At 45.7% G+C, this 57,671-nt stretch carries 48 protein-coding genes, 9 tRNA genes, 1 pseudogene and 1 riboswitch (1 of these 59 running past the window's edge); of the genes and pseudogenes, 46 read left to right on the forward strand and 12 right to left on the reverse strand.

From position 1 onward, the window contains the following. The 13 genes from ACHBID_RS02455 (at position 1) to ACHBID_RS02515 (ending at position 4,084) form a co-directional block, all read left to right on the forward strand. Positions 1 to 71 (forward strand) — tRNA-Glu (locus ACHBID_RS02455). Positions 72 to 79: 8 nt separating this feature from the next. Beyond that, a tRNA-Ser gene (locus tag ACHBID_RS02460) sits at positions 80 to 169 on the forward strand. 9 nt (positions 170 to 178) lie between these two features. Next, positions 179 to 252 (forward strand) — tRNA-Met (locus ACHBID_RS02465). A gap of 4 nt (positions 253 to 256) precedes the next feature. After that, positions 257 to 329 (forward strand) — tRNA-Phe (locus ACHBID_RS02470). A 15-nt stretch (positions 330 to 344) separates the two neighbouring features. Beyond that, a tRNA-Tyr gene (locus ACHBID_RS02475) sits at positions 345 to 425 on the forward strand. A gap of 7 nt (positions 426 to 432) precedes the next feature. Further along, positions 433 to 503: transfer RNA gene (locus ACHBID_RS02480), tRNA-Trp, on the forward strand. A gap of 7 nt (positions 504 to 510) precedes the next feature. Further along, positions 511 to 583: transfer RNA gene (locus tag ACHBID_RS02485), tRNA-His, on the forward strand. Between the two features lie 11 nt (positions 584 to 594). Next, positions 595 to 666, forward strand: a tRNA-Gln gene (locus tag ACHBID_RS02490). Between the two features lie 12 nt (positions 667 to 678). Further along, positions 679 to 762 (forward strand) — tRNA-Leu (locus ACHBID_RS02495). 240 nt (positions 763 to 1,002) lie between these two features. Further along, positions 1,003 to 1,701, forward strand: coding sequence for a 2,3,4,5-tetrahydropyridine-2,6-dicarboxylate N-acetyltransferase (dapD, locus tag ACHBID_RS02500; RefSeq protein ID WP_105111782.1), 699 nt, complete (start codon positions 1,003 to 1,005; stop codon positions 1,699 to 1,701). Positions 1,702 to 1,711: 10 nt separating this feature from the next. Next, positions 1,712 to 2,839 (forward strand): N-acetyldiaminopimelate deacetylase, encoded by a 1,128-nt coding sequence (locus tag ACHBID_RS02505; RefSeq protein ID WP_394731603.1) that lies wholly within the window; start codon positions 1,712 to 1,714, stop codon positions 2,837 to 2,839. Between the two features lie 41 nt (positions 2,840 to 2,880). Next, complete coding sequence (locus ACHBID_RS02510) at positions 2,881 to 3,423, forward strand: 5-formyltetrahydrofolate cyclo-ligase (RefSeq protein ID WP_105122342.1); 543 nt, start codon at positions 2,881 to 2,883, stop codon at positions 3,421 to 3,423. Then, entirely contained in the window at positions 3,416 to 4,084 is a 669-nt protein-coding gene (locus ACHBID_RS02515) for a rhomboid family intramembrane serine protease (protein WP_394720396.1), read from the forward strand. The genes ACHBID_RS02510 and ACHBID_RS02515 overlap by 8 nt, the downstream gene beginning before the upstream one ends. Positions 4,085 to 4,103: 19 nt before the next feature. On the opposite strand, the gene galU is transcribed toward ACHBID_RS02515, so the two are convergent. Continuing rightward, positions 4,104 to 5,006: a UTP--glucose-1-phosphate uridylyltransferase GalU gene (gene galU / locus ACHBID_RS02520; RefSeq protein ID WP_105122343.1), complete on the reverse strand. Its 903-nt coding sequence runs from the start codon at positions 5,004 to 5,006 to the stop codon at positions 4,104 to 4,106. Positions 5,007 to 5,045: 39 nt separating this feature from the next. Further along, on the reverse strand, positions 5,046 to 6,062 hold the full coding sequence (locus tag ACHBID_RS02525; RefSeq protein WP_105122344.1) for an NAD(P)H-dependent glycerol-3-phosphate dehydrogenase: 1,017 nt from the start codon (positions 6,060 to 6,062) through the stop codon (positions 5,046 to 5,048). 221 nt (positions 6,063 to 6,283) lie between these two features. Between ACHBID_RS02525 and ACHBID_RS02530 the strand changes: the two genes are divergently transcribed. From ACHBID_RS02530 to ACHBID_RS02565, 8 genes are all read left to right on the forward strand, one after another. Beyond that, positions 6,284 to 6,733, forward strand: a complete 450-nt coding sequence (locus ACHBID_RS02530; protein ID WP_394731605.1) for a MarR family winged helix-turn-helix transcriptional regulator — start codon at positions 6,284 to 6,286, stop codon at positions 6,731 to 6,733. Beyond that, complete coding sequence (locus ACHBID_RS02535; protein WP_394731606.1) at positions 6,726 to 8,432, forward strand: ABC transporter ATP-binding protein; 1,707 nt, start codon at positions 6,726 to 6,728, stop codon at positions 8,430 to 8,432. Before ACHBID_RS02530 ends, ACHBID_RS02535 begins: the two co-directional genes overlap by 8 nt. Beyond that, entirely contained in the window at positions 8,433 to 10,217 is a 1,785-nt protein-coding gene (locus tag ACHBID_RS02540) for an ABC transporter ATP-binding protein (protein WP_394731607.1), read from the forward strand. 64 nt (positions 10,218 to 10,281) lie between these two features. Further along, positions 10,282 to 10,806, forward strand: a complete 525-nt coding sequence (locus ACHBID_RS02545) for a hypothetical protein (protein WP_394731608.1) — start codon at positions 10,282 to 10,284, stop codon at positions 10,804 to 10,806. 28 nt (positions 10,807 to 10,834) lie between these two features. Continuing rightward, on the forward strand, positions 10,835 to 11,278 hold the full coding sequence (locus ACHBID_RS02550; protein ID WP_105160257.1) for a dUTP diphosphatase: 444 nt from the start codon (positions 10,835 to 10,837) through the stop codon (positions 11,276 to 11,278). A gap of 6 nt (positions 11,279 to 11,284) precedes the next feature. After that, the gene (gene radA, locus ACHBID_RS02555; protein ID WP_394731640.1) at positions 11,285 to 12,652 is read left to right on the forward strand and encodes a DNA repair protein RadA; all 1,368 of its coding nucleotides are present in this window, start codon (positions 11,285 to 11,287) and stop codon (positions 12,650 to 12,652) included. Between the two features lie 228 nt (positions 12,653 to 12,880). Then, positions 12,881 to 13,228, forward strand: a complete 348-nt coding sequence (locus ACHBID_RS02560; RefSeq protein ID WP_105110614.1) for a hypothetical protein — start codon at positions 12,881 to 12,883, stop codon at positions 13,226 to 13,228. A 41-nt stretch (positions 13,229 to 13,269) separates the two neighbouring features. Beyond that, positions 13,270 to 15,027 (forward strand): glycerophosphoryl diester phosphodiesterase membrane domain-containing protein, encoded by a 1,758-nt coding sequence (locus tag ACHBID_RS02565; protein WP_394731609.1) that lies wholly within the window; start codon positions 13,270 to 13,272, stop codon positions 15,025 to 15,027. Between the two features lie 89 nt (positions 15,028 to 15,116). On the opposite strand, the gene ACHBID_RS02570 is transcribed toward ACHBID_RS02565, so the two are convergent. Together ACHBID_RS02570 and ACHBID_RS02575 are read right to left on the reverse strand one after the other, a co-directional pair. After that, positions 15,117 to 15,653, reverse strand: a complete 537-nt coding sequence (locus ACHBID_RS02570; RefSeq protein WP_162840657.1) for a GNAT family N-acetyltransferase — start codon at positions 15,651 to 15,653, stop codon at positions 15,117 to 15,119. Positions 15,654 to 15,667: 14 nt separating this feature from the next. Next, positions 15,668 to 15,967: a YbaB/EbfC family nucleoid-associated protein gene (locus tag ACHBID_RS02575; RefSeq protein ID WP_105110617.1), complete on the reverse strand. Its 300-nt coding sequence runs from the start codon at positions 15,965 to 15,967 to the stop codon at positions 15,668 to 15,670. Positions 15,968 to 16,141: 174 nt separating this feature from the next. Between ACHBID_RS02575 and ACHBID_RS02580 the strand changes: the two genes are divergently transcribed. Both ACHBID_RS02580 and ACHBID_RS02585 read left to right on the forward strand, forming a co-directional pair. Further along, the gene (locus ACHBID_RS02580; protein ID WP_394731610.1) at positions 16,142 to 17,311 is read left to right on the forward strand and encodes an SIS domain-containing protein; all 1,170 of its coding nucleotides are present in this window, start codon (positions 16,142 to 16,144) and stop codon (positions 17,309 to 17,311) included. 114 nt (positions 17,312 to 17,425) lie between these two features. After that, positions 17,426 to 19,348 (forward strand): fructose-1,6-bisphosphatase, encoded by a 1,923-nt coding sequence (locus ACHBID_RS02585; RefSeq protein ID WP_394731611.1) that lies wholly within the window; start codon positions 17,426 to 17,428, stop codon positions 19,346 to 19,348. A 39-nt stretch (positions 19,349 to 19,387) separates the two neighbouring features. Here ACHBID_RS02585 and ACHBID_RS02590 read toward each other — a convergent pair whose 3' ends face one another. Continuing rightward, positions 19,388 to 21,658, reverse strand: a complete 2,271-nt coding sequence (locus ACHBID_RS02590; protein ID WP_394731612.1) for a Xaa-Pro dipeptidyl-peptidase — start codon at positions 21,656 to 21,658, stop codon at positions 19,388 to 19,390. Between the two features lie 171 nt (positions 21,659 to 21,829). On the opposite strand from ACHBID_RS02590, the gene ACHBID_RS02595 reads away from it, so the two are divergent. From ACHBID_RS02595 to ACHBID_RS02615, 5 genes and pseudogenes are all read left to right on the forward strand, one after another. Next, on the forward strand, positions 21,830 to 22,570 hold the full coding sequence (locus ACHBID_RS02595; RefSeq protein WP_238143437.1) for a CppA family protein: 741 nt from the start codon (positions 21,830 to 21,832) through the stop codon (positions 22,568 to 22,570). Next, the gene (locus ACHBID_RS02600; protein ID WP_394731613.1) at positions 22,567 to 23,508 is read left to right on the forward strand and encodes a serine hydrolase domain-containing protein; all 942 of its coding nucleotides are present in this window, start codon (positions 22,567 to 22,569) and stop codon (positions 23,506 to 23,508) included. The genes ACHBID_RS02595 and ACHBID_RS02600 overlap by 4 nt, the downstream gene beginning before the upstream one ends. After that, a complete protein-coding gene (locus ACHBID_RS02605; RefSeq protein ID WP_172095367.1) occupies positions 23,502 to 24,044 on the forward strand; it encodes a DUF1697 domain-containing protein in 543 nt (180 codons plus the stop codon). Before ACHBID_RS02600 ends, ACHBID_RS02605 begins: the two co-directional genes overlap by 7 nt. Before the next feature lie 236 nt (positions 24,045 to 24,280). Then, complete coding sequence (locus ACHBID_RS02610) at positions 24,281 to 25,501, forward strand: MFS transporter (RefSeq protein ID WP_394731614.1); 1,221 nt, start codon at positions 24,281 to 24,283, stop codon at positions 25,499 to 25,501. A 161-nt stretch (positions 25,502 to 25,662) separates the two neighbouring features. Then, positions 25,663 to 26,259: pseudogene (locus ACHBID_RS02615) on the forward strand (Fic family protein); the annotation flags it as partial. Between the two features lie 154 nt (positions 26,260 to 26,413). On the opposite strand, the gene pflB reads toward ACHBID_RS02615, so the two are convergent. Then, positions 26,414 to 28,762 carry a formate C-acetyltransferase gene (gene pflB / locus ACHBID_RS02620; protein ID WP_394731615.1) on the reverse strand — a complete coding sequence of 783 codons (2,349 nt, stop codon included), beginning with the start codon at positions 28,760 to 28,762 and terminating at the stop codon, positions 26,414 to 26,416. Positions 28,763 to 29,037: 275 nt separating this feature from the next. Here pflB and dinB point away from each other — a divergent pair, with 275 nt between their 5' ends. The 6 genes from dinB (at position 29,038) to ACHBID_RS02650 (ending at position 36,834) form a co-directional block, all read left to right on the forward strand. After that, positions 29,038 to 30,102 carry a DNA polymerase IV gene (dinB, locus tag ACHBID_RS02625; RefSeq protein WP_394731616.1) on the forward strand — a complete coding sequence of 355 codons (1,065 nt, stop codon included), beginning with the start codon at positions 29,038 to 29,040 and terminating at the stop codon, positions 30,100 to 30,102. Between the two features lie 103 nt (positions 30,103 to 30,205). Continuing rightward, complete coding sequence (locus tag ACHBID_RS02630) at positions 30,206 to 31,129, forward strand: 1-phosphofructokinase family hexose kinase (protein WP_394731617.1); 924 nt, start codon at positions 30,206 to 30,208, stop codon at positions 31,127 to 31,129. A 200-nt stretch (positions 31,130 to 31,329) separates the two neighbouring features. Next, positions 31,330 to 32,430, forward strand: coding sequence for a galactose ABC transporter substrate-binding protein (locus ACHBID_RS02635; protein WP_105110626.1), 1,101 nt, complete (start codon positions 31,330 to 31,332; stop codon positions 32,428 to 32,430). 287 nt (positions 32,431 to 32,717) lie between these two features. Further along, complete coding sequence (locus ACHBID_RS02640) at positions 32,718 to 34,250, forward strand: ATP-binding cassette domain-containing protein (RefSeq protein ID WP_172009082.1); 1,533 nt, start codon at positions 32,718 to 32,720, stop codon at positions 34,248 to 34,250. Next, the gene (locus tag ACHBID_RS02645) at positions 34,243 to 35,250 is read left to right on the forward strand and encodes a beta-methylgalactoside transporter (protein WP_105110628.1); all 1,008 of its coding nucleotides are present in this window, start codon (positions 34,243 to 34,245) and stop codon (positions 35,248 to 35,250) included. The genes ACHBID_RS02640 and ACHBID_RS02645 overlap by 8 nt, the downstream gene beginning before the upstream one ends. A 159-nt stretch (positions 35,251 to 35,409) precedes the next feature. After that, on the forward strand, positions 35,410 to 36,834 hold the full coding sequence (locus ACHBID_RS02650) for a serine hydrolase (protein WP_394731618.1): 1,425 nt from the start codon (positions 35,410 to 35,412) through the stop codon (positions 36,832 to 36,834). An 86-nt stretch (positions 36,835 to 36,920) separates the two neighbouring features. On the opposite strand, the gene ACHBID_RS02655 is transcribed toward ACHBID_RS02650, so the two are convergent. The 4 genes from ACHBID_RS02655 to rnhC form a co-directional block, all read right to left on the reverse strand. After that, positions 36,921 to 37,658: a hypothetical protein gene (locus ACHBID_RS02655; RefSeq protein ID WP_394731619.1), complete on the reverse strand. Its 738-nt coding sequence runs from the start codon at positions 37,656 to 37,658 to the stop codon at positions 36,921 to 36,923. A 97-nt stretch (positions 37,659 to 37,755) separates the two neighbouring features. Further along, the gene (locus ACHBID_RS02660) at positions 37,756 to 40,239 is read right to left on the reverse strand and encodes an ATP-dependent RecD-like DNA helicase (RefSeq protein WP_394731620.1); all 2,484 of its coding nucleotides are present in this window, start codon (positions 40,237 to 40,239) and stop codon (positions 37,756 to 37,758) included. Positions 40,240 to 40,290: 51 nt separating this feature from the next. Then, positions 40,291 to 40,911, reverse strand: coding sequence for a signal peptidase I (gene lepB, locus ACHBID_RS02665; RefSeq protein ID WP_105111737.1), 621 nt, complete (start codon positions 40,909 to 40,911; stop codon positions 40,291 to 40,293). A gap of 11 nt (positions 40,912 to 40,922) precedes the next feature. Beyond that, complete coding sequence (gene rnhC, locus ACHBID_RS02670) at positions 40,923 to 41,810, reverse strand: ribonuclease HIII (protein WP_105111738.1); 888 nt, start codon at positions 41,808 to 41,810, stop codon at positions 40,923 to 40,925. Between the two features lie 121 nt (positions 41,811 to 41,931). Here rnhC and ACHBID_RS02675 point away from each other — a divergent pair, with 121 nt between their 5' ends. From ACHBID_RS02675 to ACHBID_RS02685, 3 genes are all read left to right on the forward strand, one after another. Further along, positions 41,932 to 42,915 (forward strand): Gfo/Idh/MocA family protein, encoded by a 984-nt coding sequence (locus ACHBID_RS02675; protein WP_105161221.1) that lies wholly within the window; start codon positions 41,932 to 41,934, stop codon positions 42,913 to 42,915. A 232-nt stretch (positions 42,916 to 43,147) separates the two neighbouring features. Further along, the gene (locus tag ACHBID_RS02680) at positions 43,148 to 44,278 is read left to right on the forward strand and encodes a LysM domain-containing protein (RefSeq protein WP_105122371.1); all 1,131 of its coding nucleotides are present in this window, start codon (positions 43,148 to 43,150) and stop codon (positions 44,276 to 44,278) included. A 93-nt stretch (positions 44,279 to 44,371) separates the two neighbouring features. Further along, on the forward strand, positions 44,372 to 44,587 hold the full coding sequence (locus ACHBID_RS02685; RefSeq protein ID WP_238140694.1) for a hypothetical protein: 216 nt from the start codon (positions 44,372 to 44,374) through the stop codon (positions 44,585 to 44,587). 78 nt (positions 44,588 to 44,665) lie between these two features. On the opposite strand, the gene treC is transcribed toward ACHBID_RS02685, so the two are convergent. Both treC and treP read right to left on the reverse strand, forming a co-directional pair. After that, positions 44,666 to 46,291, reverse strand: coding sequence for an alpha,alpha-phosphotrehalase (gene treC, locus ACHBID_RS02690; protein ID WP_105161222.1), 1,626 nt, complete (start codon positions 46,289 to 46,291; stop codon positions 44,666 to 44,668). Positions 46,292 to 46,375: 84 nt separating this feature from the next. Then, positions 46,376 to 48,319, reverse strand: a complete 1,944-nt coding sequence (gene treP, locus ACHBID_RS02695) for a PTS system trehalose-specific EIIBC component (RefSeq protein WP_394731621.1) — start codon at positions 48,317 to 48,319, stop codon at positions 46,376 to 46,378. A gap of 241 nt (positions 48,320 to 48,560) precedes the next feature. Here treP and treR point away from each other — a divergent pair, with 241 nt between their 5' ends. From treR to ACHBID_RS02740, 9 genes are all read left to right on the forward strand, one after another. Continuing rightward, the gene (treR, locus tag ACHBID_RS02700) at positions 48,561 to 49,274 is read left to right on the forward strand and encodes a trehalose operon repressor (RefSeq protein ID WP_105111742.1); all 714 of its coding nucleotides are present in this window, start codon (positions 48,561 to 48,563) and stop codon (positions 49,272 to 49,274) included. Positions 49,275 to 49,327: 53 nt separating this feature from the next. Beyond that, the gene (gene zapA / locus ACHBID_RS02705; RefSeq protein ID WP_105111743.1) at positions 49,328 to 49,633 is read left to right on the forward strand and encodes a cell division protein ZapA; all 306 of its coding nucleotides are present in this window, start codon (positions 49,328 to 49,330) and stop codon (positions 49,631 to 49,633) included. Positions 49,634 to 49,635: 2 nt separating this feature from the next. Further along, on the forward strand, positions 49,636 to 50,181 hold the full coding sequence (locus tag ACHBID_RS02710; protein WP_105111744.1) for a CvpA family protein: 546 nt from the start codon (positions 49,636 to 49,638) through the stop codon (positions 50,179 to 50,181). A gap of 31 nt (positions 50,182 to 50,212) precedes the next feature. Further along, on the forward strand, positions 50,213 to 52,546 hold the full coding sequence (locus tag ACHBID_RS02715; protein ID WP_105161223.1) for an endonuclease MutS2: 2,334 nt from the start codon (positions 50,213 to 50,215) through the stop codon (positions 52,544 to 52,546). 18 nt (positions 52,547 to 52,564) lie between these two features. Continuing rightward, positions 52,565 to 53,218 (forward strand): GNAT family N-acetyltransferase, encoded by a 654-nt coding sequence (locus ACHBID_RS02720; protein WP_105111746.1) that lies wholly within the window; start codon positions 52,565 to 52,567, stop codon positions 53,216 to 53,218. 377 nt (positions 53,219 to 53,595) lie between these two features. Beyond that, positions 53,596 to 53,910 carry a thioredoxin gene (trxA, locus tag ACHBID_RS02725; protein ID WP_105108141.1) on the forward strand — a complete coding sequence of 105 codons (315 nt, stop codon included), beginning with the start codon at positions 53,596 to 53,598 and terminating at the stop codon, positions 53,908 to 53,910. Between the two features lie 86 nt (positions 53,911 to 53,996). Beyond that, on the forward strand, positions 53,997 to 55,031 hold the full coding sequence (locus tag ACHBID_RS02730; protein ID WP_105161224.1) for a DUF389 domain-containing protein: 1,035 nt from the start codon (positions 53,997 to 53,999) through the stop codon (positions 55,029 to 55,031). 60 nt (positions 55,032 to 55,091) lie between these two features. Beyond that, the gene (gene msrB / locus ACHBID_RS02735; protein WP_105161225.1) at positions 55,092 to 56,030 is read left to right on the forward strand and encodes a peptide-methionine (R)-S-oxide reductase MsrB; all 939 of its coding nucleotides are present in this window, start codon (positions 55,092 to 55,094) and stop codon (positions 56,028 to 56,030) included. A 106-nt stretch (positions 56,031 to 56,136) separates the two neighbouring features. Further along, positions 56,137 to 56,241, forward strand: a riboswitch (glycine riboswitch). Positions 56,242 to 56,352: 111 nt separating this feature from the next. Then, positions 56,353 to 57,671 carry the 5' portion of a sodium:alanine symporter family protein gene (locus tag ACHBID_RS02740; RefSeq protein WP_125266549.1) on the forward strand. Its footprint extends 16 nt past the window's final position, so 1,319 of the gene's 1,335 nt are visible here — the first part of the coding sequence; the start codon lies at positions 56,353 to 56,355; its stop codon lies beyond the right edge, outside the window.

A 57,671-nucleotide genomic window follows, 5' to 3' on the forward strand; every position in this document is an offset into this window, starting at 1 on the left:
GTCCGTTGGTCAAGGGGTTAAGACACCGCCTTTTCACGGCGGTAACACGGGTTCGAATCCCGTACGGACTATATTTTATGGAGGATTACCCAAGTCCGGCTGAAGGGAACGGTCTTGAAAACCGTCAGGCGTGTAAAAGCGTGCGTGGGTTCGAATCCCACATCCTCCTTTTTATTGTCGCGGGATGGAGCAGCTAGGTAGCTCGTCGGGCTCATAACCCGAAGGTCGTAGGTTCAAATCCTGCTCCCGCAATTTTGGCTCGGTAGCTCAGTTGGTAGAGCAATGGATTGAAGCTCCATGTGTCGGCGGTTCGATTCCGTCTCGCGCCATTAACTTAATATTTTGGAGAGATAGCGAAGAGGCTAAACGCGGCGGACTGTAAATCCGCTCCTTCGGGTTCGGGGGTTCGAATCCCTCTCTCTCCATACCTTTACGGGCATAGTTTAAAGGTAGAACTAAGGTCTCCAAAACCTTCAGTGTGGGTTCAATTCCTACTGCCCGTGTTCTATGGCGGGTGTGGTGAAGTGGTTAACACATCAGATTGTGGCTCTGACATTCGGGGGTTCGATTCCCCTCACTCGCCTATTTTAATATTGGGGTATCGCCAAGCGGTAAGGCAAGGGACTTTGACTCCCTCATGCGTTGGTTCGAATCCAGCTACCCCAGTTATAACTATATGCCGGCGTGGCGGAATTGGCAGACGCGCTGGACTCAAAATCCAGTGTCCGCAAGGACGTGCCGGTTCGACCCCGGCCGCCGGTATAGTTGTGAAAGGAACGTTGATTTGTCGACGTTCCTTTTTGTGATAGGATCGTTGTCAACTGTAGTGGGTAGACGAAAGCTATATTCTTGAGAGGACCAGCTTAATCTTCTCGTTTTTAATGTTTGCCGCTGTTGAAATTTCTTTTACAAAGTTTTGTTCTATATTACAAACCATATTCCCCGAATTTTCTGAAAATTTTTGGTATAATAGTAAAAAATAATCTTTAGATAGGAAATACTATGACTGCAACAAAAATGAACGCTCAAGAAATCATCCAATTTATCGCCAATGCTGAGAAGAAAACGGCTGTGAAAGTGACCTTTGAAGGTCAGTTGGTGGCAGAAGTTCCGGCAACTGTCATCAAGCTGGGCAATGTCCTCTTTGGTGACTGGAAGGATGTGGAGCCGCTTTTGGCTGGCTTGACGGAAAATGTGGATTATGTGGTGGAAAATGACGCTCGCAACTCAGCTGTACCATTGCTTGACAAGCGTGCTATCAACGCTCGTATCGAGCCGGGGGCTATTATCCGGGACCAAGTTGCTATCGGTGATAATGCGGTCATCATGATGGGTGCCGTTATCAACATCGGTGCGGAAATCGGTGCAGGGACTATGATTGACATGGGTGCCGTGCTTGGTGGTCGTGCGACGGTCGGTAAAAATAGCCATATCGGTGCAGGTGCAGTGCTTGCAGGCGTGATTGAGCCAGCGTCAGCAGACCCAGTTCGCGTCGGCGATAATGTCTTGGTCGGTGCTAATGCCGTTGTCATCGAAGGCGTGCAAATCGGTAGCGGTTCTGTCGTTGCGGCAGGTGCCATTGTGACTCAAGACGTGCCTGAAAATGTGGTAGTAGCAGGTGTTCCAGCCCGCATTATCAAAGAAATCGACGCTCAAACCCAACAAAAAACAGCCTTGGAAGAGGCTCTCCGTACACTCTAAGAGGTAGTTCATGCTCGATTTAATTGCGACTAGGCGTGCTCTCCACCAAATTCCTGAAATTGGGATGGAAGAGTTCAAGACCCATGCCTATTTGATGGACGTCATTGGTCAGCTACTGGAAAATTGTGCTTTTGCTCAAGTTCGGACCTGGAAAACGGGTATTTTGGTCCATCTGACAGGTTCTGCGCCGGAAAAAACCATCGGTTGGCGGACGGATATTGACGGCTTGCCTATCGTTGAGGAAACGGGGCTGGATTTCAAATCTCTCCATCCTGACCGTATGCATGCCTGTGGACATGATTTTCACATGACCATTGCCTTGGGGCTTTTGGAGAAAATGGCAGAGCAGCAACCCAAGCATAATCTGCTCTTCCTCTTTCAGCCTGCAGAGGAAAATCTGGCTGGCGGCATGCTCATGTATGAGGCAGGTGCCTTTGGTGAGTGGTTGCCAGATGAATTTTATGGGCTCCATGTCCGACCAGACCTCAAAGTTGGTCAAATGGCCACCAACCGTGCGACCCTTTTTGCGGGCACTTGTGAAGTCAAGATACGGTTTACTGGAAAAGGTGGCCACGCAGCATTTCCCCATACCGCAAATGACGCCCTTGTGGCGGCCAGCTACTTTGTGACCCAAGTCCAGTCGGTGGTTAGTCGCAATGTGGACCCGATAGAGGGGGCAGTGGTAACCTTTGGGCACATGCAGGCGGGCACGACCAATAACGTCATCGCCGAAACGGCCTTTTTGCACGGCACCATTCGGGCCTTAACGCAAGACATGAGCCTTTTAGTGCAAAAACGTGTCCGTGAGGTGGCTGAAGGCATTGCCAAATCTTTTGGTGTAGAGCTAGACATCGTGCTCAACCCAAGCGGCTATCTGCCTGTGGAAAACAATCCGAAACTAGCAGATGAATTCATGACTTACTTTGATGGTGTGGAGGGAGTTGAGATGATTGACTGCCCACCTGCCATGACGGGTGAGGACTTTGGTTATCTGCTCAACAAGGTACCGGGGGTCATGTTCTGGTTAGGAGTGGAGACGCCTTATCCCCTCCACAATCCCCGTCTCAATCCCAATGAGGCTGCTCTTCCCTTGGCTGTGGATAAGTTGAGTGGATTTTTGAAAATGAAAGTGAACTAAGGTTGGTTTTCCAGCCTTTTTTCTGAAAAGGAGAATATTCTTTGGATAAAAAAATCATTCGTAAGGAAATGTTGGCTCAATTGAAGTTTTTGTCCTCGAGTCAGCGGGAGAAGAGCAGTCAGACCATGACTGATTTGTTGGTAGAGACAGAGGCTTACAAGTCTGCAACCTCTCTTGCCACCTATCTTTCCATGCCACATGAGTGGAATACGCGTTATCTGATTGAGCAGGCACAGGCGGATGGTAAGCAGATTTTCATCCCTAAGACCTATTCACAAGGGCGGATGGATTTTGTAGAATATAATCCTAATGATTTGGTCAAGTCGGCTTTTGGTGTCTGGGAACCGGGAACTTATTCACAACCTGTGGATAAGTCTGTGATTAACTTAATTCATGTGCCCGGTTTGGCTTGGAATAAGGCCGGTTTTCGGATTGGATATGGTGGCGGATTTTATGATCGCTACCTAGCTGATTTTCACGGGCAGACGGTGTCGACTTTGGCAGATTTTCAGCTACTGGCTATTGAGCCGGAGATATTTGACCAAGCAGTAAAGGAGTTAGTGATTGTTGAGACAGATGTTTGATAGACGGTACCCTGTGACCAATGGCTTGTTGGCTGTGACGACGGCTGTATTCTTGCTCATCCAAATCTTGCGTTTTGGGCAGACGACCGCGGCCTATACGATTTTTGAATTTGGCGGTATGTATGGAGAGGCGGTACGCCAGGATCCTAGTCAGCTATGGCGCCTGATTTCGCCGATTTTTGTTCATATCGGCTGGGAACATTTTTTGTTTAACAGTATCACCTTGATTGGGCTGGGTTACCAGCTGGAAGGACTGTTTGGTCCACGCCGCTTCTTTTTGCTCTATATGCTGTCGGGAATGATGGGCAATCTTTTTGTTCTCTTTTTCACTCCGGGAGTGGTCGGAGCGGGAGCGTCGACCTCCTTGTTTGGCCTCTTTGCGGCTATGGCCCTCCTGAGAAAATTTAGTCGCAGTCGCTATTTACAGGTTCTTGGGCAACGCTACATGATGCTTTTGGGGATGAACTTAGTGCTTGGACTCTTCACACCTTCGATCTCTATGGCAGGTCATATCGGTGGCGCGGTCGGCGGTGCCCTAGTCGTCATTTTTCTTCCACCGCTTGTGGAAAAAAATCTGTTTTCTGGTAAGCAAATCTTTTACAGCTTTATTAGTTATTTAGCTATATTCATTCTCTTGTTGGGCATCTTTTATCTGGTATAAGAAAAAAACTAGCGATTTGCTAGTTTTTCTTTGTTTTTTCTAATGATTTACCAAGGTCAATCAAATATTGTTTCAAATCGTCTCTGACCTGTGGGTGTTGTAGGGCGTAGTCAATGGAAGTTTTCATGAAACCAAACTTATCACCGACATCGTAACGAGCGCCCTTGAATTCACGAGCGAATACGCGTTGGGTTTTGTTGAGGGTATCAATGGCATCGGTCAATTGGATTTCGTTGCCGGAACCTGGTTTTTGATTTTCAAGAATTTCAAAAATTTCCGGTGTGAGAAGATAGCGACCGATAATGGCCAAGTCAGATGGAGCATCTTCAGGTTTTGGTTTTTCCACAAATGTATCGACACTGTAAAGGCCATTGACACCTTCGCCATGAGGTGCAATGACACCGTAGGCTGACACCTCTTCGTGGGGAACCGGCATAACAGCAATGGTTGAAGCATGTGTTTTTTCAAAATCGTTCATCAATTGTTTGGTCAATGGGACAGCTTTTTTATTGGTAATATCCATGAGGTCGTCACCCAACATGACAACGAAAGGCTCATTGCCGACAAAGGCCTTGGCTTGCAAGACCGCATCGCCCAAGCCACGCGGATGACTCTGACGAATGAAATGCAGGCGGATACCAGTTGTTTCATCGACCAGTTTGAGCAATTCATTCTTACCTTTTTCTTTTAAGTTGTATTCCAATTCAAAGTTTGAATCGAAGTGGTCCTCAATAGAACGTTTTGATTTACCAGTAACCACCAAAATGTCTTCAATGCCAGATGCAAGGGCTTCTTCAACGATAAATTGGATAGTTGGTTTGTCAACGATCGGCAACATTTCTTTAGCGAGTGCCTTTGTTGCCGGCAAGAAACGTGTTCCCAAACCAGCAGCAGGGATGACGGCTTTTCTAACTTTCTTCATACATTTTTCCTTGTACTTTATTGATGATTAACAATTTTATTAGTGCCATTCATTTTCATGACGGAATTCGCCGGACATGATTTCTTGGATGGCATCTTTGATTTGGGCACCCTGGTAGATGACCTTGTAAATGGCTTGGGTAATTGGCATGTAGACCCCGAGTTCTTGGGCCAATTCGTAGGCAGCCTTGGTCGTGGAAATTCCTTCGATGACCATGCCCATATTGGCTTCAATGTCTTCCAGTTTCTCGCCCTTACCAAGCAGGTCTCCAGCCCGCCAGTTGCGGGAATGAACTGATGTACCGGTGACAATCAAATCACCGACGCCAGACAGTCCGCTGTATGTCAAAGGATTGGCACCCATGGCGACACCGAGGCGGGTAATTTCTGTCAAGCCACGAGCGATAATAGCAGCCTTGGCATTGTCACCATAGCCCAGCCCGTGCAAGGCCCCGGCTCCGACTGCGATAATATTTTTAAGAGCGCCAGCTGTTTCTACGCCGATTACGTCGTTGTTAGTATAGAGACGGAAGTAGCGATTGCTGAAGAGATTTTGGACATAGGTTGCTGCCTCTATGTCTTTGGATGCGGCAGAAATCAAGGTCAAGTCGCGGACGATGGTTTCCTCAGCGTGGCTAGGACCGGAGACAACAACGACTTCTGAGCGCAGGTCAGCAGGGATTTCCTCCTCAAGTACTTGAGACAGGCGTTTGTGGCTGTCTGGCTCCAAACCTTTTGAGGCATGCATGACTACAACCTTGTGCTTGAGGGTCTCGGCAACCTGCTTGGCTACCAGACGGGTAACTTTTGTCGGAACAACGAAGAGTACAGCGTCCACACCATCTAGCGTTTCAGCCAAATCCTTGTAGGCAACAATCTTCTCGTCTAGAACAATGTCCTTGAAATAGCGCGTATTAGTATGTTTTTCATTGATTTCATCAATCTGCTCCGGGATATTTCCCCAGATACGGACACTATGCCCGTTATCATTGAGCACCTGAGCTAGGGCTGTTCCCCATGAGCCAGGTCCCAAGATAGCAATGGTTTGCTTTTCCATAATGCTTCCTCTGAATTCATGTTTTTACCATTATATCATATATAAAATTTTTTTGAAAATAGCAGAGCGAAAAAGGCGGCTTGCAGGAAAAGGACAGGTCGGTTTTTACAAAATGAAAAAATCTATGAAAACAAAGAAAATGTTTCATTTTGCTTGACAATAGTTCTCTAGAAAACTATAATGATTCTCATGGTCATTAACTAACAATGAAAGGAGTTTCGATGGGAGATTTTTTAACAGAATTTCGTTCCCTGCTCAATCAGGTGGAACAGATTGGTGACAAGATTGCCAAGGAACATGGTGTAGAGCATCTCGCTGGTCCTCAGGGATGGGCCTTGCTTTATCTAGCTAAGTGTTCTGACAAGGAAGTCTTTGTTAAGGATATTGAAAAAGAAATGAAAATTTCTAAGTCAGTTGCTAGTAATCTGGTCAAACGAATGGAGAAAAATGATTTTATTCAAGTCATTCCATCCAAGCAGGATAAGCGCTACAAGCAGATTATCCTGACGGCGAATGGGCAGGAAAAAGTTAGTCGCCTAGATGACTTCCATCAGGAGCTGCACCAATCATTGTTTAATAAGATTACAAAAGAAGATTTTCAATTGGTGAAGCAGTGGGCCCATCAATTATCTGATAATATTAAGGAATATAAGGAGAAGAACAATGTTTAAAGAAGCGATACTGCGTTATAAGTGGTATGCCTTGGCCTCGGTTTTATTAACGGCAACGGTCGTGACAACTGCTCTGCTACAGCCGAGCTACTTGAAGGATGTCTTGACAGCTGTCTTGACCAACGACAAGACAGAGATTGTTGAAGTCGGTAAACTCTTGCTGGTTATTGCTGGGATTGGACTTTTGGCTGGTTTAGCCAATACTATCGTGGCAGCGAAGATTTCCCAGGGGGTTTCGGCGGATATCCGCGAAAAAACTTTTAGAAAAATCCAAAGTTTTTCTTATGCAAATGTGGAAGAGTTTAATGCGGGGAATTTGGTCGTTCGGATGACCAACGATGTCAGCCAGATTCAGAACTTGACCATGATGCTCTTTACCATCTTGTTACGGGTTCCCCTCCTCTTTGTCGGAGCCTTCATCATGGCGGTGCGGACCATGCCTGAATTGTGGTGGGTCATCGTTCTGATGGTTATTTTGATCATGGCGATTATGGCTGTGGTCATGGGGGTTATGGGTCCACGATTTGGGAAATTCCAGACTCTGATGGACCGCATGAACGGCATTGCCAAGGAAAATCTGCGCGGTATCCGTGTGGTCAAGTCCTTTGTACAGGAAAAAAATCAATACGATAAGTTCAAGTCTGTGTCTAATGAACTCTTGGACCTCAACCTCTTTATCGGTTATGGTTTTTCAATCCTGCAACCCTTGATGATGTTTATTTCTTTCATGGCTATTTTCTTGTCCCTCTACCTGGTATCTGGGATGGTGGATACGAATTTTGAGGCGATTGGTGGCTTTACTTCCTTCATGAGCTACCTTATGCAGATTATGTTTGCTATTATCATGGCCTCTTTCATGGGCATGCAGGCATCTCGCGCAGCTATTTCCATCAAACGGATCAGCGAGGTCTTGGATACCGAGCCTGCTATGACCTTTAAAGATGTGGCAGATGAAGAACTCGAAGGCCGGATTGTCTTTGATAATGTCAGCTTTACCTATCCGCATGACACGGAGCCGACTCTGAAAAATATTTCCTTTGAGATTGAGCCAGGCCAAATGGTCGGTGTGGTTGGAGCGACGGGCGCTGGTAAATCAACGCTTGCCCAACTCATTCCGCGTCTCTTTGACCCGCAGGAGGGGACGGTCTCTATCGGGGGTCGTGACTTGAAAGAAGTCAATCAAAATACTCTTCGTAACACGGTTTCTATCGTCTTGCAGAAGGCCATTCTCTTTTCGGGTACTATTGCAGACAACCTGCGTCAGGGCGCGCCTGGGGCGGACTTGACACGCTTGGAGCGGGCCGCAGGTATTGCCCAGGCCAAGGAATTTATCGACCGTTTGGATGATAACTATGAAAGCCAGGTCGAGGAGCGGGGAAATAACTTCTCCGGTGGTCAGAAGCAACGGATGTCTATTGCCCGTGGTGTGATTTCTGAGCCAAAAGTCTTGGTACTAGATGATTCGACCTCAGCCCTTGACGCCAAGTCTGAAAAATTGGTACAAGAGGCCCTCAATCATGATTTGAAGGGGACAACGACGGTTATCGTTGCCCAGAAGATTTCTTCTGTTGTCAAAGCTGATAAGATTTTGGTACTTGATGAAGGTCGTCTGATCGGCCAAGGTACCCACGCCGAGCTGGTAGCTACGAACGATGTCTACCGTGAAATCTACGAAACACAGAAAGGGAGAGAAGAATAAATGAAGACTTTACGTTTCTTTTGGTTTTATTTTAAACGTTATAAACTGTCCTTTGCTATGATTTTTGTGGCTATTGTTGCGGCGACTTATTTGCAGGTGAAGACACCGGTTTTACTGGGGAATGCCATTACAGAATTGGGAAAAATTGGTCAGGCTTATTTTGCGGCGAAGCAAATGGGACAGACTGGTTTTAAGCCGGACATAGCTGATTTTAACGGGGTTATGCTCAACATTCTCATGGCCTATGTGGCGACGGTTGTGGCTTCCTTGATTTATACTCTCCTCTTCACGCGTATCGTGGCTCATTCGACCAACCGTATGCGTAAGGGTTTGTTTGGCAAGCTGGAACGTTTGACAGTTGCCTTCTTTGATAGCCACAAGGACGGGGACATTCTTTCTCGCTTTACCAGTGATTTGGACAATATCCAAAACGCTTTTAACCAGTCCTTGACCCAAGTGGTGACCAACATTGCCCTTTATGTTGGTATGGTTATCATGATGTTCCGTCAGGATCCTCGCTTGGCCTGGGTCACCATTGCTTCTACGCCAGTTGCCTTGGTTGCTCTAGTGATTATCATTCGCTTATCACGCAAATACACGGACTTGCAGCAGGCTGCGGTGTCTAAGCTTAATGCCTACATGGACGAGAAAATTTCTGGACAAAAAGCGATTATTGTACAGGGTGTGCAGGAAGAGACGATTGATGGTTTCTTGGAACTCAATGAAGAAGTCCGTCGTACGACCTTCAAGGGGCGCTTGTTTGGTGGGATCCTCTTCCCATTTATGAATGGTATGAGCTTGGTCAATACGGCCGTCGTTATCTTTGCAGGCTCCAGCATTGTCCTTAATGATAGCTCACTGGAAACAGCTGCCGCACTTGGTTTGGTGGTGACCTTTGTTCAGTATTCGCAACAGTATTACCAGCCAATCATGCAGGTTGCTGCCAGCTGGGCAGAATTGCAGCTAGCTTTTACAGGAGCTCATCGTATTCAGGAAATGTTTGATGAGCCTGAGGAAGTTCGCCCTCAAAACGCTCCGCTATTTACCGAATTAAAAGAAGGTGTTGAAATCAAGGACATCGACTTTGGCTATCTGCCGGGTCAGAAGGTCTTGGACAAGGTGTCTATCTCTGCTCCTAAGGGCAAAATGGTGGCGGTCGTTGGTCCGACGGGGTCTGGTAAGACAACCATTATGAACTTAATCAACCGCTTCTATGATGTCAATAGTGGTAGCGTGGCCTTTGACGGCCGCGATATTCGGGAATATGACTTGGACAGCTTGCGGGATAAGGTCGGTATCGTTTTGCAGGAGTCGGTGCTATTCTCGGGTACTATTGCGGACAATATCCGCTTCGGTGATGAGAGCATTTCGCAGGAAATGGTGGAAACCGCAGCTCGTGCTACCCATATCCACGACTTCATCATGAGCTTGCCAGAGGGGTATGAAACCTTTGTGACCGATGATGAGAATGCCTTCTCAACAGGTCAGAAACAGTTGATTTCCATTGCCCGTACGCTTTTGACAGATCCACAAGTCTTGATTTTGGACGAAGCAACGTCAAACGTTGACACCGTAACAGAAGCCAAAATTCAAAAGGCCATGGAGGCCATTATCGCAGGACGGACCAGCTTCGTCATTGCCCACCGCCTCAAAACCATTCTCAATGCGGACGAAATCATCGTCCTCAAAGATGGAAAAGTGATTGAGCAAGGCAACCATAGCCAGCTCCTCAAGCTCAACGGCTTCTACGCCGAACTCTACCACAACCAGTTTGTGTTTGAATAAAATCAAGATTCCAGCCATTAGGTTGGAGTTTTGCTTTACCCTGTATTTCCTGTATAATAGACCTATGAAAAGACAGAGCATTTGGGTTGAATTGTTTCCCCTAGAAAAAGAAGAAATCCTTGCCTACTTAGATGATAAGAAAATTTTGATAAACGACTATTTCAAGACCTACCTAGTTCACCCTGCTTATCAAGAAGTGGTGGAGAAACAGAAGTGTTTAGTTGAGATTGTCAGCCTAGCCGACATGGGATTTGATAGGGAAGCGGCTGCTCCTCAGATAGAGGAGAGAGCCGTGGAAATGGGTTATCAATTACCACCAGCTCCTCTGGGAGTTTATCTTCGGTTGGCCTTGTTGGAACAGGAAGTCAGCCAGGATACTGTACTCTCCCAAGGAAAATCACCAGATGGAGCCATTTGTTTGCTGTCGCCTCAGTTGGAAGAAGAATTCACCTTCCCTCGTAGTGTCTATCTTCGCAAGGTTGACCAAGACTTGTGGCTACGTGCAGCCCACTTTGATGACGAGTATGCCTTTCCTTTAACAACCCTTTTTGCATTTGTGATGAAAAATGCGAATGAATACAATGAATAAAATGAAGAAAATGATATAAGGAGATTTTATGAAAATCCGTGGTTTTGAACTGGTCAGCCAGTTTACTGATGAAAATTTATTGCCAAAACGTGAGACAGCCCATGCAGCAGGTTACGACCTGAAGGCTGCAGAAACCGTCAGCTTGGAGCCAGGTGAGATTAAGCTGGTGCCAACGGGTGTCAAGGCCTATATGCAGGCCAATGAGGTCCTCTATCTCTACGACCGTTCGTCCAACCCTCGCAAGAAGGGGCTGGTTTTGATTAACTCGGTTGGGGTTATCGACGGCGACTACTATGGAAATCCAGCCAACGAAGGCCACATCTTTGCCCAGATGCGAAACATCACAGAAGAAACCGTGTTGGTGGAAGCTGGCGAGCGGATCGTACAGGCTGTTTTTGCACCCTTCCTCTTGGCTGACGGCGACCAGGCCGACGGCGTTCGGACGGGTGGATTTGGCTCGACAGGGAAATAGGAGGAAATCATCATCGCTAAGAAAAAAACAACCTTTGTCTGTCAATCCTGCGAGTACCACTCGCCCAAGTATCTAGGCCGTTGCCCCAACTGTGGCTCCTGGTCTAGCTTTGTCGAGGAAGTGGAAGTCGCCGAAGTCAAGAACGAGCGGGTCAGCCTGACAGGTGAGAAAACCCGTCCCATGAAGCTCAATGAAGTGTCGTCCATTCAAGTAGCCCGCACCAAGACCAACATGGAAGAGTTCAACCGTGTCCTCGGTGGCGGTGTGGTACCGGGAAGTTTGGTCCTGATCGGTGGCGATCCAGGGATTGGCAAGTCCACCCTGCTCCTGCAGGTATCGACCCAGCTGTCCACCATTGGCACCGTCCTCTACGTGTCGGGTGAAGAGTCTGCCCAGCAGATTAAGCTCCGTGCCGAGCGTTTGGGGGACATTGACAGTGAGTTCTATCTCTATGCGGAGACCAATATGCAGAGTATTCGGACCGAAATTGAGAAAATCAAGCCAGATTTCCTGATTATCGACTCTATCCAGACCATCATGAGTCCTGATATCTCCAGTGTGCAAGGATCTGTCAGTCAGGTCCGTGAAGTGACCAACGAGCTCATGCAGATTGCAAAGACCAACAACATCGCAACCTTTATCGTCGGCCACATGACCAAGGAAGGAACCCTGGCTGGACCGCGGACCTTGGAGCATATGGTGGATACTGTTCTCTATTTTGAGGGCGAGCGGCAACACACCTTTCGTATCTTGCGGGCGGTCAAAAACCGCTTTGGCTCCACCAACGAAATCGGCATTTTTGAAATGCAGTCGCAGGGCTTGGTCGAAGTTCTCAATCCCAGCGAGGTCTTTCTGGAAGAGCGTCTGGACGGAGCGACTGGCTCGGCTATTGTCGTGACCATGGAGGGCACCCGCCCTATCCTTGCCGAAGTGCAGGCTCTGGTGACCCCGACCATGTTTGGCAATGCCAAGCGGACTACGACAGGCTTGGATTTCAACCGTGCCAGCTTGATTATGGCGGTTTTGGAAAAACGGGCAGGTCTGCTCCTCCAAAACCAAGATGCCTACCTTAAGTCAGCTGGCGGTGTCAAACTGGATGAGCCAGCTATTGACCTGGCGGTCGCAGTTGCCCTTGCTTCCAGTTACAAGGACAAGCCAACCAACCCACAAGAGTGCTTTATAGGCGAAATCGGTCTAACAGGGGAAATCCGCCGCGTCAATCGGATTGAGCAACGGATTAACGAAGCCGCTAAATTGGGCTTTACCAAGGTCTATGCTCCTAAAAATTCCCTGACAGGTATCAAGGTGCCCAAGGAAATCAATGTTGTCGGCGTGACAACCATTGGCGAAGTCCTACAGAAGGTGTTTGGGTGATATAGGCGTATGACCTGTATCAATCAATATGATAAGAATTAGTATTATAGAAGAGTTTGGCGTTTTCCAAACTCTTTTAATCTTTACCATCTGCCAAATTTAGCTGGTATTATGTTTATTAGTCATTCTTGAGCCCAGTCGGAATTTGATTACAAGAGAAGTAAATTGGGCTCAAATTGGGTAGAAATTGTTTTTGAAAGGGTTTACAATGCTATTAAGGAGGAACTTATGATTGATAATCGTACACTTGCAATCCTCATGGAATTATTTGCTACTAGTCAAATGAACCTATATGAATTAAGTATTCAGACGGGAATCGACAAAGGCACACTTCAATCCAGTATCGAAATTGTCAATCAGTTATTAAAAGAGCAGTCATTAGACTCTATAGATTTTAATGAGGAATACTATAGTGTTCCAGACTCGTTATTAAAGAGTAAGGATCAAATATTTCAGTTGTTTAGCAATAGGCAAATCTATTTATCTCAGGAACAGCGCCAACTAGTTATTTATCTCTATACTTTTATTCGAAAAGATTTTGTATCCAGCTTTTTATCTTGTCGCCTTCTCACCTGACTTGGCTTGAAAAATTCCTTGAATTATGGGACACTAGGTCTATGGATAGAATACGTCGTGAATTTCAAAAGGTTTATTATAATCTGGATAAAATCCTGCTCTTGTTTTTTGTCTCCTTTACTGTTATGGAGTTTGTATGGATTCCGCTCAATTCCTGGTTGGCAGAATTTCTTCTGTCGCTGACAGGCCATGCCTACCTATCTCCAACAAATGTCCTCCAAGTCCTATCTAGCAATCTTTTTGTTACTGTTCTTTTTGCCCTGCTGGTCATTCTAAATATCTTGGTTGCCTATCTGGAAATTGCCCTCATCTTTACTGGGGTTAGGCAGTTGTTGGACAATCGGGTCAAGCATTTGAGAGATTATATTAAGGATGTTGGACGGGATATGGTGGGGATTATCAGCCATACCAGTCTCCCTAAAATTAGCTTTCTCCTATGCTATGCAACGGTGTTATTGCCCTTTTTGCGTAGGATTTTGAATATTTATTATTTTAATAAGCTAGTCATTCCTCAGTTTGTGTTGGATTATCTTGAAAAGAACAATCTTGTAGCCTTAGTGATTGCTCTAAGTTTGTTGGTCTTTTCTTGGTTATCTGCTAGGCTCATGTATGCTATACCTAAGATTTATTTTGAACACCGAGGGGTCAAGGAATCAGTAGCCCACTCCTGGAATCAAACCCGGGGGTGGCAGCAGTTGGTAGCCTACGCCCGCCTCTTGTGGACAATGACCTTGCCTGGTCTGGTTATACTTGGTGTTGGGCTCACCCTCTATCTGTTCCAGCTTTTGGTGGACAAGACTCTGCCTTCCCTGGCCTATCCCCTGGCCTTGCTGAGCTTCATCCTCTTCAGGCTGACCTACTATGGGGCTATTGCCATGTTTATGACCAAGTTTGTGACTCTCTTGACTGGTCAGCATTTACCAAGCTACCGACGAAAGCGCCTGCGTCACCGCCTCCGTTTGCTGATTGTGGTAAGCTCTGCCTTACTCTTTGGTTTGGACGGGGCTCTCAGCCTTTATTATCCCTTTGAAAGCCTGCCAGTGACCATTTCTCACCGAGGTGTGGATGATGAAAATGGTGTCCAAAATACCCTTGAATCTCTGGAGTTAACTGCCCAGCTCAGGCCGGATTTTGTGGAGATGGACATTCAGGAGACCAAGGACGGTCAGTTTGTCGTCATGCATGATACGAATTTGTTGGCCTTGACGGGAAATACCGGAGGTACGCACGATTATAGCTTGCAGGAGTTGACCTCCATGACCGCCTCGGAAAACGGTCAGTCTGCACCAGTTCCGTCCTTCGATGCCTATCTGGATAAGGCAGACCAATTGGGTCAGAAACTCCTGGTCGAAATCAAGGAGACCAAGCAAGATAGTCCTGATTTAGCTAAGAATTTTGTCAAAAAATATGGAAAACGCCTCTTGGCCAAGGGGCATCAGTTTCATTCGCTAGATTATCAGATCATTGTAGAAATCGAGAAGGTTCTGCCCCAGCTAAAAACCTATCTGATTTTGCCCTTTAACAGTATCTATCCTCAGACAGTAGCGGATGGCTACACCATGGAATATACTTCTCTGGACCAAAATTTCATGATGAAGTCTTGGTTACGCGGCAAGTCGGTCTATGTCTGGACGCCCAATGATGAGGACGAAATGACACGAATGGCTATGCTTCAGGTGGATGGGATTATCACCGACCAGCTTGAGAGCTTGCAGAGGGTTGAAGACAGTCTGCGGTCAACCACCCGCTATGCAGATTTGTTCCTCTTGCAGGTCGAGTCTTTGTTATATGGATTGTAAAAAACATGAGTTCGGATGGAACCCACGTTTTTAATGTGAAATGGGAAGGAATTCCCATCGAAAGTAAGTTTTGAGAGCTTCATACTAGCCTAGGAGTTGTGCCATTCTTCTCTGAGAATGCCGTATTTGACAGAGTCATAGCAGTATCCCTGCCAGTAGCGAACCTTGCGAATCTGTCCTTCTTTTCGCATGCCAATCTTTTCAGCTACCCGCATCATGCCAGGATTACCAGACCAGGTGGTCAGTCCGATGTGTTCCAGTTCTGGCATGCTTGTGAAAATCTGACGAATCCATTTCTGGAGGGCTAGGGTTGCGAATCCTTTTCCCCATTGGTTCTCATTATAGATTTCGATACCAACTTCTAGCCAGCGTGTAGCTTGATTTTCCCAATAATAACTAACCATTCCGATTGGCTCTCCATCTACCAAGATGCCTCGAACTTCTTCTGTTTGGAACCAAGGATAGCGCGGTGATTCTTGGAAATTGGTGAAGTCTTTATAAGCCTGATAGTCATCGAAATAGGGGGCTGCGAACTCTTTCCAGTAGGGTTTTTCGTCAGAGAATCCTATTTTCCAAATAGTTCGGAGTGCTTGCTCTGTAAGAGGGAGGAGTTCTAGGTTGGACACGGGAGTGCTCCTTTCTAAAATGGCAATTTCCCTGCGAAGGCACCGAGTTTCTTCTTGGTTGCCTCATCAATTTGTTCCAGCGCTGCATTAACCGCCTGAATGGTCATATCCTGCAAGGTTTCGATGTCGTCAGCGTCAACAACTTCAGGTTTGAAGTCGATGGCAACCAATTTCTTGTCGCCTGTCAAAGTTGCGGTGACCAAGTCTTGTGCAGAAGTGCCTGTAAACTGGGTTGCAGCCAGTTCAGCCTGGCTTTTCTCCATTTGCTTTTGCAATTTCTGGGCCTGTTTCATCATTTGTTGCATATTCATCATAGTGTCTTTCCTCCAAAAGTATTCTGGAAGTATTATAGCATGAAAAGCGCCGAATTGAGTAGGAAAAAAGTTAGAGAAAATTAAAATATTAACCTACTTTAAGTTGACTTTGTGGAAAAAATCGCTTATAATAAAAGAAAAACTGGTTATAACCAGATGAAACAAGGAGGACCTATGTTCCGTTTAGCAAAAGAAGAACTTGAAAAGTTGGGTGCCCATATTACAGCGGGTGAGATTTTCCAACAGCCTGGACTCTGGCGCGAGGCCTACCAGCTCTATCTCGATAAGCTTGAAGTCATAGAGCGCTTTGTGGCTAACATCAAGGAGAAACATGATTTTGTCCATGTCATTTTGACGGGGGCAGGGACATCTGACTTCGTTGGTCAGAGCATCGCCAACTACCTCAATAATGTCAATGACTTGAAACGCATTCGCTTCTCAGCCATTGGTACGGTAGAATTGGTTGGTCGTCCGCATGATTATCTTCAGGCTGATGTACCGACTATCCTGGTATCCTTTGCCCGTTCTGGAAATTCTCCAGAGAGTGTGGCAGCGGTGGAAATTGCCAAGACACTGGTTGACACCCTTTACCAAGTAACCATTACCTGTGCACCTGAAGGGAAATTGGCTCAAGCGGCAGAGGGAGATGCAGACAATCTCTTGCTCTTGCAACCAGCCGGCTCCAACGATAAGGGCTTTGCCATGACAGGTTCTTACAGCTGTATGTCCTTGACGGCCCTGCTTGTCTTCTCGCCAGCTAGCCAAGAAGAAAAAGCTGCATGGGTCGACACCATAGCTCGCCTTGGCCAGGATGTCTTGGACCGTGAGGACTTCATCCAAGGGATTATTGATCTGGATTTTGAGCGCGTGATTTACCTGGGAGCAGGCGGTTTCTACGGGGTTGCCCACGAGGCTCAGCTGAAGATTTTGGAATTGACCGCTGGTAAGATTGCGACCATGTACGAGTCTCCGCTCGGTTTCCGTCATGGACCAAAATCCTTTATCAACGACAAGACCTTGATTTTCCAATTTGTCTCAAATGATGCTTATACACGTCAGTACGATGTGGACCTCTTGAATGAGGTGCATGGGGACGCAATAGCAGAGCGAATTGTTGCCCTTTCTGCATCGAAATTGGAAGGCACTGAGGCACCAAATTTCGTCCTCGCAGAAGGCGGAGCAGACCTGCCAGATGTCTTCTTGACCTTCCCTTACATCATCTTTGCACAGACAGTGTCTATCATGGCAGCCATCAAGTGTAAGAACTTACCAGATACACCATCCCCAACAGGCACCGTAAACCGTGTAGTGCAAGGTGTGATTATTCATCCTTTAGAAAAATAGGCAGTAAAAAAAACGAGTTGCAGGTGCAGCTCGTTTTCTTTTCTTGCAATCGGAGGAAAATTTAGTTAGACTAAATTAGTAACCGCTTTCAATTTTGCCCTGGAAGGAGAAGAAATGGACAGATACTATCGTTTACTCAAGGAAAAGTTTCCAACTAAATCAGCCGTTATGACAGAACTCATCAATTTAGAAGCTATTCAGCATCTCCCTAAGGGGACTGAATATTTCGTCAGTGATTTGCATGGTGAATTTGAGGCATTTGACTATTTGTTGAGAAGTGGAGCAGGTCTTATAAAACATAAGATCAATGATTGTTTTGCGGCGGAACAAAATGATAAAAGGGTATTGGAGGAACTCGCCTTATATATTCTGTATCCAAAAGAAAAGATGGAGAGAGATGTGAGCCAGTTCGGCGAAAGTGGTCTAGAGACTCGTCTGTTAGCTATCCTTCCTTTGATGCTGGAATTTACCCGATTTTTAGGCGAAAAATATAGTCGATCCAAAGTTAGAAAGGCAATGCCAAAAGAATTTGCTTATATCATCGAAGAATTGCTGGCAGAGAGTGAAAACAAGGCTGCAAAGCAAAAATATGTTACCGCTATCTTAGCTAAAGTCGCTCAATTAGATCAATTGGAAGAGTTAGTAGAGGCCCTATCACTGTTGATTCAGCGACTCAATGTGGACCATTTGCATGTAGTTGGGGACATCTATGATCGTGGTAAAGATCCTGATCGAATATTAGATACCCTTCTCCAACATCAATCGGTTGATATTCAGTGGGGCAATCATGACATAACTTGGATGGGGGCAATTTCGGGCTCACTTGTCTGTTTAGTAAATGTGATTCGGATTGCTGCTCGCTATAATAATTTAGAATTATTGGAAGAACGATACGGGATTAACTTGCGTCCCTTAATCGCTTATAGTCAAAAATATTTTTCTTATCAACAAGCTTTTGAACCAGTTTTAGATGGGGAAGTATTGAGTCAAGCCGAGTCAGTTGTACTAAATCAATTGCAGCAGTCAACAGCACTATTGCAATTTAAATTGGAAGAACAGTTAATCAAACGTAGACCAGAGTTTAAATTGAACCATCGAAAACTCTTGAGTCAGGTAGATTTTGTTACGAATACCATTTGTTTGAACGGAGTAGAGTATCCATTGGATGGTCTAACCACAGAAACCATTGATCAAAAAGAACCAACCCAGCTCAGCTTGGAAGAAGTAGCGCTTCTGCAACAGTTAAATCACAGTTTCCAGCAGTCTGAAAAATTACGTCGCCATGTTGATTTTTTATTTGAAAAAGGTAGTATGTACCTGGTCTACAATCAGAATTTGCTTTTTCATGGCTGCCTGCCTCTTCACGAAAATGGAGATTTCAAGTCTTTGAGAATAGATGGAATGGCTTATGCAGGTAAGGACTTGCTTGATTTTTATGAAGCATCCATTAGAAGGGCCTATAAGAATCCAGAAATTCAGGATGATCGTGAGACAGACCTCTTTTGGTACCTCTGGGTGGGTGAAAGTTCCTCTTTGTTTGGAAAGAAAGCGATGACGACCTTTGAGCGATATTATATTTCTGATAAAACGACCCACTTTGAGGAGAAGAATGCCTATTATCGCTTGCGCAATCAAAAAGATATTTGCCAACTGATTTTAGAGGAGTTTGGTTTAACTGTTGACGGTCGCATTATCAATGGACATACACCAGTGCGTGAGAAAATCGGGGAAAGTCCCATAAAAGCAGATGGACAGATGTTGGTGATTGATGGCGGCTTTGCAAAAGGCTATCAGGCCAAGACAGGCTTAGCTGGCTACACATTGGTTTCCAACAGCTATGGATTACAACTTGTTGCCCACAGGCCGTTTACAGGTGTTGATACAGTCTTGGCTGGTGGAGGAGAGATTATTTCTGCTCAACGTTTAGTAGATGAGGTGCATCATCGGATATTGGTAAAGTCCACTACAATCGGTTCTAAGCTAGCTAAAGAAATTCAGGAGTTGGACTATCTTTACCAGAACTTTGAAGAATTCTAAATACAAAAACGAGTTGCAGGTGCAACTCGTTTTCTTGTCTTATGGTCTTGGGAGATGGATGGTCGAATGGTCCAAGTCAATCGAAATAGTCCAGTCACTATTATCCCGAACAGTGCATTCAAAGTCTGTCGTGTAGAGAATGAGTTCTAGCACATCGCCTTTTTTCAGCTGGTAGATAGTCGGTTGCAGTTTCCAGCTCAGGTCCATCCACTGGTCTGGCACCACTTCCTCAATTTTCATCAAGTCAGTACGGTTTTGTAGGTTCATAAAGCCCTTGGTCACCAAGCGTTGCGGCATCTCCACATAAGGCAACTCTATCAGATTTTCTTGGGCATGGTAACGGCCGTTGTCCAGACTTAATCGTGTTTTCGGTGTTGGGATTGGGGCTAGACGTTTTTTATTTCCCTTGTCCAATAGCTGAGCAGATAAGAGGCCCTTGGCTACACTAGAAGATACACGGAGTTTCAGCGTGACCTGTCCGTTAATCAGGAGATCCTCCGTTATAGGCAGTTCCATGCTGACTTGGTTGGCCTTACCTGCGTAGAGGTCTTGGTGAAAGGCAGGGTAGGATTTGCCGTAGCGGTCAAAATCTTCTTGGGCATAGTGATTGGAAATGGTCTGGCTTCCAGTTCCCAGTGGTAAGACAGCCTCTTGTCCACCGCCAAAGGTTTCCAGTGTGGTCCAGCTTTGCTCGCCAGTATTTTCCTGCCAAATGACGGTCGGAAGTTGGTAGGCATTGTCGTGGCCAAGGAGTTTTTGGCTGAGCAGGGCGTTCATGCTTTCACGGAAATCAATGGATTGCCAATTATTGATGTAAACGTGGGCACCGTTGTGGAAGAAGAGGTGCTTTTTGATGTGACTTGGCAGGGCATGGAACATATTCCAGACGTGGATTGGCTTGACATTCCAGTCCTGTGAACCGTGGGTAAAGACGACCTCGCACTTGACCTTATCAGCCTGGAGCAGGTAGTTGCGGTCCTGCCAGTATTGGTTGTAGTCACCGCTGGTGCGGTCCAGGGCAGCTCGTTCTGCTGCCAATCCTTTTTCGTAGGCTGCTTTATTGCGGAGGAAGTCGCCTGCTTGCAGACTCTTGGAGTAGGTCAGGGCAGTCAAGCTGTCCAGGTCCTCGCCTGGATAGCCACCAGGGCTGGTCACCAAACCATTTTCACGGTAGTAATCATACCAAGACGAAATACCTGCCTCTGCGATAACTACCTCAAGTCCGTCAACACCTGTTGTCGCAAGGGCGTTGGACATGGTACCTAGGTAAGACAAGCCAGTTGTCGCAACCTTGCCATTGGCCCAATCAGCCTTGACCTGCACGGTGCGCGTGTGGTCTGTGTAGGCTTTGGTGCGACCGTTCAGCCAGTCAATCACCGCTTTGTAGCCCTCAACCTGCTGGTAGTCGCCAGATGTCATGTAGCCAGTCGAGCCTAGAGTTCCAACTCCAGAAACATGGAGGCTGGCAAAACCGCGTGATAGGAAGTAGTCATTGAGTGAATAAGAGCCGATATGTCCCAGTTTTTCAGTCGCTGGGCTTGTCGGCAAGTCACGCTGGTCTAGTTCAAGGGTCTTGTAGCTTGGTGTGCCCACCTCAATTTTGCCGGGAGTCTTTTTAGCCAGCTCCGTTTCCATTTTGTGAAGAGCCTTATCGCTTGCGACATCATTGGTTCCTTGGTGATAAGGGCTATTGGTAATGATAGCGGGAATGCCCCCCTCGTGGTGAGGACGTAAAATAGAAACCTTGACAATGTCCGTCTGCCCAGTTCCTGCTGTGTCCACAGGCGTTTCGACATAGACGACCTCGCGAATTAGATTCTTGGTCGAGAAGGTCGCAAGGGCTTTGCCATTGAAGAAATGATACGCATTATCTTCAGGAATCAAATCATCCGCTACCAGCTGGTCAATCAAGGTATTGCCTGACTTGGTGCGCGTATTGAGTAGCTGATAGAGATTTTCAATGATGTCGCCAAAGACAATTGGGAAATTGGTTTTCTCGGCAAAAGCTGCAACATCAGTATAGTCAAAGTTTGGCACAAAGCCCAGCAATTGAAAGGCTACTTGGTAGAAAACTTCCGCAGTGACTTGGCGGTCCGACTGAAAGAAGGTCAAGAGGTCTGTCTCCCAGTCTGCAATCATATTGGACAGGGCAAAGTCTGTGTTGGTTGTCAGAAAATGACAGGTTCTTACAAAAATTTCCAGGATTTCTTTTATTTCTGCTTGACTATCGACCGCAAAGCCGATAGAATGGAGTTCGTTTACAATGGTTTCCCGATTTTGTGGGATGTATGAGAATTGATTAAAACGCATAGGAGCTCCTTATTTTCTGAAATTATCTACCTTCCATTATAGCGGAAAAGGGGCAAATTTGTCTAAGAATAGTTAGAAATTCTGTAAGGAAAAATGTCGAAATCTACAGGAAATCATTTGTAAAACTAAGTAAAATTCTATATAATATCTAGGAATGATATTAGGAGGGAAATGATTGTGTTAAGGGAAAATCAAGCCGTAGTACCTGTGCTGCGGGTCAATAATAGAAGTGTTAATCAAGCCTTCCTAGAAGATAATTTGGGGATGAAAACCAAGCTGGAAGACGGCCCATTTGCGGAATTTGCTGGTCATCAAGACAGCGAGATTAGGCTGGTTTTGCAGGAATCGCCAGGCAATCGTAGCCGGGCTGTTCATGGACTGAAGAAGCTCAATAAAATCATTATCAAGGTCGAGAAGGTTCACGAAATTGAGGCTCTGTTGGCTAATGGAACGGTTTACAGCAAGCTCTACAAGGGGCATAATGGCTATGGTTTTGAGGCAGTATCGCCTGAGGGAGATACTTTTTTGCTCCACAGTGAGGCAAGCATCGATGATTTAACAGCTATTCTGCCACCAGTTCCTTTTAAGGGGGATGCTGATTTCGCTGGTTTAAGTCATTTTGAGGTGGAGTCTGTTTGGATTAACAGCCCTCATCCAGTAGTTAGCCAGGATTTTTATGAGACTATCTTGCCCAACCAGGACTTTTTGCGTTTTGTTGGGGCAGAGGGTGAAGATTTACTGACACCAGCAGAAGAGATCTGGGACTTGGACAGCCTCCGTTTTGCGGTAGAGAGTGATTATGATTGGTCTGATTTGGAGAGCAAGCTGGACGTTCCATTTTTCAAAGACAAGAAAGCGACTTTTATCCAAACAACAGACCCAAGCGGTATTGAATTGTGGTTTGAAAAATGAGAAAAACAATCTTAGACAAGATTTCAGAGCAGATTGAGCAGGGAGTCTATCCTGGCGCCAGTCTGGCTCTTTTTTCTAAGGGCCAGTGGCAGGAGTATTATCTGGGTACCCAGGATGGTCAGACGCCAGTTGAGGCGGGTTTGACCTATGATTTGGCTTCTGTTTCCAAGGTGGTGGGAGTTGGCACTCTTGCGACTTTTTTGGTCAATAGCGGAGCTTTGGAGCTAGATAGAACCTTGCAGTCTTACTATCCTGCTTTTCAGAATAGTCAAGTGACCATCCGGCAATTATTGACCCATACTAGCGGTATCGATCCTTTCATTCCCAATCGGGATAGTCTGGATGCGGACCAATTAAAAGAAGCTATTTTGAAGATTAGGGTGACGGATAAAAAAGATTTTCTCTATACAGATATCAATTTTCTTCTGCTGGGCTTTTTGCTGGAAGAACTGGGTGGAGCTAGTCTGGATCAGCTAATCAGACGAGGTGTTCTAGAGCCCTTTGGCATGTCCCAAACCTCTTATGGACCAGTCAGTCAGGCGGTACCGACGGTGCGTGGTGTCAAGGCAGGTGTGGTGCATGATCCTAAGGCGCGTGTCTTGGGGGGACATGCTGGAAGTGCTGGTCTTTTTTCGACGGTTAGGGATTTGGAAATCTTCTTGGAGCATTATCTGACAGCGGACTTTGCAGCAGATTTGACCCAGGATTATGGCTTTGACGACAAGCGCAAGCGGTCGCTAGCCTGGGATAAGAAGGGGAACTGGTTGTCTCACACAGGCTATACAGGCACCTTTATCATGTACAATCGTCCCTTGCAGCTGGCGGCTATTTTCCTTTCGAATCGAACCTTTGACAAGGATGAGCGGGCTCAGTGGAAGTTGGACCGCAATCAGGTCATGAAATTGATAAAACAGGTTTTGGAGGAGGAAGTATCGTGAGATATGTCTTGTTACTGCGGGGCATCAATGTTGGCGGACGCAATAAGGTCGTCATGGCGGAGCTCCGCCAGCAGGTAGAGGCCATGGGCTACACAGATGTTGAGACCTATATCAATTCTGGGAATTTATTTTTCTCGTCGGCCCATAGCAGAGCGGATATCGTGGCGGACTTTGACCAGTTTTTTGCGGCGAATTATCCTTTTGTTGAGGCCTTTGCTCTTCTGAGCGAAGAAGATTACGGGGCGGAGCTAGTCCAATTACCAGCTTGGTGGCAGGAAGATTATTTCCGGAAGAATGTACTCTTTTTTACAGAGAAACTTGAGTTTGACAAATTGAAAAACTATTTGGCAGACCTTGTGCTAGGAGCTGAGATTTTCCAGCTGACGGACCGGGCTATTTATTGGGTGGTGACTTCTGAGGCAGGCTACCATGGCACGGCCTATCATAAAAAATTAGCTGGTTCTCCCTTTTACAAGCAATTGACCATCCGGAATGATAAGACTTTTGAGAAATTGGGGCCTTATCTGAATCAGTAATGCATACAATTAGTTGACAGCTAGTCTCTTTTTTAGTAGACTGGTAAAAATTGTTAATAGCTTTAACTGTGTCCTGTGAGGCATAAAAGTGAATCAATGAGAGATGGAAAGGTATTTTTCCACATTATTTTAATGCACTTTTAAGAGCAGGGACGGTAGTTCCTGTTTTTGTTTGAGCTTTTCTCAATTTTTAATAAAGGTGGTCTGTGAGCCACCATTAAAAAGGAGAATTGTCTATGTTGGGTTTGAAACTCGATAAAAATAATCAGCGTGCCTTAGCGGCGGCCATTGTGGCTTCTGGAACAGACGATTTAAATGTCATGTTCCTGTCATTTTCTATGGCTAATATCATAGCAGAGCTGGGCATTTCTGGAGCCCAGGCTGGCTGGATTGCGACCATCACCAATCTGGGTATGCTACTGGGTGGACTAGTATTCGGTGTCCTTGCTGACCGCTACAATAAATTTAAGGTTTTCAAGTGGACCATTGTCATCTTTGCAGTTGCCACGGGACTCATCTACTTTACCAATAGCCTGCCTTACCTTTACCTCATGCGTTTTATTGCCGGCATCGGGGTCGGTGGTGAGTATGGTGTCGCTATTGCTATTATGGCAGGTATTGTCCCCAAGGAAAAGATGGGACGAATTTCTTCCCTCAATGGTATCGCGGGCCAGATTGGTTCTATCAGCTCGGCTCTCTTGGCAGGCTGGTTGGCTCCAAGTTTAGGCTGGAAGGGGCTCTTCCTTTTTGGGCTCTTGCCTCTCCTTCTGGTCTTATGGATGCAAGTGGCTATAAAAGATGATGCCATCTTAGACCATTCTCCAGGCCAGGACAAGGAAGATACGGAAGTCGCTCATGTTAGTCAATTGTTTAAAACGCCTGCTTTGACAGTCCAGACACTGGCATTGATGGTTATGACAACGGTGCAAATCGCAGGCTACTTCGGTATGATGAATTGGTTGCCGACCATTATTCAAACCAGTCTAAATATTAGTGTCAAAGATTCTTCTTTGTGGATGGTCACTACCATTCTTGGTATGTGTATAGGTATGTTGGTTTTTGGTCATATATTGGATAAGTTTGGCCCGCGACCTGTTTTCAGCGCCTTTCTCCTTGCATCTGCTGTATCTGTCTATCTTTTCCAGTTTGCCAATTCCCATGTGACTATGATCCTAGGTGGCATGATAGTTGGTTTCTTTGTCAATGGGATGTTTGCGGGTTACGGGGCCATGATTACCCGTCTTTATCCACATCACATCCGCTCTACAGCCAATAACGTTATCCTAAACGTCGGTCGGGCAGTAGGAGGCTTCTCCTCTGTCATTATCGGTATGATTCTGGATGCTTCCAGCCCAGCCACTGTCATGGTCTTCCTATCTAGTCTTTACCTGATTAGCTTTGTAGCAATGCTCTCCATTCAAAATTTGAAGAAAGAACGGTATAGCCAATTTCAGTAGCTGAAGAGAATTTGGTTGCTGAATGTGATTGATTTTTAGAATTACTATTCTACCGATTTCAGTCTGATTTTGACGATCTGTTATTCTATCAAAGTTGTTAAGTTATCCATATCCTTCCGAAAATCCTCTCCCTATCCTTCCGTTTATCGCCTCTCCTTCCGACCCTCCGTGAGACAGATATGGTCTTGCGCGGTTTGACCATTGACCAGAAACCTGTGAAAGATCACCTTGAGGCCATTGGTCACAGGGAAGCTTTTGAGTATGTGCAGACCCTGGTGGCAGAGGGTGCTCCCTTGACTGAGCAAGTCGTGAAGGATATTCACTATCTGGTATTATCGGATAAAAAAGACGGTAGGGGCGTCTATCGAAAAGTGCCGGTACGTATCATGGGAGCTACAAATAAACCTGCCCAGCCTTTTATGGAGCAATGGCTGGCGGACTATGCTCAAAGTCAGGAAGACATCGTGACCAAGATGGCTCGTTTTCACATCGCCTTTGAAAGTATCCATCCCTTTATTGATGAGAATGGTCGGACGGGTAGGCTTTTGGTTAACCTGGAGCTGATGAAGGCTGGCTACCCTCCGATTGATATAAAATTCTCGGATTGACTAGTTTACTGCAAGGCCTTTGATGACTTTCATGCCAAAGGAAGTTTGTCAGCAATGGAAGATTTGTTTGCCCCTTATTTGAATGAGATATTAGATATGTATTTATCTACCTATCTATCCTATCTCTCAATCATGTGGAATAGTTGCTAGAAAGAATAAGGAGTGCCTATGGCTCGGTAGTATCTTCTTAATGATGCGGTGACGGAAACGAATAATTATCAAGGGAGCCCGTTGTTTCTTCAGAAGAAAAATTCTTATACAGCAAAAAGGACCTGCATTGCAAGTCCTTTTCAGTTTGTTTTGATTAAGCATTCACACCTGAAACTTCAGCTGCGTGGTCGTCCATTGAGAGAACTTCGTGGAAGACACGTTGGGTCAATTCCATTTTTTGCTCTTTAGTGAGGTATTTAGTGTTTACGCAGTATCCAGAGATACGAACGATAACGTCCTCACCAGCCATGATTTTCTCATAAACGTCGTTCAAGTCCATAACGTTCAAGTTAACGTGCTGACCCCCTTGTTCGAAGTAACCGTCAAGGATTGTCACCAAGTTTGTTACTTGCTCATCGAAGGTCTTACCAAGCGCTTTTGGAGAAACTTGAGTGGTCAATGAGATACCGTCGTTGGCATGGTTGAAGTCCAATTTAGAAAGGGTGTTCAAGTTTTGCAACCAACCACCACGAGCTTTAGAAGTTGGGTTGGCACCTGGTGGGAAGAATTCTACTTTAGAAGTGTTGACTGAGCCATCTTCGTTGAGGAATACCCCACGGTGAACTGGTGAGTTACCAGTTTGTTTAGAGTAGGCAACGTTTGAAGTGATAGTCAAGATAGACACGGCAGCTTCCGCATTCTTATAGAGTTTCTTGCTTGCAAGACGAGTATAGAATGCTTCCATGAGCCATTTCGCAATATCATCTACACGGTCATCATCCTCACCGTAGCGTGGGAAGTCACCGATTACTTCATAGTCATAGATAAAGCCATCTTCGTCACGGATTGGTTTAACCTGCGCGTGCTTGATAGCTGACAAGGAGTCGACTGTATTAGCAAATCCACAGATACCGAAGCCCATGTTTGCACGAAGGTGAGTTGGCAAGAAGGCCATTTGAACTGCTTCGTAGTTGTACTTGTCGGTCATGAAGTGGATGATGTTCATGGCATCCACATAGGTATCTGTCAACCAGTCAAGGGCAGTTTCAAAGTCTTTGATGACACGGTCGTAGGTGAAGATTTCTTCTTGGTTTGGCTCAACACCGTCAAATACCTTGTATTCTTTGTGGACATCATCGTAACCAGCGTTCCAGCTTGAAAGAAGACCTTTCAAAACGTTGACACGAGCACCGAAGTACTGGATGTTGTGGCGTTTGTCTTCGCTTTCTGGGTCAAGTGGTGACACACAGCAAGAGATACAAGACATTTCGCCGTAGCCGTCTTTGGCCATGGTTGTTACACCTTCGTATTGGATAGAAGAGTGTTTGTGGCTCATAGCCATACAGTAGCGACGGAAGGCATACGGCAATTTGTCAGACCAGAGAACAGTCAAGTTTGGTTCTGGCGAGTTGCCGATATTGTCAAGCGTGTTGAGGAAACGGTAGTCCATCTTGGTAACACGGTGGCGACCGTCATTACCCATACCTGCCATAGAAGTGGTCAAGAAGGTAGGATCACCAGAGTAGATTTCGTCGAATGATTTTGTACGAGCAAATTTAACGGTACGAAGTTTCAATACGAAATCGTCAACAAATTCTTGGATTTCTGATTCTGTAAATGTTCCGCGAGCCAAGTCACGTTCTGCATAGATATCAAGAACGATTGGTACACGACCGAGGGAAGTTGCAGCACCGTTGATGACACGACATACTGCCATGAAGGCGATGTTGGTCCACTGGATAGCTTCCTTGGTGTTCATGGCTGGTTTACGGACGTCAACGCCGTAGTGGTCACCCAAGCGAACAACTTGTTGGAGAGCTTGATACTGCATGTTGATTTCTTCGCGGAGACGGATGGATTCTTCATCAATCTCAGTGATAGCATTCCAGTCGGCTACCTTTTCTTCCATGAGGTAGTCAGCCCCGTAAAGTGCCAAACGTGCGTACATACCGATGATACGACCACGAGAATAAGCATCTGGCAGACCAGAAACGTGGTGTGAGTGGCGGGCGCGGCGGATGTTAGCTGTATAGGCGCGGAAGATACCGTCGTTTACAGTGGTTGCGTGTTTGGTGTAAATTTCATGCAAGAGTGGATCTGGAGTGTAGCCGTTTTCGATGAGAGTAGTCTCAGCCATACGGATACCGCCTTTTGGCATGAAGTTAAGCTTGAAGAGTTCATCATTTTGGATACCAAAGATGAGCTCATTTTCTTTATCGATGAAGCCAGGGCCAATATCAGCAATAGAAGTTGCACGGTCGATATCCATAGGGAAACGAGTGTCTTCGTAGCCTGCTTTTGTCTCCTCGATAATTTTTTTAATATGCAGTGAACGCTCAGTTGGGCCTGCAAGGAAGCTTTCATCACCATCATATGGCGTGTAGTTGGCTTGTACGAAACGAGTTACACTAGCCTTATCTTGCCAGTCGGTACCTTTGAAGCCTTCCCAGGCTTGGGCGAAAATGTCTTCAGTAACGTTTTTAGTTTTTACTTTTATTGACATGAGGGTTCTCCTTTGAGTTTTTGCAAATAATATGCTTGTGATTATTATAACACTATAAAACGCTTTCTTCAAGGCAAAAATCAATGAAAGTTTGTGAAAGTTGTTTCGGAATATTTCAGAAAACGCCTGAGTATGCGGATTGTAAGTGTTTGGCAAGAAATATGATTTTATGTGTTGTTATAATAAAATTCTTTGTGAAAAAATCGATTGTGATGAAATATTGTGCGGAAAGGGGTATAATGGTTGAAAATAGATTTCACCAGAAAGGAGTGTTCATGTTAATTTTTCCTCTAATCAATGATTTATCTAGAAAAATTATTCATGTAGACATGGATGCTTTTTTTGCTGCTATTGAGGTGCGGGACAATCCCAGTCTCAAGGGCAAGCCGGTTATCATTGGGGCGGATCCGAGACTGTCTGGCGGTCGGGGGGTGGTGTCCACCTGTAGTTATGAGGCGCGTGCCTTTGGAATTCATTCGGCCATGTCTTCCAAAGAAGCCTATGAACGCTGTCCCCAGGCGGTTTTCATTTCAGGGAACTATGATAAATACCAGGAAGTTGGTCTCCAGGTCCGCGAAATTTTCCACCGCTATACGGATTTAGTCGAGCCCATGTCCATCGATGAGGCCTATCTGGATGTGACAGAAAATAAGCTGGGCATCACTTCGGCTATCAAGATTGCCAAACTCATCCAGTACGATATCTGGAAGGAGCTACACCTGACGGCATCAGCTGGCGTCTCCTATAATAAATTTCTGGCTAAAATCGCCTCGGACATGGAAAAGCCGCATGGACTGACCCTGATTAAGCCGGAGGATGCGGTGCCGGTTTTGGCCAGTCTCCCTGTCGAGAAATTTCACGGAGTTGGTAAGAAGACCGTCGAAAAACTGCATCAGATGGGAGTCTATACTGGGGCAGATTTGTTAGATGTATCGGAGATGACTTTGATTGACACTTTCGGTCGTTTCGGTTTTGATCTCTACCGCAAGGCCAGGGGTATTTCCAATTCACCCGTAAAAACCAATCGCATCCGCAAGTCTATCGGTAAGGAGCGGACCTACCGCAAGTTGCTCTATCGCGAAGAGGATGCTCTGCAAGAGTTGGGCAAGCTCTGTCAGAAGGTGGCGGTTAGTCTGACCAAGCACCAGAAAAAAGGACGGACCATTGTCCTCAAAATCCGCTACGGAGATTTTTCGACCCTGACCAAGCGCCATAGTTTTTCGGAGGCGACTGACCAAGCCGATAGGATTGAGAAGGAAGTCCGCCAAATCTTTGAAGAAGTCGGCCAGCCAGAAAAGGGCATTCGTTTGCTGGGTGTGACCGTTACCAATTTCAAATAGGGAAATCAGAAAATTTCTGGTTTCTTTTTATAATTTTTTCAACCATATATCAATATATCTGTTATAATAATCATAGAACATCACATAAAAAAAGGAGATTGCTATGATTCATCTTGTCTGTCCCAACCCTGCTCTTGACCGAACCCTCTTGGTTGAGGCTATTGAGAAAAATATTCCCCTACGTCCCTTTGAAGTCCGGGATTATCCAGGTGGCAAGAGTTTCAATGTGGCCTATGCCCTCAAGGAAAACGGCCAGACAGACTATGTTATCCATACTATTTTAGGTGGAGCGATTGGTCGCTACATCGAGGAGCTCAATGCTGACAAGGGCAATGCCCTCAAGGTGGTTCAGTCTGGGCAAAACACCCGCACCTGCAATATCTACGTTGAAACATCGACAGGGGATGTGGTTCTCTTCTATGAAAAAGGCCTGGAATTGACTGCAGAACTCCTGGATCAATTTACTAAGCAAATCGAGGAAAGCCTGCAACCAGGTGATACCTTGGTCTTTTCAGGCAGTCTGATGAAGGGGATGCCGGATGATTATATCCAGCAGTTTATTGAAAAATTCCCTGCGGTCCGCACCATTGTGGATACCAGTGGTGCAGCCCTTCGTGCCGCTTACGAGGCTCGTCCAGCCCTGATTAAAATTAACAATGAGGAGCTCAAGGACATCTATCTAGAGTTGGATGAACATGACCCAGAAGATGTACTGCGCATCCTCAAAGAAGTGACTCCTCACGAAAATCTTATCGTGACCCTGGGCAGCAAGGGAAGTCTAGCCAAAATTGGTCAACGCTTTTTCCGTATCCAATCCCCTAAGAAAGAGGCTAAAAATCCAATTGCAGCTGGGGATTTCTATCTGGGTCTCCTTGTAAAGGGGATCAGCCAAAACCAAGAGCCAGAAATCTTCCTCAAGGAGGCTGCTGCCTATGCAACTGCCAACTGCCTCAATTATTTCCCAGAAGTTGCGCCAGAGCAATTTGCAGAAATCTTAGCAGAAGTTCGATTTGAAGAATTAGTCTAGTCATTCCTTATCGCATCCTCGGAAACGGGGATATTTTGCTTTATGTTAAAAATTTTCAAAAAAAATAAATATATCGATAATGGTAAAAAACTATTGACAAAAAAGCCAATAAGTTTTACTATATTGATATACAAGAAAACGTTTACAAAAATTGCTTGCAATACAGGTTTGTGCTTCTCATAAATAGAAAGGAATAGGGAATGAAAAAAGTATTGAAATTTTTAGCAATTGCTTTTGTAGGTTTGGTTTTGGTTGCTTGTGGCCAGGCAGCTCAAAAATCGGGTTCAGATTCTGACGGAGGTTCAGGTGGAACTGGAGAAACCTTTGAAGTCGGCGTTGCTATCTATCAATTTAACGATAACTTCATGACACTCTATCGTGAAGAATTGGACGCATATTTCAAAAAATTAGGCGAAGAAACTGGCAATACCTACAACTTGGATATCCAGGATGGTAAGCAAGACCAGGCTACCCAGACAGAGCAAATCAATAACTTTATCGCTCAAGGTAAAGATATTATCCTTGCAAACTTGGTTGACCCAACAGCGGCAGGTACCATCATTAACTCAGCAAAAGCTGCAAATATCCCTGTTGTCTTCATCAACCGCGAGCCTGAAGTAGCTGAGTTGGAAATCTGGCCTGGTAAGACTGCCTATGTCGGTGCTGATGCAACTCAATCAGGTACTTATCAAGGCGAAATCATCGCAGCAACTGATTCTAAAGGGGATATCAACGGTGACGGTACTGTGACCTATATTACTCTCTTCGGTGACCCAGCTAACGTAGATGCCCAACAACGTACCACCTACTCTGTCAAAGCTCTTGACGACGCAGGTATCAAACGCGAAGCCTTGGCTGAACCATATCTTGCAAACTGGGATACTGCTAAAGGTCAAGAAGTGACTGCAGCTGCTTTAGAACAATTCGGCGACAAATTGGAAGTTGTATTTGCTAACAATGATGGTATGGCTGTCGGTGCGGTAACAGCTATCAAGGCTGCTGGCCGTACAGTTGGTAAAGATATCCTAGTAGTCGGTGTAGATGCTATTCCAGATGCTATGGAACTTCTTGGTAAAGGCGAGTTGACAGGTACAGTATTGAACGACCACTTCAACCAATCTCACACCGCAGCAAATATCGCAGTTGAGTTGATGAGTGGTAAAGACGTTTCACCTTACTACTGGGTTAACTATGTGAAAGTTACAAAAGCAGAAGATGCTGAACTCAAAGAAGCAGAAGCTAGAAAAGAAACCATCGACGAAATCAAAGAGCGTTATGCAAAACGTGATGCCGATAAATAAGCAAACTGACTAGTGTAATCAATTTTGGTAAACGACAGTGCGTTCTCACTATTCTATGATATCCAGTAACAATGGTCCTGATTAGTATAGTGAGAACTTAGAACCTGTATTCTCAACCCGGCACTTTTAGCTAAGGCCAATTTTCTGCCACTCATCGTTCGTTTTTCACTGGAATACAGCAGTATTCCAGTGAAAAACGGCCTTGATTAGCAAAAAGCTATCTCTTATCTAAATGTGCCTTACTTGTGAATGCAGGTTCTTATTTTTTGAAAAGGAGACCTAGGAGAATGAGTGAATATATTTTAGAAATGAAACATATTACCAAGACATTTCCGGGTGTTAAGGCCTTGGACGATGTGACCTTCAAGCTCCGTCCGGGAACCGTTCATGCCCTTATGGGTGAAAATGGTGCAGGCAAATCTACCCTCATGAAATGCTTGTTTGGAATTTACCATCGAGATGGTGGCACTATCATCTTTGATGGCAAGGAAGTGGATTTCAAGGATTCCAAAGAGGCCATTGATGCAGGTGTGTCCATGATCCACCAGGAATTGCAGCCCATCCGCATGATGACCATCGCTGAAAATGTCTTTTTAGGCAATTACCCTCTGGGCAAGTTCAATCTGGTTGACCATGCCAAGATGAACCAGGATACAAGGGCTTTACTGGAAGAAGTTGGTCTTTACATGGACCCCAAAACCTTGCTTAATGCCTTGACTGTATCACAGATGCAATCGGTGGAGATTGCTAAGGCCATTTCGCATAATGCCAAGGTTGTCATTATGGACGAGCCGACTTCCTCTCTGACTAGCTCAGAAGTGGAGAAACTTTTTGAAATCATTGCCCAGCTCAAGGCCAAAAACATTGGAATCATCTATATTTCACACAAGATGGATGAGATTTTGCGGATTTCAGATGACATCACAGTCATGCGGGATGGGCAGTACGTTGGTACCTGGCCAGCCGCTGAGATGACAACGGCCAAGATTATTCAAGCCATGGTTGGTCGGGAATTGACCAGCCTCTTTCCACCTAAGACCAACAAGGTTGAGGAGGAAGTCGTTCTTCACTTAGAAGAGATGACCTCGCCAAATCCTCTATCCTTCAAGCAAGCCAGCTTTGACCTCAAAAAAGGTGAAGTGCTTGGGATTGGTGGCCTGGTCGGTGCCCAACGGACCGAGCTTATGGAGGCCCTTTACGGTATTCGGGCCCTCAAACAAGGTAAGATTTATATCAAGGGCAAGGAAGTCAAGATTAAAAATCCAGCCACAGCCATTGCCAATAAGATTGCCCTGGTAACAGAAGACCGGCGTTTCAACGGTATCTTCGGCGTTCTATCGGTCTCTGATAATGCCGCTGTAGCTTCTCTCAACCAATACCTGGGTGCCTTCGGTCTCTTAGATGACAAAAAGATTAAGAATGTTGTTGATCACAATGTTGATCGTCTGCGCGTCAAGACACCGTCGACCAAGACCCACATCGAAAGCCTGTCAGGTGGTAACCAACAAAAAGTTATCCTGGCCCGCTGGTTGGCCAATGACCCAGATATTCTCATCCTGGACGAACCGACCCGTGGTATCGACGTTGGTGCCAAGTACGAAATCTACCAAATCATCAACAATCTAGCTGCCGAAGGTAAGTCCATTATCATGATTACGTCTGAAATGTCTGAACTTCTGGGCGTGTCTGACCGCATCATGGTCATGTGTGAAGGACGGATTTCTGGTTTCTTGGATAAGGAAGAGGCAACCCAGGAGGCCGTGATGCAACTGGCAACTAAATTTATGACTGGCAATCAAGGAGGAGATGACAATGCCTAAATTAGAAACAAAAGCCACTCAATCCTTTAACCTAGGAGAATTTCTAACCAAGAACTCCATGTACATCGTGGTAGCGGCTATGATTCTCTATACAGGATTGACCCAAAACAACTTCTTTACCCTGGGGAACGCGGCCAACATCATGGCCAATACCTCTGTTCGTTTCATCATTGCCCTGGGTGTGTCGGGCTGTTTGATTATCCGTGGTACTGACCTGTCAGCTGGTCGTATCGTCGGTCTGACAGCTATCATCACAGCAACTCTGGTGCAGCGTCCTGATTTCGCCCAGAAATTCTTCCCAAATCTGCCGGATTTACCGATTTTTGTCCCTCTCTTGGCAGCTTTAGCGGTGGGTGCCATCCTCGGTCTGCTCAATGGTGCCATTATTTCCTTCCTCAGTGTGCCGCCATTTTTGGCAACACTGGGTACCCAAATCATGACCTATGGTTTTGTCTTGATTTATTCCCAGTCTAAGCCGATTGGTACCTTTAAGGATGAGTTTGTAGCGATTGGGCAAGGAAAGCTCTTCGGCTTTATCCCTTACATTACCATTATCGCAGGCCTGGTCGGCCTAGCTATGTGGGTGCTCTACAATAAGACTCGCTATGGTAAGTACATGTACGCTATCGGGGGTAATGAAAATGCGGCTGAGGTGTCTGGTGTCAATGTCCGCATGTCCAAAATCAAGATCTTCCTTCTAGCAGGTCTGCTCTACGGATTGGCAGGTTTCCTTCTGTCAGCCAAGACAGGTTCTGCTGGTGCGGGTGCAGGTATGGGTTACGAGCTGGATGCCATTGCCTCAGCGACAATCGGTGGCGTTTCAACGGCCGGTGGTCAGGGTACCGTTCCGGGCATTCTCTTAGGGGTATTCGTCTTTGAGCTCCTTAAGGTCTGCTTGACCTACCTGGGTGTCACACCAGATATGACCAACGTCATCCAAGGTATCGTTATCGTGGTGGCAGTTGCCCTCGATATTCGTAAGACCTTGGTGAAGAGATAGAATCTGTTTATAAAAAGGCGGATAAGGTAGTTTTCCATTGGTGGATGACTGCCTATCGCCTTTTTTTGCTTGCCTGATATTCTAAAATTTCTTATATCAGCTCTTTTCTAATGATAAATGCTTGTTTTGACCAAGTAAATCAGCTATACTAGTAGAGTTATGACAAGAGAGAATGAGCAAAGAAAATCTCGGCGACAGGTTTGGACCAAGTCTGCCAAGCGAAAATATCCCCGAAGAGTTCCATCTAAGAGAAATCGTGGTCAGATTCATCAGCGTTTTCCAAGAACGGTTGCGCTAGATCAGTCTAGAGAGAAGCGGATTGTACCAGGAAGACTTGCAGAAAAGCGTCTTCTTCCAACCACAGACAGGATTAAGGGAGTTGTCAAACCGACTGTGGATAAATTTCTTTCATTTTGGAAATTGCCAAAAAGAAGAAAAAAACGTGGGTCGCGGCATGGTAAAAAGCAGGTTTGGACAGACTATATTCCTATCGCTCTAGGTTTACTAGTCCTCCTTACGCTTGGTATGGTTGCCCTTTTCAATCTGGATTCGACCAAGAAAGGGATAGGCAAAGCCGATTCTTCCAACCAAGCAGCGGCGAGTGGATCGAAGGAAACAGAAACCAAAAAAGAAGTGGTCAAGCCTGTTCATAAGTCTCAGGAGGCCAAAGACTTGGTCATGCAGGAAGATTTGGCTTACATGAACAGTCTCTATCTCTATTATGATTATCCTAATCTGAGTTTAGAAGATACGGTCAAGGCCTATCTCTTGGAGCAGGGATTGGACCCATCACAGGTGGCCTTTACCTATAAGAATCTCAAAACCAATGAAGTCTTCTCCATGAACGATACCCAGCCTATGACCGCTGGCTCCACCTATAAGTTACCCCTCAATATGTTGGTGGTAGATGCGGTGGAAAAAGGTGAAGTTTCAGCGACAGAGGCTTACGATATTACCGGCACAACTTATGAATACAAGCCTGAGCATGATGCCTATGTTGCCAATTATAATGGGATGATGACGATCGCAGATATGCAATACGGCTCCATTGTAGTGTCTGAAAATACTCCAGCCTATGCCTTAGCGGAGCGCATCGGTGGTATGGACAAGGCCTACACCATGTTTGGCCGCTATGGTAAATCGAAAAATCCTGACGTGCCAACTATTTCTGCTAATGGCAATCAGACGACAACGAGCTACTATTCGCAGGTCTTGGATTACCTTTATCAGCGTCAGGACAAATACGCAGACCTGATGAAGTACCTAGATGATGCCTTTCCGGGAACTTGGTTTGAAGAGTATGTTCACGGGGTGACCATCTACCAAAAACCCGGCTATGTCCGTGAAGCCCTCAATCTGGATGCCATTGTCATGGAGGCAACACCTTACAGCATTGCCATTTATACAGCTCATTTTGGTGGCGCATCTGAGGACGATACCGAAATCGATCCTATGGGTTACAATCAAGTGGTCGCCCTCGCCTACGTCATCAATGAGTGGCACAGAGTCAATATGAATCCTGCTAAGGAACTTCCTTCACAAGAGGTGACAGCATCTTCAGAAGAAACAAGCAATGAAAACTAGGTGACAGCCTAGTTTTTTGTACTCAGATTGGTCATCGAAAAAAATGAAAAAGCCCGACAGGTCTAGTCGAGCTTAGTTGGTAGGACTTATTGTTCCTTATTCAGGGTTGCCATTATTTGAGCAGGTGCAGTTAAATCAATAGTTGTTTGCGAGGCATCTGTTGCAACTCCTTGCATAATAACCTTGTATTGTCCATTTTCTAGAATGAAGCCTGGCAAGAGTTGAAATCCAGCACCACCAATGCCTGTTACACCAGGAAGTAAAGCTACTCCGTCTCCTGTTGACTTGCGAACTAGGTAATGGTTTGGTTTGGGTGAAATCAAGTCTGTAATGACAGCAGTCCGGTGTTGGACATTCCAGTCGGTTACTTCCTCATCTTCGCTTTGACGGAAGTCCTGAGTAACAGTGAAAGTCCCATCAGCTGCGACGGTTACCTCGACCATACGTGCTTGTGGACTAGTGCCTGTCCAAGTACCGACAAGTTCTGTCGGAAGAGCTACTGATGGCAAGGCCAATAGCTGGTCTCCTGTCATAGTTGTTGAGCTAGGCTGGCTAGCAGTTTCTTCTTGCTTGGTCTGGCTTGAAGATGAGCTACTTTCTGCTTGAGACGAAGTAGTTGTTGTAGCACTAGATTCGGTTGCTTGGCTAGAGCTTGTATCAGTTTCTTTCTTAGTAGAATTGTCTGTAGATTTTTTACTAGAGCGGGTTTGTTCTGTTTTCTCACTGGTCTTAGTGGATGTAGCTGGGGTAGTTTCTTTTCCACAGGCTGTTAATAAAATAGCTGCAGATAAGAGTAGAATACCGTTTGTTATTTTCTTTTTCATATAAAAATCCTCCTGTTTGATTTTAGTATAGCAAAACAGAAGGATGGTGTCAACACAATTTTGTAACAATTGTAATATTTTTGTAACAAAAGTCAGTTTATTTGAAAAATAGAGCAATATCTTCATCGGTCAGGCCAATCATGGGGTCGATGGTGAGGATATTTTTTTCGTTCAGAATGTAGCTAGTGGGCTGGATGGGGGTGTTTTCCACAGGTTCTTGGTCCAGTAGGGAAAGTTGGCTGGGTGCAGATACAGTTTTTTCCACAGGCACTTTGGTTGGTGCGGGCTGTTCAGACGAGATAGACTGGGCAGATTTTGTAGGCTGATTTGGTGAAATCTGCTCTGGCTGCTCTGCCTTTTCTTCAAAATCCCCTTGGAAACGGGGAACCAGATAGGTTTTGCGTAGGGTACCGGCATTCTTGACCGCGTAGTCAAAGGCGGAGATTTCACCCAGCAGGATGAGCTTGCTCTTAGAGCGGGTGATGGCCGTGTAGACCAGATTGCGCTGGAGCATCCGGTGGCTGGTACGGGTGATGGGCAGAATGACCACCTGAAACTCGCTCCCCTGAGATTTGTGGATGGACATGGCATAGGCCAGAGTGATTTTGTACCACTCATTGCGGGGGTAGGTCACTTCGCTACCGTCAAAGTTGATGGAAATCTCGTCCTGCTTGCTGTCGGTGTACTTGGCAGGCAGGAGGTCGGTGATGTAGCCCAAGTCGCCATTAAAGACATTGCTTTCAGCGTCGTTGACCAAGTGGATGACCCGGTCGCCCTGGCGGAAAATCTGGTCGTTATGAGCAAATTCCAATTGCCCCTCGCTTATTGGATTGAGCAGGTTTTGGGTCATAATGTTGAGCTGGTCAATGCCTGCTACTCCTCGGTACATGGGTGCCAAGATTTGCACTTCCTGACTTGGGATTCCCGACTTGATGGCGGCACCGACAATGCGTTCAATCAGGGCAGGGATTTGTTCGTTTTGCGCCTCGAAATAAGACCGGTCTGCCTTTTTTTCACGGAAATCAGCTGGAAGGCTGCCTTGCCGAATTTGACTGGCAAGAGTGACAATGGTCGAGTCGTCGGACTGGCGGTAGATTTTCTCCAGCGTTAGGCTGGGTAATTTTTTAATCTTGAGCAGGTCGGCCAGGACCTGACCGGGGCTGACCGATGGCAATTGCTCCGCATCTCCGACAATGAGGACCTGCGTCTGAGAGGAAATATTCTGGAAGAGCTGGTTGGCCAACCAAGTATCGACCATAGAAAATTCATCGACGATGATAAATTCCGCATCCAGATAATCATCGCGGTAGGATTCTTCTTGACCTTCAACCAAGCCCAGATGGCGGTGGATGGTCGCAGCTGGCAGGCCGGTCAATTCATTCATTCGACGGGCGGCTCGGCCGGTTGGAGCGGCTAAGAGGACAGGACATTCGTCACGGTTTTTCGTCAAATCAATCTTGTGCAAGATAGCGTAGACCGCGATGATACCGTTGATGACTGTGGTCTTACCTGTGCCGGGTCCGCCAGTTAGGATAAAGAGCGGATTGGTAATAGCTCGGACAATAGCCTCTTTCTGAATAGGATCGTAGGTCAGTGATGACATGCTTTCCAGCTCTGCAATGGCAGTCTCGACGTCCTTGCGTGGGAAGGGCTTGAAACCATTTTTGCCCATGAGGCGACTGAGGTTCTTGTGAATGCCTTCCTCAGCAAAGTAGAGACTGTTGTCAAAAATTTTGGTGCCTGCCTGCTGGACCTTGCCGTCATTAATGAGACCGGTCAATTCCTGCGCTACGGCAGCCGGGTCCAACTCGACATGGCGGGATTTTTCCAGCACGTCAATGCTGGCCTCTAGCAAATCACGCGCCTCGACATAAGTGTCGCCCGTCTCCATAGAGCGCTGGAGCAGGCAATAGAGCATGCCGGCTCGGAAACGCTGTGGTGAGTCGCTCTCGATGCCCAGATTTTCAGCGATTTTATCGGCAATGGTAAAGCCCATTCCTTGGACATCTTCGACCAGCTGGTAGGGATTTTCCTCGATGATTTGCAGAGTTTTCTCCTTGTACTGGTCTTGGATTTGAAAGGCGAGTTTGTTGGGAATGCCGTATTCGGCTAGTTTGGACAAAATCATCTCTGTGCCGTAGTTGAGGCGGAGTTTTTCCACAAAAGCCTGCCGATTTTTGCTGGATAATCCTGTAATCTGGGTCAATTTTTCAGGTTCGGCTAGGATTTTATCAATGGTATCCTCGCCGTAGAGCTGGACTATTTTCTCAGCCGTCTTGCGGCCGATGCCCTTGAAATGGTCGCTGGAAAAATACTTGACCAGTCCAGAGGCAGTTGGTTTACTGCGTTCGTAGCGGGAGATTTGCAGCTGCTGACCGTATTTGGGATGGGTAACCAAGTTGCCGTAAAAGCGGTAATCTTCGCCTTCAATAACGTCTGCGATGGTGCCGGTCACGATAATTTCGTAGTCGTCATAATCCGCATTGGTCTCCTCGATTTCCAAGAGCAGGATTTTATAAAAATTACTGGGATTTTCAAAAATAATCCGGTCGATAGTTCCGGTGAAAGATACTTCTTGCATGATTTTTCCTTATCAAAAGGGAGTGGGACAGCTGTCTCACTCCTAATTAGTTTATTTTACGGTACCAATGCGGTTGAGGGGCCACATGCGGAAAACGACTTCTCCCTTGATATTGGCCTTGGTGAATGGACCAACATTACGGCTATCTAGAGAAACCAGTCGGTCGTCTCCCATGAGGAAGTAGTGTCCTTCGGGTACGACATAAGACAGGCTTGGGTAGCCATTGGCATCCAGTGTGAAGGCAGTAGCAGCTGCCGCACGGTTTTGGAAGCTCTTATTATAGGAGTAGGTGGACTGGAGTTTATCTTCCTTAAAGGCTGCCAGGTACTCTGCTAAATAAGGCTCATCCACCACCTCTTCATTGATATAGAGAACGTCATTCTCAAAGCGGATGGAGTCACCAGGCATACCGATAACCCGCTTGACAATCAGCTTCTCCTTGCCTTGCGAGTCCACTTCGCTGGCCACGACAATGTCAAAACGGTCAATGGTCGTCGTGCGCGCCATGATCAAGCGCTCCTTGTCATGAAGGGTTGGATCCATAGAATGTCCATCAACAGAAACAGGCTGCCAGATAAAGAGCCGTGAGAGCAAGAATCCGATAATAATCAGAGAGAAGATGCCCCACTCAGCTAGGAAGCGAGCAAGGGAATTTTTTTTAGTTGAACGCATGTGGTTTCCTCTTATTTCAATAATTTTTCTGCTTTTTGTGTGTTGGCAAAGTGGAGTTTGGCGGCCTGGCTGAGCCCCGCCATTCCGTATCTCTGCAAAATTTTGGCTGCGACCTGGTCGGACTTGCTGCCGGCACCGGATGGCAGATTCATGCCTAGTTGCTCCCCTAGTTGAGCCAAATTTTCCAAGAACATGGCGCGTGCGATAATGGATGATACCGCGACGGCCAGGTATTTGCCCTCAGCCTTTTCTTCCAAGGTGACAGGGTTGGCAAAGTGATTGGCCTCTTTTTTGAGATATTTCTGGTAATTTTGGATAGATGTAAAAGCGTCAATGACGATTTTCTCCGGCTGTACCCCTTTTTGGAGTAGCAGGTAGATGGCCTGATTGTGGAGTGCCACCTTGACTGATACGGCATTGTAGCCTTGCTCGATGACCTCGTTGTATTTTTTCGGGGACAATAGCAGAGCTTGGTGGGAGATTTTCTCTTTTAAGAGAGGGGCGATTTGGCAGATTTTTTGGTCTGTCATTTTTTTAGAGTCATTAACGCCCAGCAACTTGAGAAAGGCATGGTCATCAGGTGTGACGTAGCTAGCCACGACAGCCAGACCGCCAAAATAAGACCCGTTACCCACCTCGTCCGTCCCAATCATGGGCAGGTTCTGCCCGGAGATGGTCTGATCAGTCTGAGCCTGCTCATAGCCCCAACGACTGGCTTCCTGCTCTGCCATTTCCCCTTGGAAAACGACTTTTCCAGAAGTGTAGATGGAAAGGCTGGCGCCAGGAAGTTTGAAAAATGCTTCGATGTAAGGATTTTTACTGGCCTGCTGGTAGCGGGCGTAGTGGTGGAGCATCTGTGCCTTGTCTGAGGCAGTCACTTTAAGTACAGCGGTCGTCATGTTCTTATTGTATCATAAATGCGACTTGGAGTGTGCGGAAAAGAGTAGAATCTACTATAATAGTTTTAGAACCTGTATGCACAGTAAGAAACTTTACTGTGCATAGGAAAGTGAGGTTAAGATGGAAAATCAAGTTCAATATAAGTGGGCAACTCTGGGAACGGGTGTTATCGCCAATGAATTGGCCCAAGCTCTACAAGCAATGGGAGGGACTATCTACTCCGTTGCCAATCGTACCTATGAAAAAGGGATCGATTTTGCAAAAAAATATGGCATTGAGAAGGTCTATGAGGACATTGATCAGGTGTTTGAGGATCCTGAGGTGGACATTATCTATATTTCTACCCCCCACAACACCCATATCAATTACCTGCGTAAGGCCTTGGCTGGGGGCAAGCATGTTCTCTGTGAAAAGTCCATCACGCTAAATAAGGATGAGTTGGCAGAAGCCATTCAACTGGCGGAGGAAAACCAGGTCATCTTGGCAGAAGCCATGACCATTTTCCACATGCCAATCTATCGTCAGTTGAGCGAAGTGGCTACAAGTGGCAAGCTGGGAGAGTTGAAGATGATTCAGATGAACTTTGGCAGCTACAAGGAATATGACATGACCAACCGCTTTTTCAATAAGAACTTAGCTGGAGGTGCCCTTTTGGACATCGGTGTCTATGCCCTGTCCTTTGTTCGCTGGTTCATGACTGAAAAACCAAATCAAGTCGCTTCGCAGGTCAAATTGGCTCCAACGGGTGTCGATGAACAGGTCGGTATTCTCCTGTCCAATGATGCGGGTGAGATGGCTACGATTGCCCTCAGTCTCCATGCCAAACAGCCTAAGCGTGGGACCATTGCTTATGATAAGGGTTATATCGAACTCTATGAATACCCTCGCGGGCAGAAGGCGGTTATTACCTATACTGAAGACGGTAGTCAAGAGGTAATCGAAGCGGGCGAGACTGCCAAGGCCCTCTCTTATGAAGTGGCGGATATGGAAAAAGCTGTCGCGGGCATCGAAAATACTATGCACCTAGCCTACACCCAAGATGTTATGGAGATCATGACCCAACTCCGAAAAGAGTGGGGCTTGGTGTATCCGGAGGAGATGTAGTTAGTCTAGGTTTTGAGAGGTTGGAGAAGTCCAACCTTTTTTCTTTATGGCAGGAGATAGTCAGTCTTGAAGCCACATATCAGGTCACTATGACAATCTTGTGACAAATATAATGCTCAAGTGACAATCAATTTGGTTTGTTTACAGCTTGTTTAAAAGCCTGGGAAAGGCTTGTTTTGCAAAAAAAATTCCGCTATCATAGGTCTATCTCAAAAGAAAGAAGGAATGTTTTGTGAAACGTAAACAGACAAACAAACCGGTTTATATGAAAAGAAAGAGAAAAAGATCTGTACTGAAAGAGAATAAGAAAATGTTCTACGCATCCTCTGTAGCCTTGTCACTCTTGGCAACTGGCCTGGCAGCTCCGACAATTTCCGCCTTGGAATGGACACCACGCAATGTCTCTGAGATTAGCGCTGAATTGGTCAATCAAGGGGGCCAACTCACTTACACCATCAAGTATGGCGATACCTTGAGTGCCATTGCTGATGCCATGAATCTGGATATGGAAATCCTAGCCAAGGTCAATCAAATTACAGATGTCAACCTGATTTTCCCAGATACGGTATTGACCACGACAGTTGACCAAAATAACCAAGTGACCCAAATCGAAATTGAAGCACCTGCCCAGACAGCCAATCAAGAGCCTGTTCAAGCGACGGTGGATTTGCAGACAAACCAGGCGACCATCGACGATACAGTTGTTCATCTCGACGAGGTAGAAGTCCCTGCTCCAGCGACAGAACCGACTGCTCCAGTAGCTGAAACAGAAGTCCCTGCCGATATTCCAGCCGAGGTAGCTACAGTAGAAGTGCCCCAAGTTTCTATACCCGAAACAACAGAAGCGGTGGCAGCTCCAGCAGCAGAACAGGTTGCTCCAGTTGAAGCACCAGTGGCAGAGCCAGTAGCTGAAACTCCAGTAGTGGAGCCAGCAAGTGAGTCTGTTGTAGCAGAAGAGCCGGTGGTAGAGACTCCAGTGGCTGAAACACCAGCACCAGTTGCTACGGTAGTTTATGATAATAGTGGCCTCCAGCCCCAGGTTGCAGCATTTAAAGAAGAAGTTGCAAATACTTTCGGTATTACTTCTTTTTCAGGATACCGTCCTGGAGATCCCCAAGACCACGGTAAAGGATTGGCTATTGATTTCATGGTGCCAGTGAGCTCAGCCCTCGGTGACCAGGTTGCTGACTATGCCATTGCCAATATGGGTGCCCGCAACATTTCCTACATCATTTGGAAGCAACGTTTCTACTCACCATATCCAAGCATTTACGGACCAGCCTATACCTGGAATCCAATGCCAGACCGCGGAAGTGTAACAGAAAACCACTATGACCACGTCCACGTGTCTTTCAATCCATAAAAATACGGGAAATCGAATCGAAACAGGTTCGATTTTTCTGTTTTTGATTGCAAAAATAGGATATACTGTTTAAAAATAAGAGGAGGGCTGGTTGTGCCAAATTTTGTATCTGGCTTATGGAAGGAATATCTGGAAACCCGGACCAATGCAGGAGAGGATTTTCTCTATTGGTTACTTCAGCGTAAGATGACCTGGGGACAGCGCTGGCTGGTGGTATTGGTTCTGACGTTTATGGTCCAACCATCCCTATGTTCTGTACATCCTCTTTCTGATTGGCACAATCTTGTTTGTGATTTATGCTTTTGGTAGCCTTTATTTTTTTATCAAAAGGCGATTACAATCAAAGAAACACTAAAAAACTCGGGAGAAACTTCCGAGTCTTGGTCTTTAATCGGCCCAAATGGCAAGGGATTGATAAGGTTTCAGTCGAATGGTTTTTCCGAGTTTGGTGTCGCTGTAGTTGTCAATGAGGATGCTGCCTTGTGCGTAATCGTCTGCCAACTCTAGTTGAACTTCTTCTGGGAAGAAGTTGTTGAGGACCAAGAGTTTTTGACCGTCGTGGAGGCGCTCAAAGGCGTAAACCTTGTCGCTGTCCTTGTAGGCAGCCTTGTAATCCCCTTCAGACACGATTGGTAATTCCTTACGAAGTCGAATCAAGTCTTGGTAGAAGGTGAAGATTGGGCCTGTTTTTTCGGTCTCAACGTTTATGGTCTTGTACGATTTACCAGCTTTTAGCCAAGGAGTACCTGTTGAGAAACCGGCATTTTCAGAAGCATCCCACTGCATGGGTGTGCGGGCATTGTCACGCGACTTGGCTTGGATAATCTTGAAGGCCACATCAGGTGTGTTTCCCTGTTCTAAGAGCATTTGGTAGGCATTAAGGCTCTCGACATCGACATAATCATCCATGCTATCGTAGTCAGGGTCAATCATACCGATTTCCTCGCCCATGTAGATATAAGGCGTACCGCGGGACAAGTGGATAGAGGCTGCTAGCATGGTTGCTCCTTCCTTGCGGAAATTCTCCACATCGACAAAGCGGTTGAGGGCGCGTGGCTGGTCGTGGTTGTTGTAGAAGAGGGCATTCCAGCCATTGCCGACAGACATTTCCTCGCCCCAAGTGTGGAAGAGGCGCTTGAGTTCCTCAAAATCAAAGTCCATGATGGTCCATTTTTTACCATCCTTGTAATCCACCTTGAGGTGGTGGAAATTAAAGGCCATGGACAATTCCTCACGCTCAGGAGCCGTGTACAGAATGCAGTTTTCAATGGTTGTGGCAGACATTTCGCCAACGGTCATAAAGCCTTCTTCCCTTCCAAAGGTGGCATTGTTCATCATGCGGAGGTAGTCGTGGGTGATAGGGCGGTCGGTATAGGCAGGTTTGCCGTCGTTAATTGGGCAGTCCACCAAAACTTCGTCCTTACCAATCAAGTTAATGACATCGAAGCGGAAGCCTTTGACACCCTTGTCTTTCCAGAAGTTGACCACCTTGAACAGTTCTTCGCGGACATGAGGGTTTCGCCAGTTGAGGTCGGCTTGGGTCACATCAAAGAGGTGGAGGTAGTATTTCCCAGTATCGCCAAAGAGAGCCCAGGCATTGCCGCCAAACTTGGAAACCCAGTCGGTTGGCTGGTCACGTAGGATAAAGAAATCTTGATAGTATTTGTCGCCTGCTAGGGCCTTTTGGAACCATTCATGCTCCGTTGAGCAGTGATTGAGGACCATGTCCAACATAAATTCAATACCCAGCTCTTTACCGACAGCCACCATTTCTTCAAAGTCAGCCATGGTGCCAAAATCAGGATTGACAGCTGTGTAATCAGAAATGTCATAGCCGTTGTCCCTTTGCGGACTTGGGTAGAAGGGATTGAGCCAAATCATATCAATGCCTAGCTCTTTTAGATATGGAAGTTTTTCAATAATTCCTCGTAGATCCCCGACACCATTTCCGGTCGTGTCTTTGTAAGATTTGGGGTAGATTTGATAGACGACTTTACGTTTGTCAATGGTCATGATGATAGTACCATTTCCTTTCTCAAAAATGATGTAATCAACGGCAAAGAGTTGGGGTTACCAACTCTCTACACTTATATTGTTTTATGCTTTTGTTGCTTTCAAGATAGCTTGGCCACGTTCTACTGAACGAGGAAGGCTTCCAAGAACCTCTGTATTGAAATCCGTTTGGTTGGTCACGATAACTGGTGTTTCAGCGACGAGACCAGCAGCCTTGATGACATCGATGTCAAAGCTAATCAATTTATCGCCAGCTTTTACTTTGTCACCTTGTTTGACGTGAGCTGTGAAGCCTTTACCTTCCAATCCGACAGTATCCATACCGATGTGCATAAGGAGTTCAACTCCGTTTGTAGCAGTGATACCAACAGCGTGGTTAGTAGGGAAGAGGACAGATACTTCACCGTCAACAGGTGCAACTAAGATGCCTTCGCTAGGATCGATAAGGACACCTTGTCCCATGACCCCAGATGCGAATACAGGGTCAGTTGCCTGTGACAATTCTTTTGCTTGACCAGTTAGGGGGCTGATCAATTCGATAGCAGAACCAGTTTCAACGACAGTTTCAGTTACGACTACAACTTCTTCAACAGTTTCTTCTTTTTTTGAAAATGCACCTGTACGTTTGAAAACAGCTGTCAAAATCATTGGGACAACAATCGCAACAATCATTGTCATAAAGAATGCACCCCAGTATTCAGCCTTGATAGACAAGATACCTGGAAGACCACCGATACCGATAGAAGCTGCTTGAATGTTAAAGGTTACAGAAAGTAAACCTGCAATCCCTGAACCAATCATACCTGCTACAAATGGGTACACATATTTTACGTTAACCCCAAAGAGAGCTGGTTCAGTAATTCCGAGATAAGCTGAGATCGTTGCTGGAAGTGAGATTTGTGCCTCACGTTCGTTGTGACGGTTAATAAGGAAGTAAGCAAATACTGCTGATCCCTGTGCAATGTTTGAAAGAGCGATCATTGGCCATAGACCAGTTCCACCTGTATCTGCAATCAATTGGGTATCGATTGCGTTTGTCATGTGGTGAAGACCAGTGATAACAAATGGCGCATAAAGAGCACCAAAGACTGCACCGAAGAACCATTTAAGCGGTCCTGTCAAACCAGCAAGCACAATTGTTGATAACCATTGTCCGATAGTCCATCCGATTGGACCAAGAACAGTATGAGCTAGGATAAGAGCTGGAACAAGTGATAAGAATGGCACAAAAATCATTGAAACCACTTCTGGAATAACCTTGCGCCAGAATTTTTCAAGGTAAGCTAGTGACAAACCTGCTAGAAGAGCTGGAATAACTTGTGCTTGGTAACCGATACGGTTAACAGTGAAGAAGCCAAAGTCCCAAACCCAATCTTTAGCAATTTCTGCTGCTGATGTGCTTGGCACAGCATAGGCATTAAGCAATTGAGGTGACACCAAACAGATCCCAAGAACGATACCAAGGATTTGTGAAGTTCCCATCTTACGAGTCACAGACCAAGTAATCCCTACTGGTAGATAGTGGAAAATCGCTTCACCTGGCAACCATAAGAAATGGTTTACCCCACTCCAAAATGGAGACACTTCAACAATAGTTTTCCCATCTAGAGCTGAAAACTGCACGCCTTCAAGCACGTTACGGAAACCAAGAATCAAACCACCAACGATAAGAGCTGGAATGATTGGGGTAAAGATTTCAGCCAACATGGTCATGACACGTTGAACTGGGTTTTGATTACTTTTGGCAGCTGACTTGGCTGCTTCTTTAGAAACCCCTTCAATACCTGATACAGCTGTGAAATCGCCGTAGAAGATTGGCACGTCATTACCAATGATTACTTGGAACTGACCAGCGTTGGTGAAGGTTCCTTTTACTGCTGGAATATCTTCGATGACTTTTACATTTGCTTTTTTGTCATCCGCAAGAACAAAGCGCATACGTGTTGCACAGTGAGCAACTGCGTTAACATTTTCTTTTCCGCCAATAGCGTCCAAGAGCTGTTTGGCTTCTTTTTCAAATTTTCCCATATATTTTTCCTTCTAGATGGCTTATGGAATCCGTCACCTTATATTTTTAGACATCTCCCAAAAGTATGTCTTTTTTAAAATTTGTACGAACAAATTTTGTTTACAAAGACCATTGTATCCGATTTCAAAAAATATTGCAAGCGTTTTTAACATTTTTTTATAAAATTTCATAAAATTTCATAAAATTTCTGTTATACTAGAGTAGTTGTATGATAAAGTGGCTACAAATTAAGGAGACATCATGAAGAAATACCAGGAAATTTACAATGACTTAAAGGAAAAAATCCGTACAAATACCTACCCTGCTGAAACCAGTCTGCCGACCGAGCAGCGCCTGCAAGAAATTTACGGTGTCAGTCGTGATACTGTCCGCAAGGCCCTGTCTATGTTGACAGAAAGAGGTATGATTCAGAAAGTTCAGGGCCGAGGTTCCCTAGTTCTCAAGCAAGAAATGCTGAATTTCCCTGTTTCTGGTCTGACTTCCTACCAGGAATTGGCTGAGTCTTTGCAGCTGGAGACCAAGACAGAAGTAGTCAGCCTGGATCAGATTGTTATCAGTAGCAACTTGGCGAATTTGACTGGGTTTGAACCCCATAGCAAGGTCTGGAAAGTTGTCCGTACACGTTCTATTGATGGCAAGGTGTCGGTTGTGGATACTGACTACCTGTCTGCGGATATTGTGCCGACCATTACCAAGGAAATTGCTGCATCTTCCATTTACAATTATCTGGAGAAGACCCTCAAGCTGGATATTGCCTATGCCCAAAAGGAAATTACTGTTGAGCCGACCAGCCGTGAGGAGCGAGAGCTCATGAAAAATGAAGATGACTATCTGGTCCTCATCAAATCCCGCGTCTATCTGGGAGATACCAAGCAATTCCAATACACTGAAAGCAAGCACAAAATCGACAAATTCCGCTTTGTAGACTTTGCGCGTAGAAAACACTCTATATAGTAGGAATTGGCGAAAATAGCCATTTTGAGGTATAATAGGAAGCGAGGTGTACAATGGCAAATCTGAATCGATATAAATTTACATTTGGTGAAAAACAATTAACCCTGACGACCGAGCATGACAATCGTTTTATGACGGAAGTGGAGAAGCTAGCCCAGGAAAAATACCAGGCCATCAAGGAGAAAATGCCCAAGGCAGACCCTGAAACCCTGGCCTTGTTGTTGGCTATCAATTCCCTCTCAGTCCAGCTGACCCGCGAGATGGCCTTTGAAAAGACAGAGGCAGAATTGGCGGCCATGAAAGAAAAGGTCTTAAAAAAGAACGTGACCCTGCTGGACCTAGATGAGCTTGAGGAGTAGACATGGTATCAATTGCAATTCTTATCCTCCTAGCCTGGAGTTTTTATATCGGCTATAGTCGAGGACTGGTCCTTCAAGGCTTTTACGGTGTGTCTAGCCTCTTTGCTATCTTGGTGGCGGCCTTGACCTATAAGAAGTTGTCAGGGATTCTCTATCTATGGGTACCCTTTGCCAATGCAACCCAGGGTAGCTTTAACTATTATTTTGATGAAAAATACCTGTTTGATTTGGACCAGGTCTTCTATGCAGGCTTGGCCTTTCTGACAGTCTATCTCCTGGTCTATGCCATCATGCGTTTTGTTGGAATCTTTGTCCACCTCTTGGAAGCCTACAATCCTGATACAATCCAATCAAACCTTATCAGTGGTGCCATTGCGGTAGTGGTGGCCTTGCTTTCTCTGCAAATGGTCTTGGTCCTGGTGGCGACTATTCCTGTGGACCTTGTACAGGAGCAACTCCAGAAAAGTTTCCTAGCAAATCTGCTAATCCAGTACATTCCGACGGCTCATTTTTTCAAGGCTGTCTGGCTAAGTAATATTACAGGGTAGGGCAACCTACTCTTTTTCTAAGTAGGAAAGTATGAATCATAAAATTATTGAAACCCTTGAATTTCACAAAGTAAGACGAAAAATTGAGCCCTATCTGCTGACAGACCAGGGCTTGGACGAATTACGGCAACTGGAGCCCATGGTGGACATCAACCGTATCCAGCAGGCCTTTGATGAATTGACAGACATGGGGCAGATTTTTGTGGAAAATCCCTATTTCAGCCTGTCTGAGACTACAGACATCAATCCAGCCATGCGTCGTTTGGAGTTGGATACGGACCTCAATATTACGGAGCTCTTAGCTGTCAAAAAAGTCCTGGAGGTGTCCAAATCCCTCTTGGATTTTTATGGCAATCTGGAAAACATCCAGCTAAGCCAGTTGGACAAGCATTTTGAGAAAATCGAGCTCTTTCCGCATCTACAAGGCTCGCTCCAGTCCATCAATGATGCTGGTTTTGTAGAGGATTTTGCTTCTGAAAAGCTGGCGAAAATCCGCCGGAAGATCCGTGAAGCAGAGGATCAGGTCCGTCAGGTCATGCAGGATATTTTGAAGAACAAGAGCGATATGCTGTCAGATACTATCCTGGCTAGTAGGAACGGTCGCAATGTTCTTCCTGTAAAAAATACCTATCGGAATAAGATTGCAGGGGTTGTCCACGATATTTCCGCTTCTGGCTCGACCGTTTATATTGAACCACGGGCTGTAGTGAGTTTAAATGAAGACATTAGTCACTTGCGTGCAGAAGAACGGCATGAAATTAGTCGGATCTTGCAGGAATTGTCGGATATGTTGCGACCACATAGCGGTATTATTCGGAATAATGCTTGGGTCATTGGTCATTTGGACTTTATTCGTGGCAAACATCTTTTTGCGCGTGAGTACAAGGCGGTGGTTCCTAGGCTTTCTGATAAGCAGGATATTGCCCTGCTCAATGTCCGCCATCCTCTGATTGCCCAGCCTGTACCCAACGACCTTTATTTTGGTAGTCAGTTGACGGCTATTGTGATTACAGGTCCCAACACGGGTGGTAAGACCATCATGCTCAAAACCTTGGGTTTGACCCATCTTATGGCCCAGTCTGGCTTACCAATCTTGGCTGATAAGGGTAGTCGGGTCGCTGTTTTCAAGGAAATTTTTGCGGATATTGGTGATGAACAGTCCATCGAGCAGAGTTTATCGACCTTCTCCAGTCACATGACCCATACGGTAGCGATTTTGGCGGAGGCGGATCAGGATTCCCTCATTCTCTTTGACGAGTTGGGGGCGGGTACAGATCCCCAAGAGGGTGCGTCGCTGGCAATGGCTATTTTGGATGACCTTCGCCTGCGGGGGATCAAGACAATGGCGACTACCCACTACCCTGAGCTCAAGGCTTACGGGATAGAAACCTCAGGTATTGAAAATGCTAGCATGGAATTTGATACCAATAGCCTGCGTCCGACCTATAAATTTATGCAGGGTGTTCCTGGTCGCTCCAATGCCTTTGAAATTGCCCGGCGTTTAGGTTTATCGGATATCATCATCCAGTCAGCCCAGTCTTGGACCGATACAGATAGCGATGTGAACCGCGTTATCGAGAAATTGGAAAGTCAGACAGTTGAAAGTCGCCATCGACTAGATAAGATTCATGAAGTAGAACAAGAAAACTTTAAGATGAACAGGGCTCTCCGCAAACTCTATGACGAACTCAATCGTGAGAGAGAAAACGAGCTCAATAAGGCCCGTCTGGAAGCTAGGGAAATCGTTGACTTGGCTTTGGCAGAAAGTGAGGACATTCTCAAAAATCTCCATGCAGCAGCCAGCCTCAAACCCCATCAGATTATCGAAGCCAAGGCCGAGCTGAAAAAATTGGCGCCTGAAGTGGTGGATTTGTCTAAAAACAAGGTGCTGAAAAAAGCCAAAATCCAGCGTGCTGCCAAGGTGGGTGATGATATTATCGTCACAGCCTATGGACAACGTGGTACCTTGACCAATCAACTAAAGGACGGCCGTTGGGAAGCACAGGTGGGCTTGATTAAGATGACCTTGACTAAGGAGGAGTTTGAGCTAGTTAAGGTGGAGAAGGCAGAGCAGCCTAAGAAGCGCCAGGTTCATACAGTTAAACGTGCCAATGTACGAGGACCAAAAGCCCGCTTAGACCTCCGTGGCAAACGCTACGAAGAGGCTATGATGGAATTGGATGAATTCATCGACCAGGCCCTGCTTAACAATATGGCCCAAGTCGATATTGTTCACGGTATCGGTACTGGAGTCATCCGAGAAGGAGTGACCAAGTACCTCCGTCGCAACAAGCAGGTCAAGGAGTTCGGCTACGCCCCACAAAATGCTGGTGGATCAGGCTGTACCATTGTGACCTTTAAGTAAGGAGCTATGAGTAACATTATGATTATCAGAAACTATCAAACCAGTGATGAAAAAGGCTGGGTTTATTGCAAGGCACTCAGCTACCTCTTTTCCCCATTCTTTGATGATAGAGAAACAGAGAAGCCCGAACTAATGACAGACGTTTATGACTACCGCGTGGAATGGGTGGCTGAAGTAAACGGACAAATTGTTGGTCTAATCGACATCGATATTTACACGGAAGAGTGCAGCCAGTCTTATATTTACGCACCAAGTAAGCGGACAGCTTATTTTACTAACCTAGCAGTCCACCCTGATTTTCAAGGTCAGGGTATTGCCCAGGCGCTTTTTGAAAAAGCAGAGCAGGAGTTGAGAGAGCAAGGTGTAGAGAAACTAGCCATCTTTACCAGAGAGGGAGATGTAGCCAATCACTTGTATCAAAAATGGGGCGGACAGCTAGTTTGCTCGGACTATCTAGTCGTCGGAGCACCCAAAGACATCCCAACCATCCGTTTTGGAATTGATTTAGAGCGAGGTAGATTGTCCTTTTCAGATATTGAAGGTCAGCAAGTTCCCTACTATTTGAGAGAAGGTGTTTATGTAGTCAGTGAAGAAGCTGGCTTGGGTCTCTTTGACATAGAAGATGCCTATCAAGAATTGACCTACGTGGTGGATTTGACGGAAAAAAGTTGAAAAGGTTCAACTTTTTTCTTTTGGCAATGAACCTGGCAAGTCAAAGGGATTATTAGTCCCCTCTGGTATCCTTACGGTCTAGTTTCACTTGTTCAATCTGCTTTTCAATTTAAGATATCCAAAGTATGTCTATTCAATTTCTTGCTCCGTAGCACCTACTCCGTCATCTTGTCCCGTTGCTACAACTGGATTTGACAGGAAGAACCATTTTCTATTTCACGCTTGCTCCCTGCGGTCTAGCTTGGCTTGACAATAGTCCGTTTTAAGTCACTATTTTTTCGACATGCCTATCTCCACTCTCATCCCGTAGCAAAAATTCGCATTCTCTCTTCATTTGGTGTAGAATGATAGTACCAAAATCAGAAATGGAGAAAATCATGGTTCAAGTTATTACAGATGCAAACTTTGAAGTTGAAACACAAGAAGGCGTAGTCCTTGTTGACTTTTGGGCACCTTGGTGTGGTCCATGCCGCATGCAAGCACCAATCTTAGAGCAATTAGCAGGCGAAGTGGATGAAGATGAACTGCGTATCTACAAGATGGATGTTGATGAGAATCCAAACACAGCTCGTCAATTTGGAATCATGTCTATCCCAACCCTTTTGTTCAAAAAAGATGGACAAGTTGTGAAACAAGTAGCAGGTGTGCATACCAAAGACCAAATCAAAGCAATCTTGGCAGAAATTGCCTAGCTAGGAAGGACTGAGAAAAGTCCTTTTTATCTATCAAAAAATAGATTGTTATAATAAAGTTACCTAAAAAACTGAGAGTGGAGAATATGAAAAACAAGTATTTTACAACCATGGAATACCGTGATAAGCTCTTTGAAGAGTTGGATTTACAGACTCGTGATATAGTTATCCTAATGTGTGCGATTTTTATTGCTTCTGTTGGTTTAAATATGAATAGCACGGCAGTGATTATCGGTGCTATGCTGATTTCCCCCTTGATGACACCGATTGTTGGGCTTGGTCTGGGCTTGGCGATTTATGACCTTGCCTTGATGAAGAAGGCGTTGAAGTTGCTGGCTGTCGAAGTTGTTATTAGCCTGCTGGTATCCAGCATCTATTTCTATCTTTCGCCGATTACAGTAGCCAGTACAGAGTTGACTGCTAGAATTTCGCCGACAGTCTGGGATATTATTATTGCCATTGCTGGCGGAATTGCTGGAGTGATTGGCAGTCGGAAAAAAGAGGCCAATAATATTGTGCCCGGTGTTGCCATTGCGACAGCCCTCATGCCTCCTATTTGTACAGCAGGTTTTGGCTTGGCTCATGGTAATACCCAGTACTTCTTTGGAGCCCTCTACCTCTTTTTGATCAACTGTATCTTCATCATGTTGACCACCTTTTTCGGCTCCCGCTTTATGATGCGACGGACCAAGGCAGTTGAATTGAACAAATTGAACCCAAAATTGAGATATGGTATGACGGCTCTAGTACTTGCCTTGACCATTCCGAGTCTGCTTTCAGCAGGAAATCTGGTCTTAGACTATGCCCGTAAGGATGCCATGAATCAATACATTAGCGAGAAATTTACCTCTCACACTATTCTTAGCCGGACTTATAATAAAACTAAAAATCAGTTGGAGATTACCATTGTCGGACAAGAACTGACCGAACAAGAATTGGAAAAATTAGTCAAGGAAAAGTCGAAATACGGATTAGAGAAATTGACGGTCAAGGTCAACCAGGTTGCCAGCTTGTCACAGGCAGATGCTAAGGAGGTTTACCAGTATATTGACCAGTATATTGAGCAAAAGTTGTCCAACACAGATACAAAAAATGAAGAAATTCAAGATGAGATAGAGTAGGCGGGAGGAATATGCGTCCTACTTTTAAGAATAGATTAGATGATATAGGAGGAGACAAACATGAAAGAAATTTACCTAGCAGGCGGTTGTTTCTGGGGAATGGAAGGCTACTTTTCCCAGATTGATGGCATTCTTGACACCAGCGTGGGCTATGCTAATGGGCAGGTGGAGACGACCAATTATCAACTCCTCAAACAAACAGACCACGCAGAGACGCTCTATCTAGCCTATGATGAGACTCGTATCAATTTGCGGGAAATTCTCCTCTACTATTTCCGCGTCATTGACCCCTTCTCTGTCAATCAGCAGGGACCTGACAAAGGTCGCCAGTATCGGACTGGTATCTATTACACAGATGAGGCTGATTTGCCGACTATCGAGCAAGTCATGACGGAGCAGTCCCAGCTCTTTGGCGGACGCCCCCTAGCCGTTGAAGTGGAGCCACTCGCACATTACATTCCCGCCGAAGATTACCATCAGGATTATCTCAAGAAAAATCCCCAAGGGTACTGTCATATCGATCTTGGGCAGGCAAAAATCCCTCTGATTGATGTAGCAGACTACCAAAAGCCAGACCAGCAAGTCTTAAAAGACAGCTTGACCGACCTCCAGTATCAAGTCACTCAAGAAGCTGCGACGGAAAGACCCTTCGAAAATGAGTTTTGGAATAGCGACCAAGCTGGCATCTACGTCGATATTACGACTGGCGAGCCGCTCTTTCTCTCGACAGACAAATTCGACTCAGGCTGCGGCTGGCCCTCCTTTACCAAACCAATCAGCAAGGAAGTGGCGACTTATTTCCAAGATAAGTCCCACGGCATGAACCGTATTGAAGTCCGCAGTCGGGCTGGTCATGCTCATTTAGGTCATGTCTTTGATGATGGACCACGTGATAAAGGCGGTCTCCGTTACTGTATCAACTCCGCAGCCCTTCGCTTCATCCCGAGAGAGGAAATGGAAGAAGCAGGATATGGACTGTTTTTGGACTTGTTGGGATAATTTTTTGAAAACTTGCTTGATTTTTCCTGAAAAATAGTCTAGAATAGAGCAAGATAAAACTGAATAACCGGTTGATATTGGGTAGAAGGGAAACTGACTGTTCAATGGACGGAACTCTGGAGAGACCATTTTGGCACCGAAGGGGCAAGGTAGTCCTGCTTGGAAAAGTAGAGCTACTGAAACTCTCAGGTAAAAGGACAGAGCGTTGAAAAAATAGGCTTTTTCTGTATTTTTCACGTTGATTCTAGAGGTTGAAGTGTTCAGCCTCTTTTTGTTTTTCCGGCAGCTTTATAGGATTAGGAATCATACTTAGGAGGAAGCTATGTTAGAATTGATGCAAAACATTAATAACCTTGTGTGGGGTCTGCCCCTCTTATTACTATTGGTCGGAACGGGTGTCTATTTTACCCTTCGGTTGGGAATCTTTCAAATCAGTAAGTTGCCAACGGCCTTTCGTTTGATTTTCTCCAGTGACCAGTCTGGTCAGGGAGATGTGTCCAGCTTTGCGGCCCTTTGTACAGCTTTGGCAGCGACAGTTGGTACAGGAAATATTGTCGGAGTTGCGACAGCTATTACTACAGGTGGACCAGGTGCCCTCTTCTGGATGTGGGTGGCGGCCTTTTTCGGGATGGCAACCAAATATGCAGAAGGCTTTTTAGCCATTAAATACCGTACCAAGGATGCCAATGGGCAAGCAGCAGGAGGTCCGATGCACTATATCACCTTGGGGATGGGACAAAAGTGGAAGCCTTTAGCAGTTTTCTTTGCCATTTCAGGAGTTTTAGTGGCCCTCTTGGGGATGGGAACTTTTTCTCAGGTTAATTCCATTGCCTCATCCATGTCTGCTAGCTTTGGTCTGGCTCCCCAGTTGGTCAGCATCGTAACTGCCATTTCCATCGCTTTCTTTATCTTCGGAGGGATTGAAAAAATCTCTGATGTTTCAACTAAAATTGTCCCATTTATGGCGATTTTGTATGTCTTGGCAAGTGTAATCGTTTTGGCTCTGCATTGGGATCAGCTCTTGCCAACCATAGCTATGGTTCTTACATCAGCCTTTACCCCAGCAGCAGCTGTGGGTGGCTTTGCAGGTGCGACCGTGCAACAGGCAATCCAGCGTGGGATTGCGCGTGGGGTGTTCTCCAATGAATCTGGTCTAGGTTCGGCGCCTATTGCAGCAGCAGCAGCTAAGTCAGATAATCCAGTAGAACAGGGCTTGATTTCAATGACGGGTACCTTTATCGATACACTCATCATCTGTACCTTGACAGGCTTGACGATTCTAGTAACTGGTCAGTGGTCTATAGAAGGGTTGGCAGGGGCTCCGCTCACTCAGGCAGCCTTTTCGACAGTATTTGGACAGCCAGGTGTCTTGGCCTTGACCATCAGTTTAGTTCTCTTTGCCTATACGACCATTCTGGGTTGGTCTTATTATGGGGAACGCTGTATTGAGTTTCTATTTGGAACCAAAGCCATCTTACCTTACCGTCTGGTCTTTGTAGCTATGGTTGCCTTAGGTGGTTTCCTCAAGTTGGACTTGATTTGGACCATCGCAGATATTGTGAACGGGCTCATGGCTCTTCCAAACTTGATTGCCTTACTGGCTCTCTCGCCTGTTATCATCAAGGAGACACGCCAGTATTT

It is taken from the genome of Streptococcus sp. A25 (assembly GCF_043674095.1).
Classification (GTDB): domain Bacteria; phylum Bacillota; class Bacilli; order Lactobacillales; family Streptococcaceae; genus Streptococcus; species Streptococcus suis_V.

Coding starts and splice junctions, on each gene's coding strand:
- ACHBID_RS02580 (WP_394731610.1), top strand. CDS start 16,142: ATGTTCCGTTTAGCAAAAGAAGAACTTGAAAAGTTGGGTGCCCATATT.
- ACHBID_RS02635 (WP_105110626.1), top strand. CDS start 31,330: ATGAAAAAAGTATTGAAATTTTTAGCAATTGCTTTTGTAGGTTTGGTT.
- trxA (WP_105108141.1), top strand. CDS start 53,596: ATGGTTCAAGTTATTACAGATGCAAACTTTGAAGTTGAAACACAAGAA.
- zapA (WP_105111743.1), top strand. CDS start 49,328: ATGGCAAATCTGAATCGATATAAATTTACATTTGGTGAAAAACAATTA.
- ACHBID_RS02645 (WP_105110628.1), top strand. CDS start 34,243: ATGCCTAAATTAGAAACAAAAGCCACTCAATCCTTTAACCTAGGAGAA.
- ACHBID_RS02535 (WP_394731606.1), top strand. CDS start 6,726: ATGTTTAAAGAAGCGATACTGCGTTATAAGTGGTATGCCTTGGCCTCG.
- ACHBID_RS02530 (WP_394731605.1), top strand. CDS start 6,284: ATGGGAGATTTTTTAACAGAATTTCGTTCCCTGCTCAATCAGGTGGAA.
- ACHBID_RS02525 (WP_105122344.1), bottom strand. CDS start 6,062: ATGGAAAAGCAAACCATTGCTATCTTGGGACCTGGCTCATGGGGAACA.
- ACHBID_RS02590 (WP_394731612.1), bottom strand. CDS start 21,658: ATGCGTTTTAATCAATTCTCATACATCCCACAAAATCGGGAAACCATT.
- ACHBID_RS02610 (WP_394731614.1), top strand. CDS start 24,281: ATGTTGGGTTTGAAACTCGATAAAAATAATCAGCGTGCCTTAGCGGCG.
- ACHBID_RS02660 (WP_394731620.1), bottom strand. CDS start 40,239: ATGCAAGAAGTATCTTTCACCGGAACTATCGACCGGATTATTTTTGAA.
- pflB (WP_394731615.1), bottom strand. CDS start 28,762: ATGTCAATAAAAGTAAAAACTAAAAACGTTACTGAAGACATTTTCGCC.
- treC (WP_105161222.1), bottom strand. CDS start 46,291: ATGACCATTGACAAACGTAAAGTCGTCTATCAAATCTACCCCAAATCT.
- dinB (WP_394731616.1), top strand. CDS start 29,038: ATGTTAATTTTTCCTCTAATCAATGATTTATCTAGAAAAATTATTCAT.
- ACHBID_RS02575 (WP_105110617.1), bottom strand. CDS start 15,967: ATGATGAATATGCAACAAATGATGAAACAGGCCCAGAAATTGCAAAAG.
- ACHBID_RS02550 (WP_105160257.1), top strand. CDS start 10,835: ATGAAAATCCGTGGTTTTGAACTGGTCAGCCAGTTTACTGATGAAAAT.
- msrB (WP_105161225.1), top strand. CDS start 55,092: ATGAAAGAAATTTACCTAGCAGGCGGTTGTTTCTGGGGAATGGAAGGC.
- ACHBID_RS02585 (WP_394731611.1), top strand. CDS start 17,426: ATGGACAGATACTATCGTTTACTCAAGGAAAAGTTTCCAACTAAATCA.
- ACHBID_RS02545 (WP_394731608.1), top strand. CDS start 10,282: ATGAAAAGACAGAGCATTTGGGTTGAATTGTTTCCCCTAGAAAAAGAA.
- ACHBID_RS02730 (WP_105161224.1), top strand. CDS start 53,997: ATGAAAAACAAGTATTTTACAACCATGGAATACCGTGATAAGCTCTTT.
- ACHBID_RS02650 (WP_394731618.1), top strand. CDS start 35,410: ATGACAAGAGAGAATGAGCAAAGAAAATCTCGGCGACAGGTTTGGACC.
- ACHBID_RS02595 (WP_238143437.1), top strand. CDS start 21,830: ATGATTGTGTTAAGGGAAAATCAAGCCGTAGTACCTGTGCTGCGGGTC.
- ACHBID_RS02600 (WP_394731613.1), top strand. CDS start 22,567: ATGAGAAAAACAATCTTAGACAAGATTTCAGAGCAGATTGAGCAGGGA.
- ACHBID_RS02640 (WP_172009082.1), top strand. CDS start 32,718: ATGAGTGAATATATTTTAGAAATGAAACATATTACCAAGACATTTCCG.
- ACHBID_RS02715 (WP_105161223.1), top strand. CDS start 50,213: ATGAATCATAAAATTATTGAAACCCTTGAATTTCACAAAGTAAGACGA.
- ACHBID_RS02710 (WP_105111744.1), top strand. CDS start 49,636: ATGGTATCAATTGCAATTCTTATCCTCCTAGCCTGGAGTTTTTATATC.
- ACHBID_RS02505 (WP_394731603.1), top strand. CDS start 1,712: ATGCTCGATTTAATTGCGACTAGGCGTGCTCTCCACCAAATTCCTGAA.
- ACHBID_RS02560 (WP_105110614.1), top strand. CDS start 12,881: ATGATTGATAATCGTACACTTGCAATCCTCATGGAATTATTTGCTACT.
- rnhC (WP_105111738.1), bottom strand. CDS start 41,810: ATGACGACCGCTGTACTTAAAGTGACTGCCTCAGACAAGGCACAGATG.
- ACHBID_RS02675 (WP_105161221.1), top strand. CDS start 41,932: ATGGAAAATCAAGTTCAATATAAGTGGGCAACTCTGGGAACGGGTGTT.
- galU (WP_105122343.1), bottom strand. CDS start 5,006: ATGAAGAAAGTTAGAAAAGCCGTCATCCCTGCTGCTGGTTTGGGAACA.
- treP (WP_394731621.1), bottom strand. CDS start 48,319: ATGGGAAAATTTGAAAAAGAAGCCAAACAGCTCTTGGACGCTATTGGC.
- ACHBID_RS02655 (WP_394731619.1), bottom strand. CDS start 37,658: ATGAAAAAGAAAATAACAAACGGTATTCTACTCTTATCTGCAGCTATT.
- treR (WP_105111742.1), top strand. CDS start 48,561: ATGAAGAAATACCAGGAAATTTACAATGACTTAAAGGAAAAAATCCGT.
- ACHBID_RS02540 (WP_394731607.1), top strand. CDS start 8,433: ATGAAGACTTTACGTTTCTTTTGGTTTTATTTTAAACGTTATAAACTG.
- ACHBID_RS02630 (WP_394731617.1), top strand. CDS start 30,206: ATGATTCATCTTGTCTGTCCCAACCCTGCTCTTGACCGAACCCTCTTG.
- dapD (WP_105111782.1), top strand. CDS start 1,003: ATGACTGCAACAAAAATGAACGCTCAAGAAATCATCCAATTTATCGCC.
- lepB (WP_105111737.1), bottom strand. CDS start 40,911: ATGCGTTCAACTAAAAAAAATTCCCTTGCTCGCTTCCTAGCTGAGTGG.
- ACHBID_RS02720 (WP_105111746.1), top strand. CDS start 52,565: ATGATTATCAGAAACTATCAAACCAGTGATGAAAAAGGCTGGGTTTAT.
- ACHBID_RS02515 (WP_394720396.1), top strand. CDS start 3,416: ATGTTTGATAGACGGTACCCTGTGACCAATGGCTTGTTGGCTGTGACG.
- ACHBID_RS02565 (WP_394731609.1), top strand. CDS start 13,270: ATGGATAGAATACGTCGTGAATTTCAAAAGGTTTATTATAATCTGGAT.